50 protein-coding genes and 1 pseudogene (1 of these 51 cut by a window edge) are annotated in these 57,307 nt (G+C 64.8%); 4 read left to right on the top strand and 47 right to left on the bottom strand.

What is annotated here, in order from left to right; genetic code table 11:
- From ACE3P2_RS14555 to ACE3P2_RS14375, 37 genes and pseudogenes are all read right to left on the bottom strand, one after another.
- A protein-coding gene (locus tag ACE3P2_RS14555) for a mechanosensitive ion channel family protein (RefSeq protein WP_374265697.1) crosses the window boundary here: on the bottom strand, positions 1-413 show its 5' end (the start). Its footprint begins 919 nt before the window's first position; the window shows 413 of its 1,332 coding nt (coding positions 1-413); its start codon is at positions 411-413; its stop codon lies off the left edge, out of view.
- The gene (locus ACE3P2_RS14550) at positions 379-1,026 is read right to left on the bottom strand and encodes a phospholipase D family protein (RefSeq protein WP_374265695.1); all 648 of its coding nucleotides are present in this window, start codon (positions 1,024-1,026) and stop codon (positions 379-381) included. Before ACE3P2_RS14550 ends, ACE3P2_RS14555 begins: the two co-directional genes overlap by 35 nt.
- Positions 1,026-2,285: an RsmB/NOP family class I SAM-dependent RNA methyltransferase gene (locus ACE3P2_RS14545; protein WP_374265693.1), complete on the bottom strand. Its 1,260-nt coding sequence runs from the start codon at positions 2,283-2,285 to the stop codon at positions 1,026-1,028. Before ACE3P2_RS14545 ends, ACE3P2_RS14550 begins: the two co-directional genes overlap by 1 nt.
- Positions 2,286-2,349: 64 nt before the next feature.
- Complete coding sequence (locus tag ACE3P2_RS14540; RefSeq protein WP_374265691.1) at positions 2,350-3,459, bottom strand: DUF3108 domain-containing protein; 1,110 nt, start codon at positions 3,457-3,459, stop codon at positions 2,350-2,352.
- A 12-nt stretch (positions 3,460-3,471) separates the two neighbouring features.
- Complete coding sequence (gene purN, locus ACE3P2_RS14535) at positions 3,472-4,113, bottom strand: phosphoribosylglycinamide formyltransferase (RefSeq protein WP_374265689.1); 642 nt, start codon at positions 4,111-4,113, stop codon at positions 3,472-3,474.
- Positions 4,114-4,123: 10 nt separating this feature from the next.
- Positions 4,124-4,771 carry a DedA family protein gene (locus ACE3P2_RS14530; RefSeq protein ID WP_374265687.1) on the bottom strand — a complete coding sequence of 216 codons (648 nt, stop codon included), beginning with the start codon at positions 4,769-4,771 and terminating at the stop codon, positions 4,124-4,126.
- A 179-nt stretch (positions 4,772-4,950) separates the two neighbouring features.
- Positions 4,951-7,635: an aminopeptidase N gene (pepN, locus tag ACE3P2_RS14525; protein WP_374265685.1), complete on the bottom strand. Its 2,685-nt coding sequence runs from the start codon at positions 7,633-7,635 to the stop codon at positions 4,951-4,953.
- Positions 7,636-8,015: 380 nt separating this feature from the next.
- Positions 8,016-9,014, bottom strand: coding sequence for a glycosyltransferase (locus ACE3P2_RS14520; protein ID WP_374265683.1), 999 nt, complete (start codon positions 9,012-9,014; stop codon positions 8,016-8,018).
- 144 nt (positions 9,015-9,158) lie between these two features.
- Complete coding sequence (locus tag ACE3P2_RS14515) at positions 9,159-12,434, bottom strand: glycosyltransferase (protein WP_374265681.1); 3,276 nt, start codon at positions 12,432-12,434, stop codon at positions 9,159-9,161.
- A gap of 1 nt (position 12,435) precedes the next feature.
- Positions 12,436-13,287: a glycosyltransferase family 2 protein gene (locus ACE3P2_RS14510; protein WP_374265679.1), complete on the bottom strand. Its 852-nt coding sequence runs from the start codon at positions 13,285-13,287 to the stop codon at positions 12,436-12,438.
- Positions 13,274-14,515 carry an ABC transporter ATP-binding protein gene (locus ACE3P2_RS14505; RefSeq protein WP_374265677.1) on the bottom strand — a complete coding sequence of 414 codons (1,242 nt, stop codon included), beginning with the start codon at positions 14,513-14,515 and terminating at the stop codon, positions 13,274-13,276. Before ACE3P2_RS14505 ends, ACE3P2_RS14510 begins: the two co-directional genes overlap by 14 nt.
- A complete protein-coding gene (locus tag ACE3P2_RS14500; RefSeq protein ID WP_374265675.1) occupies positions 14,505-15,248 on the bottom strand; it encodes an ABC transporter permease in 744 nt (247 codons plus the stop codon). Before ACE3P2_RS14500 ends, ACE3P2_RS14505 begins: the two co-directional genes overlap by 11 nt.
- A 613-nt stretch (positions 15,249-15,861) precedes the next feature.
- Positions 15,862-16,897 (bottom strand): annotated as a pseudogene (locus ACE3P2_RS14495) (IS5 family transposase).
- A 37-nt stretch (positions 16,898-16,934) separates the two neighbouring features.
- On the bottom strand, positions 16,935-18,368 hold the full coding sequence (gltX, locus tag ACE3P2_RS14490) for a glutamate--tRNA ligase (protein ID WP_374265673.1): 1,434 nt from the start codon (positions 18,366-18,368) through the stop codon (positions 16,935-16,937).
- A 101-nt stretch (positions 18,369-18,469) separates the two neighbouring features.
- On the bottom strand, positions 18,470-18,808 hold the full coding sequence (locus ACE3P2_RS14485; protein ID WP_141349134.1) for a P-II family nitrogen regulator: 339 nt from the start codon (positions 18,806-18,808) through the stop codon (positions 18,470-18,472).
- A gap of 89 nt (positions 18,809-18,897) precedes the next feature.
- On the bottom strand, positions 18,898-20,517 hold the full coding sequence (locus tag ACE3P2_RS14480; protein WP_374265671.1) for an NAD+ synthase: 1,620 nt from the start codon (positions 20,515-20,517) through the stop codon (positions 18,898-18,900).
- A gap of 45 nt (positions 20,518-20,562) precedes the next feature.
- Positions 20,563-21,315, bottom strand: a complete 753-nt coding sequence (locus tag ACE3P2_RS14475) for an ABC transporter ATP-binding protein (protein WP_374265669.1) — start codon at positions 21,313-21,315, stop codon at positions 20,563-20,565.
- Positions 21,316-21,394: 79 nt separating this feature from the next.
- On the bottom strand, positions 21,395-22,816 hold the full coding sequence (locus tag ACE3P2_RS14470; RefSeq protein ID WP_374265667.1) for an LLM class flavin-dependent oxidoreductase: 1,422 nt from the start codon (positions 22,814-22,816) through the stop codon (positions 21,395-21,397).
- Between the two features lie 30 nt (positions 22,817-22,846).
- Entirely contained in the window at positions 22,847-24,106 is a 1,260-nt protein-coding gene (locus tag ACE3P2_RS14465) for an SfnB family sulfur acquisition oxidoreductase (RefSeq protein WP_374265666.1), read from the bottom strand.
- A 57-nt stretch (positions 24,107-24,163) separates the two neighbouring features.
- Positions 24,164-25,402 carry an acyl-CoA dehydrogenase family protein gene (locus ACE3P2_RS14460; protein ID WP_374265664.1) on the bottom strand — a complete coding sequence of 413 codons (1,239 nt, stop codon included), beginning with the start codon at positions 25,400-25,402 and terminating at the stop codon, positions 24,164-24,166.
- A gap of 210 nt (positions 25,403-25,612) precedes the next feature.
- Positions 25,613-26,935 carry an ABC transporter substrate-binding protein gene (locus ACE3P2_RS14455; protein WP_374265662.1) on the bottom strand — a complete coding sequence of 441 codons (1,323 nt, stop codon included), beginning with the start codon at positions 26,933-26,935 and terminating at the stop codon, positions 25,613-25,615.
- 48 nt (positions 26,936-26,983) lie between these two features.
- A complete protein-coding gene (locus ACE3P2_RS14450; RefSeq protein ID WP_374265660.1) occupies positions 26,984-28,051 on the bottom strand; it encodes a branched-chain amino acid ABC transporter permease in 1,068 nt (355 codons plus the stop codon).
- A 13-nt stretch (positions 28,052-28,064) separates the two neighbouring features.
- Positions 28,065-28,946, bottom strand: a complete 882-nt coding sequence (locus ACE3P2_RS14445; RefSeq protein ID WP_374265658.1) for a branched-chain amino acid ABC transporter permease — start codon at positions 28,944-28,946, stop codon at positions 28,065-28,067.
- A 90-nt stretch (positions 28,947-29,036) separates the two neighbouring features.
- Entirely contained in the window at positions 29,037-29,816 is a 780-nt protein-coding gene (locus ACE3P2_RS14440; protein WP_374265656.1) for an ABC transporter ATP-binding protein, read from the bottom strand.
- A 14-nt stretch (positions 29,817-29,830) separates the two neighbouring features.
- Entirely contained in the window at positions 29,831-31,006 is a 1,176-nt protein-coding gene (locus ACE3P2_RS14435) for an AMP-binding protein (protein ID WP_374265655.1), read from the bottom strand.
- A 15-nt stretch (positions 31,007-31,021) separates the two neighbouring features.
- Positions 31,022-32,134 carry a dimethylsulfone monooxygenase SfnG gene (sfnG, locus tag ACE3P2_RS14430; RefSeq protein WP_374265653.1) on the bottom strand — a complete coding sequence of 371 codons (1,113 nt, stop codon included), beginning with the start codon at positions 32,132-32,134 and terminating at the stop codon, positions 31,022-31,024.
- A 39-nt stretch (positions 32,135-32,173) separates the two neighbouring features.
- Positions 32,174-32,749 carry an FMN reductase gene (gene msuE / locus ACE3P2_RS14425; RefSeq protein WP_374265651.1) on the bottom strand — a complete coding sequence of 192 codons (576 nt, stop codon included), beginning with the start codon at positions 32,747-32,749 and terminating at the stop codon, positions 32,174-32,176.
- A 269-nt stretch (positions 32,750-33,018) separates the two neighbouring features.
- Positions 33,019-33,795 carry an ABC transporter ATP-binding protein gene (locus ACE3P2_RS14420; protein ID WP_374265649.1) on the bottom strand — a complete coding sequence of 259 codons (777 nt, stop codon included), beginning with the start codon at positions 33,793-33,795 and terminating at the stop codon, positions 33,019-33,021.
- Between the two features lie 75 nt (positions 33,796-33,870).
- On the bottom strand, positions 33,871-35,208 hold the full coding sequence (locus ACE3P2_RS14415) for an ABC transporter substrate-binding protein (RefSeq protein WP_374265647.1): 1,338 nt from the start codon (positions 35,206-35,208) through the stop codon (positions 33,871-33,873).
- 50 nt (positions 35,209-35,258) lie between these two features.
- Positions 35,259-36,596 (bottom strand): ABC transporter substrate-binding protein, encoded by a 1,338-nt coding sequence (locus ACE3P2_RS14410; protein ID WP_374265645.1) that lies wholly within the window; start codon positions 36,594-36,596, stop codon positions 35,259-35,261.
- A gap of 103 nt (positions 36,597-36,699) precedes the next feature.
- Positions 36,700-37,764, bottom strand: coding sequence for a branched-chain amino acid ABC transporter permease (locus ACE3P2_RS14405; RefSeq protein WP_374265643.1), 1,065 nt, complete (start codon positions 37,762-37,764; stop codon positions 36,700-36,702).
- 5 nt (positions 37,765-37,769) lie between these two features.
- A complete protein-coding gene (locus tag ACE3P2_RS14400) occupies positions 37,770-38,651 on the bottom strand; it encodes a branched-chain amino acid ABC transporter permease (RefSeq protein WP_374265641.1) in 882 nt (293 codons plus the stop codon).
- A 13-nt stretch (positions 38,652-38,664) separates the two neighbouring features.
- Positions 38,665-39,456: an ABC transporter ATP-binding protein gene (locus ACE3P2_RS14395; RefSeq protein ID WP_374265639.1), complete on the bottom strand. Its 792-nt coding sequence runs from the start codon at positions 39,454-39,456 to the stop codon at positions 38,665-38,667.
- Positions 39,453-40,406, bottom strand: coding sequence for an AMP-binding protein (locus ACE3P2_RS14390; RefSeq protein WP_374265637.1), 954 nt, complete (start codon positions 40,404-40,406; stop codon positions 39,453-39,455). The genes ACE3P2_RS14395 and ACE3P2_RS14390 overlap by 4 nt, the downstream gene beginning before the upstream one ends.
- A gap of 47 nt (positions 40,407-40,453) precedes the next feature.
- Complete coding sequence (locus ACE3P2_RS14385) at positions 40,454-41,269, bottom strand: porin (RefSeq protein ID WP_374265635.1); 816 nt, start codon at positions 41,267-41,269, stop codon at positions 40,454-40,456.
- Positions 41,270-41,654: 385 nt separating this feature from the next.
- Positions 41,655-42,308, bottom strand: a complete 654-nt coding sequence (locus ACE3P2_RS14380; protein ID WP_374265633.1) for a MamI family restriction endonuclease — start codon at positions 42,306-42,308, stop codon at positions 41,655-41,657.
- Positions 42,289-42,516, bottom strand: coding sequence for a helix-turn-helix domain-containing protein (locus ACE3P2_RS14375; protein WP_374265631.1), 228 nt, complete (start codon positions 42,514-42,516; stop codon positions 42,289-42,291). The genes ACE3P2_RS14380 and ACE3P2_RS14375 overlap by 20 nt, the downstream gene beginning before the upstream one ends.
- A gap of 85 nt (positions 42,517-42,601) precedes the next feature.
- Here ACE3P2_RS14375 and ACE3P2_RS14370 point away from each other — a divergent pair, with 85 nt between their 5' ends.
- Positions 42,602-44,611: an N-6 DNA methylase gene (locus ACE3P2_RS14370; RefSeq protein ID WP_374265629.1), complete on the top strand. Its 2,010-nt coding sequence runs from the start codon at positions 42,602-42,604 to the stop codon at positions 44,609-44,611.
- Here the strand turns inward: ACE3P2_RS14370 and ACE3P2_RS14365 are convergent.
- The 9 genes from ACE3P2_RS14365 to ACE3P2_RS14325 all read right to left on the bottom strand — a co-directional run bounded on the left by ACE3P2_RS14365 (position 44,586) and on the right by ACE3P2_RS14325 (position 53,178).
- Complete coding sequence (locus ACE3P2_RS14365) at positions 44,586-44,873, bottom strand: hypothetical protein (protein ID WP_374265627.1); 288 nt, start codon at positions 44,871-44,873, stop codon at positions 44,586-44,588. The genes ACE3P2_RS14370 and ACE3P2_RS14365 overlap by 26 nt on opposite strands.
- 361 nt (positions 44,874-45,234) lie before the next feature.
- Positions 45,235-46,461 (bottom strand): acyl-CoA dehydrogenase family protein, encoded by a 1,227-nt coding sequence (locus ACE3P2_RS14360; protein ID WP_374265625.1) that lies wholly within the window; start codon positions 46,459-46,461, stop codon positions 45,235-45,237.
- Between the two features lie 10 nt (positions 46,462-46,471).
- Entirely contained in the window at positions 46,472-47,617 is a 1,146-nt protein-coding gene (gene ssuD / locus ACE3P2_RS14355; RefSeq protein ID WP_374265623.1) for an FMNH2-dependent alkanesulfonate monooxygenase, read from the bottom strand.
- 188 nt (positions 47,618-47,805) lie between these two features.
- Positions 47,806-48,891 carry a sigma-54 interaction domain-containing protein gene (locus ACE3P2_RS14350; protein ID WP_374265621.1) on the bottom strand — a complete coding sequence of 362 codons (1,086 nt, stop codon included), beginning with the start codon at positions 48,889-48,891 and terminating at the stop codon, positions 47,806-47,808.
- Positions 48,892-48,974: 83 nt separating this feature from the next.
- The gene (locus tag ACE3P2_RS14345; protein ID WP_374265619.1) at positions 48,975-49,958 is read right to left on the bottom strand and encodes a sulfonate ABC transporter substrate-binding protein; all 984 of its coding nucleotides are present in this window, start codon (positions 49,956-49,958) and stop codon (positions 48,975-48,977) included.
- Positions 49,959-50,000: 42 nt separating this feature from the next.
- Entirely contained in the window at positions 50,001-50,873 is an 873-nt protein-coding gene (locus ACE3P2_RS14340) for a TauD/TfdA dioxygenase family protein (protein ID WP_374265617.1), read from the bottom strand.
- Between the two features lie 264 nt (positions 50,874-51,137).
- The gene (locus tag ACE3P2_RS14335; RefSeq protein ID WP_374265615.1) at positions 51,138-52,136 is read right to left on the bottom strand and encodes an ATP-binding cassette domain-containing protein; all 999 of its coding nucleotides are present in this window, start codon (positions 52,134-52,136) and stop codon (positions 51,138-51,140) included.
- Between the two features lie 15 nt (positions 52,137-52,151).
- On the bottom strand, positions 52,152-52,940 hold the full coding sequence (ssuC, locus tag ACE3P2_RS14330; protein WP_374265613.1) for an aliphatic sulfonate ABC transporter permease SsuC: 789 nt from the start codon (positions 52,938-52,940) through the stop codon (positions 52,152-52,154).
- Positions 52,941-52,962: 22 nt separating this feature from the next.
- Entirely contained in the window at positions 52,963-53,178 is a 216-nt protein-coding gene (locus ACE3P2_RS14325; protein ID WP_374265611.1) for a molybdopterin-binding protein, read from the bottom strand.
- A gap of 179 nt (positions 53,179-53,357) precedes the next feature.
- Here ACE3P2_RS14325 and ACE3P2_RS14320 point away from each other — a divergent pair, with 179 nt between their 5' ends.
- Positions 53,358-54,473, top strand: a complete 1,116-nt coding sequence (locus ACE3P2_RS14320) for a GNAT family N-acetyltransferase (RefSeq protein ID WP_374265609.1) — start codon at positions 53,358-53,360, stop codon at positions 54,471-54,473.
- Positions 54,474-54,486: 13 nt separating this feature from the next.
- Here the strand turns inward: ACE3P2_RS14320 and ACE3P2_RS14315 are convergent, their stop codons facing one another.
- Positions 54,487-55,128: a TetR/AcrR family transcriptional regulator gene (locus ACE3P2_RS14315; protein WP_374265607.1), complete on the bottom strand. Its 642-nt coding sequence runs from the start codon at positions 55,126-55,128 to the stop codon at positions 54,487-54,489.
- 228 nt (positions 55,129-55,356) lie between these two features.
- Here ACE3P2_RS14315 and ACE3P2_RS14310 point away from each other — a divergent pair, with 228 nt between their 5' ends.
- Complete coding sequence (locus ACE3P2_RS14310; protein ID WP_374265605.1) at positions 55,357-56,751, top strand: efflux transporter outer membrane subunit; 1,395 nt, start codon at positions 55,357-55,359, stop codon at positions 56,749-56,751.
- Between the two features lie 19 nt (positions 56,752-56,770).
- Positions 56,771-57,307, top strand: a 537-nt coding sequence (locus ACE3P2_RS14305) for an HlyD family secretion protein (RefSeq protein ID WP_374265603.1), incomplete at its 3' end; no start/stop codon positions are given.

Below are 57,307 nucleotides of genomic sequence, written 5' to 3'. Positions count from 1 at the left end.
ACCCACGCGCCGGTGGCGAAGATGCGCTCGAACGAGGCCAGCCAGCCGGCTCGTGGAAACGCGCGCTTGAGGGCGTGGACGGTGAGGCGCACGGCGGCCATCGCCACCAGCAGCGGTACCGCCAGCTTGAGCAGGTTCACGTGATGCCAGCGCTCGAGCACGATACGCGAGACGATCACCAGCCCCAGCGCGGTGAGCGGGAAGATCACCCGCCGCAGGCCTTCCTCGCTGGCACCGCGGGGCACCGACGGGTCGGCCTCGCGGCGGCGACGCAGCACCGCCTTGATCTGGCGGGTGATCGCGCCGGCGGCGAGCAGGCACACCGCCAGCACGCCGATCTGCCAGAAAATGGCCGGCTGCTGGAGGTCGTGCCACAGGTCAATCAGGAGTTCCGCGATCTGATTCTCTGCCATCCATCTTTCCTTTCCGTCCCGGCAAGTCGTCGAGACTGCGCAGCACCAGGGCGTCGGCCCGGTGGCGCTTCCAGTTGTCGGCGTAGGCGGCCACCAGCGCGGGATTGCCGCGCAGGAGCAGCAGGTTCTCCGCGTTGATCGTCCGCGCCGAACGGGTGAAGTTGTAGGAGCCGGTGGCCACTGCGCCCCGCGTTCTGGACGCCGGGTCGAAGATCATCAGCTTGTTGTGAGCGATGTTGAAACGGGTTTCCACCGCCACCGGAATGCCCGCCGCGAGCAGTTGCGGCAGGACGCTGGGCGAGGCCGGCCGGTTCATCTCGGCGTCCAGCAGGACCTCGACGCGCACACCTCGCTGGTGGGCGGCGATGAGGCCGCGCGCCAGGGGCTTGCTCGTAAACAGATACGCCTGGACCAGGATGAGTTCCCGCGCATCGGCAATCGCCTGCAGCAGCAGGGCTTCCGGGTCCTGCCAGGGCGAGAAGGCGAGCGCGACGCTGCCCCCTGCCGGCAGGTGGGTCGGTGGCGCGCGTTCCGGGTCGGATTCGGCGGCCGCAGCCGCCATTGCGCTCGCCGCCAGCCACGCTGCCGCGGCGAGGCGGCGGAGGCGGCGCATCAGCCCTGACGCTCCAGCACCGCGGCGAAGAAGCCGTCGGTGTCGTGATCAAAGGGGGTGAGGCGCAGTTGTTCGCCACAGGCGATGGCGATGCCCTGCTTGCCCAGCACGTCCTCGGCGCTACGCGCGACGAACGTGGGATTGGCGGCGAGGAAGGCGGCGACGATGGCCTCGTTCTCCTCAGGCAGCACGCTGCAGGTGGCGTACACCAGGCGGCCCCCCGGCTTCACCAGACGCGCGGCGCTGGCGAGGATCGCGGCCTGCTTGGTGGTGAGTTCGGCCAGCGCCTCGGGACTCTGACGCCACTTGAGGTCGGGATTGCGGCGCAGGGTGCCGAGACCGCTGCACGGGGCGTCCACCAGCACACGGTCGATCTTGCCGGCAAGGCGCTTGACCCGCGGGTCGTTCTCGCTGGCGATGACGACCGGGTGGACGTTCGACAACCCGGAGCGGGCCACGCGCGGCTTGAGCTTGGCGAGGCGCTTGTCGGACACGTCGAAGGCATAGAGGCGCCCGGTGTTGCGCATCAGGGCGCCCAGCAGCAAGGTCTTGCCGCCGGCGCCGGCGCAGAAATCGACGACCATCTCGCCGCGCTTGGGCTGGAGCAGGAAGCCGAGGAGCTGACTGCCTTCGTCCTGCACCTCGAAGCTGCCGTCGAGGAACAGCGGATGCTTCTGCAGCGCGGGCTTGCCCTCGAGGCGCACCGCCAGCGGCGAGTAGCGACCCGGCGCACAGGCGACGCCGCTGGCCTTGAGGGCGTCCACCAGCGCGTCGCGCTCGAGCCTGGCCGGGTTGGCGCGCAGGTCGAGGGGCGCCGGGCGATTGAGGCTCTGGGCGAGTGCGGCGACGGCTTCGGGGCTGCGCCCGGCGAGCAGGCGCTCGGCGAGCCAGTCGGGCATGTCGATGCGCTCGGCGAAGGAGAGCTCGCCCAGCTCGCGGCCTTTGACCTCGGTGAAGAAGTCGGTGTCGCGGCCATGCAGGCCGTCGCCGAGCTGGCGCAGGGTGACGCCCTCGACCCGGGCCAGCCATGCCAGCACGAGCTTGCGGGTGGAGACGTCCTCGCCGCACAGGCGTTCGAGGGTGCGCTTGCGGCGCAGCACGCCATACACCGCCTCGGCGACGAAAGCCCGGTCGCGGGCGCCGAGTTCGCGCAAATCGCGGAAATAGCGGGACAGCACCGAGTCGGCGGGGTAATCGAAGCGCAGGACGGAACGGAGGGCCTGGCTGGCGGACTGGATCTGGGCGGCGGTAATGGTCATGAAAATCCGATGCTGATGACGGCCGGACGCGGACGGCGCCCGGCGAAATGCGGTTGAAACGTGATTATCGGCTGACGGGGGCGTTGCCGCCCAGGTCTACGCCGGTGGCGACCTGATCGAGCACTTCGCCGTTCTTGTCGGTGATCTTGAGACGCACCGGCAGGTTGGCGTAGTCGCGGGCGAGCCAGATGTCGATCTTGAGCTCGCCGCGATGGCCGCTGCTGCCGAGATGGTAGGCCGAAACCTTGCCGGCGGGGATGTCCAGTTCCTCGATGCCGAGATTCTCGATCACCGAGCGTACCGCGCTCTTGCCGGTGACGACCAGCAGTTCGGCGCGCAGCGGCCCGTCGGGCTGGAGCGCCAGATGGTGCATCAACGAGAGCACGTCCTGGTCGCCCTCGGCAATGGAGAACTCGCGCTGGCGATCGCCGGCCACCAGCACGACCTTGGCCGAGGACCAGTCGAAGTCGGCGCGCTCCTTCATCTGACCGTCGCGCTCGACGGTGAATTTCTCGGGCAGCAGCCCGCGCGGGCCGATGCGGCCTTCGCTGCGCTGGATCATCCGGAACGGTTTGACCAGCCCGACCAGGCCGGACGTCTCGATGACGGTCTCCATCGAGTAGTGCTCGGCGTCGTGGGTCCAGGCGTGGGTGGTGCGGCCGATGATGAAATTGCGCTCGCCGCGGATCACGTTGTACTGCACCTTCCCCGACGCCGCCCACATCTCGGCGAAGCTCGGACCGGCGGGCTTGCCGGTGTTGCCGCTGCCGCCCTGGCCCGTCTCCGCTGCGGGTGGCGCGTCGGGGGTGGCGGCGGTCTCGTCCTTGCCCGGCGGCGCGCTGTCGGTGCCTTTGTCGTCGCCGCTGCCAGGGGTGGGCTCGGGGGCGAGGGTCGCCACCGGGCCGCTGGCGGGCCGGGGGTCGGCGGGATGCGCCGGCTTGCGGGGTTTCGGGCGAGGACGCGGCGGCGGTGCATCGCCGAGCACCACGCGCTTGTCGTCGTCGGGCGGGCGGATGCTGGGCTTGGGTAGCGGCGCCAGGCGCGCGTCCAGCGGCGGCAGGACGTTGGCGTCCTCGCTCTGCAGGCGCCAGCCGGGAATCAGCAGCACGGCCAGGTGCACCACCGCGGAGACCGCGATGGCGACCCACAGGCTGCGGTTCGGCGCGACGCCCATGGCGCTCCGCGATCAGCCCTCGACGGGCGGAACCGTCCACCCGGCAGGACCGGCGACCTCGTCGCGCACCCGCACCGCGTTGCCGTCGATGGCGAGACGCCCCTCGACGAACCAGCGCACCGCCTGCGGGTAGATGCGGTGTTCCTGCACCAGCACGCGGGCAGCGAGGCTGGCCTCGTCGTCGCCCGCCAGCACCGGCACCACGGCCTGAATCACGATCGGGCCGCAGTCGAGGGTCGGGGTGACGAAATGCACCGTGGTGCCCGCCACCCGCACGCCGGCTTCCAGCGCGCGCTGGTGGGTGTGCAGGCCGGGAAAGGACGGCAGCAGGCTGGGGTGGATGTTGAGCAGGCGGCCGTTGTAGCGATTGACGAAACCGTCGGTGAGCACGCGCATGAAGCCGGCGAGCACCACCAGGTCGGGCTGGTGGGCGTCGATGGTCTCGGCCAGCGCGGCGTCGAAGGCCTCGCGGCTGGGATAGGCCTTGTGGTCCACCACCTGCGCGGCGATGCCGTGACTGGCGGCGAAGGCCAGGCCGGCGGCGTCGGGGCGGTTGGAAATCACCGCGGCGATCTGCGCGCCGGGGATCTGCGCGCGGACGATGGCTTCCATGTTGCTGCCACGGCCGGAGATCAGGATGACGATCTTTTTCATGGGGAAATCCTCAAGCCGGGGCCTGTGCGCGACGCCCCTTGAGCCAGCCAATCACGATCGGCAGCAGCGAGACGGCGATGATGCCCAGAATCACCGCGGAAAGGTTCTTCTTGACCCACGGCACGTTACCGAAACCGTAGCCCAGCCAGCACAGGGAGAAGATCCAGATGAAGCCGCCCATGAAGTCGAGTGCCACGAAGCGGGCGTAGGTCATGCGCGCCACACCGGCGACGAATGGCGCAAAGGTGCGCAGCAGCGGCAGGAAGCGGGCGATGATGATGGTCTTGCCGCCGTGGGACTCGAAGTAGGCGTGGGTCTTGTCGAAGGCCGCGCGATTGAAGAAGCGGGAGTTCTCCCAGCGGAACACCTTGGGGCCGATGGTGTGGCCGATCCAGTAGTTGGTGTTGTCGCCGAGCACCGCGGCACCGAGCAGCACCGCGCACAGCACCCAGATGTCCATGCCGCCGGTGGCGGCCAGGGCACCGGCGACGAAGAGTAGCGAGTCGCCCGGCAGGAAGGGGAAGACCACCAGCCCCGTCTCGCAGAAGATGATGAGGAACAGGATCGCGTAGATCCAGGTGCCGTACTGGGCCGTGAGGGCCGCGAGGTGTACGTCCAGGTGCAGGACGATGTCGATGAAGGTGCTGAGGAGTTCCATTGCGGCAGCGCAAAAAATTTGAAGGTCGCCCATCATACCGGACCCGCCGGCTCGCAGCCGGCCGCCCGGACAGCCGGTTGCGGCAGATGCCACTGACGGCGGCACTTCGATGACGACGCGCTATTTCACACCCCGTTTCGGGCAGGCGCTGGCGTGCGCCGGCGCCTGGAGCCCGCGGGTCAGCCGAGGGCCTTGCCGACGATCTCGGCCACGTCGGCCGACAAGCCCGGCGTACCGGCCACCCTGGCAAGGGCGGCTCGGATACGGCCCTGGATGTCGGGCGTGAACTTGGCCCAGCCTTCGAGCGCCCGGGCCATGCGCGAGGCGACCTGCGGGTTGTTGCGGTCGAGGGCGATCACCTGTTCGGCCCAGAAGGCATAGCCGGCGCCGTCGGGCCGGTGGAACTCGGCGGCGTTGCTCTTGAAATAGCCGCCCAGCAGCGAATACACCTTGTTGGGGTTGGACAGGCTGAAGGCCGGGTTGTCCATCAGGGCGCGCACCTGGTCGAGTGTGGCGGGCGCGGCGTCGGACCAGCGCCAGGCGGTGGCCTGGAGCATGAACCACTTGTCGAGCACCAGCGCATCATCCTTGTAGCGGTCATGGAAGGCGGCGAGCGCGTCGGTGCGCTGGGGGGCGTCGCTCTGCACCAGCGCGGCGAGGGCGCCGTAGCGCTCGGTCATGTTGCCGGCGTGGGCGAACTGCTTGACGGCCAGATCGATGGCGGTGGCGCCGCCCCAGGCGGTGAGATAGCGCAGGCACAGGTTGCGCAGGCTGCGCTTGCCGGCGTCGGCCGGGTGGTAGCGGTACTCGCCTTCGACTTCCAGATCGAGGTAGCGGCCGATGAAATCGGCCTGCATGGCCTGGCCGAGCTCGCGCATCAGGTGAATCAGGGCGGCGCGCAGGGGTGCCGGATCGGCCGGTTTCATGCGTTCGAGCAGGTAGGCCTCGGACGGCAGCGCGAGGGTCTCGGCGACAAAGGCCGGGTCGAGCGCTTCATTGACGAGCAGCGCGCGGAAGGCGTGGCCAAAGGCCTGGGGCACGTCCATCGGGCGGCCGGCGGCGGCATCGGCGGCCAGGGCCAGCACCACGCGCTCCATGTAGCGCTGGGCGGCGTCCCAGCGGTTGAACGGGTCGGCGTCGAAGGCCATGCGGAAGGCAAGGCGCTCGTCGGGCTCGTCGAGTTCGAGGATCACCGGTGCCGAGTAGCCGCGCAGCAGCGAGGGCACCGGCTCGGCCGCGAGGCCGATGAAACGCCAGCTGCGGCTGGCTTCCTTGAGGTTGAGCACGCGGGTGGTGTCGCCGGCGTTGGCCTCGCCTTCAAGGCGCAGGGGCAGGTCGGCGCCATCGGGCCCGATCAGGCCCACGGCCACCGGGATGTGCAGGGGCCGCTTTTCCAGCTGGCCGGGGGTGGGCGGCGTGGACTGGCTGAGGGTGAGCGTGTAGCTGCCGGTGGTGGCATCCCAGGCGCCTTCGGCCTTGAGGCGCGGGGTGCCGGCCTGGCTGTACCAGCGCATGAAGAGGTCGAGATCGGCCCCGTTGGCTTCGGCCATGCAGCCCACGAAGTCGTCGCAGGTCACGGCCTGGCCGTCGTGGTACGAGAAGTACAGGTCCATGCCATTGCGGAAGCCTTCGCGCCCGAGCAGGGTGAGGAGCATCCGGATCACCTCGGCGCCCTTCTGGTACACCGTGGCGGTGTAGAAGTTGTTGATTTCCTGGTAGCTGTCGGGGCGGATCGGGTGGGCCATGGGGCCCGCGTCTTCGGGGAACTGGCCCCCGCGCAGCACGCGCACGTTGGCGATACGCGTCACGGCCCGCGCCGACTCGGCTGCGGCGGGCGAATCGGCGGCCCGCGCCATCATGTCGGCGGTGAACTGCTGGTCGCGGAAGACGGTGAGGCCTTCCTTCAGGGTGAGCTGGAACCAGTCGCGGCAGGTGACGCGGTTGCCCGTCCAGTTGTGGAAGTATTCGTGGGCGACGACGCTCTCGACATTTTCGAAGTCCAGGTCGGTGCCGGTGTCCGGGTTGGCCAGCACGTACTTGGTGTTGAAGATGTTGAGACCCTTGTTCTCCATCGCGCCCATGTTGAAATCGGACACGGCGACGATCATGAAACGGTCGAGATCCAGCTCGAGGCCGAACACCTCCTCGTCCCAGCGCAGCGAATGCACCAGCGAATCCATCGCGTGACCGACGCGGTCGAGATCCCGCGCCTCGACCCACACCTGCAGGAGCACCTCGCGGCCGCTCATCGTCTCGACCTTGCGCTCCAGGACCTGCAGATCCGCCGCCACCAGCGCGAACAGGTAGGACGGCTTGGGGAAGGGGTCTTCCCAGCGGGCAAAGTGGCGGCCACCCGGCAAGGTGCCGGTTTCGAGCAGGTTGCCGTTGGAGAGCAGCACCGGGCAGGTGGCGGCGTCGGCCTCCAGGCGCACGGTGTAGCGGGCCATCACGTCGGGACGGTCAGGGAAGTAGGTGATGCGGCGGAAGCCCTCGGCCTCGCACTGGGTGAAGAACCCGCCACGGGACTGGTACAGCCCGGACAGCGTGAGGTTGGCCGACGGGTTGATGCGGGTGACGACGGTGAGCACCACCGCGTCGGCATCCACGTCCACCTCGAGCCCGGAAGCCGTCTCACGCACCTGCCCGACCGCCGGCGCGGTGCCGTCGATGGTGATCGACACCAGTTCGAGGTTGTCGCCGAACAGCACGATGGGCCCCGCAGCCACCTCCGGATTGCGCACGCACGCAAGACGGCTGGTGACGACGGTGGCCTGGGGGTCGAGCTGGAAGTCGAGATCGACGGTTTCGACGCCATAGGCAAGCGGCTGGTAGGCGGAGCGGAGGATGGGGGTGCCGGAGGGCATGGGGATCCTTGGGTGTCAGCGAAGCGAAGCTGGGATTTTAGCCGAAGCGGCATCCCCTGCCCTGCGCCTGCTACAGATCCTAACTGACGAGCTTCCTAAATCTGAAAATGGAGTGGGTATGGCAGCGTGACTACGTCAACCATGCCGAAGCCATGCGCGACGTCTTCGCATACATCGTCGGCTTCTGCAACAGTGTGCGGCTGTACTCGAAACTGGGCTATCTGCCGCACACAGCCTATGAGCGAGACATAGCCGAAAAAACACCCTACTGGGGCATCCGAAAATACTCGGCCAGTCGAGAATTCGAAGGTGAGGTTGCGTTGGCGTATGGGAAGCTAAAGACCTCAATTCCAGAATTAATGCTAAAAATTAAAGGCTGCCTATTCAAATTTTCTTTTTACAGGAAAAAAACGTTTGTCTAGCACACGCCATATATCACCTATTGAAGCACGCCGCAACCGTTGAATCTCTTTCCGTTTTCTCCACATATTCGGCACCCCCAAAAAGGCATCTCGCTTAGCTCGCAGAATCACGCCCCCCTGACCACGCAGGGCAAACCACAGAACGCTTATAAAATTTAACACCACATGCAATGGAAGAAATAGCCACAAAAGACAACCGGGCATATTTTTCAGAAACATCCAAACTAGGTTTCGATGCCCGTGATAGACGGAAAAATTACTATTTTTTCCACCCGTAGTACCCGATCCAACGTGATGCACAACTGACTGCGGCACGTACAGACATCGATAACCCGCGAGTCTCAAACGAAAACCCAGATCAACGTCCTCTGCGTAACAAAAAAAATCTTCATCAAAACCATCAACTTCAAACAATGCGCTGCGGCGATACAATGCAGCCGCAGCGCACGGAGAAAATATTTCACGCTCTCTTTCATAGATAGATGACGCGGAAATCCCATGCGCCGTACGCCATATCAAACCGCTGACGTGACAGACATCGCCAGCCCCATCCAACACGTCAGAATTGGCGGCACTGACTAACTTACTGCCAAAGACATCGAACTCAGAATTTTTCAATGCAGATGAAAGCAAGCACTCGAGCCAACGGCGATCAGCAAACGCATCTGGATTAATGAGCGCAATCCACTCCGACTCCGCAGAAACTTGCCTTATTGCAAGATTATTGCCTTTGGCAAATCCTGTATTCCAGCCCATCTCTATTAACCGAACGCTGGGAAAGCGGCGCGCGATTTCACGCGATCTATCAGAACTCGAATTATCCAGCAGAATAATTTCATTTGGCTTCACCGTCTGAGCTAACAAAGCCGAAAGACAGCGCTCGAGAAATTTCTCACCATTCCAGTTTACAATGACAACTGACACAGCAGGATAAGCTTTAAGCTGCAGACCGACCAAACTACACCTCGCGATGACTTAAACCAATACTTCAATTCATCGTGTCAAACTTAGCTGAGAGCTCCCTCCAAAATACTCGTCTCCCAGCAAGTCAGACTATATCGAACCCTACACATCAGTGTCAGGTCACAAGAAAAAAAGCACTCACGAGCGATCTGACTTTTGAATCAGAGCGAGCATGGCTTCATGAGCAGCCTCCCAACTCCAGCACTTAACTGTTTCGAAACCAGCTAAGATTAAACGTTCTTTTAGTTCCGAGTCGGTCAAAAGCCTCAGCACAGCTTCCCGCGCGGCCGCAACATCTCCCTGCGCAACCTTAAGTACGTTTACCTCGTCGACAGCGTATTCTATGCCACCGTCCACCTCCCCCAGGACCACGGCGCACCCGCAAGCCATCGCCTCCAAGGGCGGATAAGCGAAGCTCTCGACGCGGCTCATTTTAAGCAACACATCGCAAGAGGAGTAGATTCGTCGCATCTCAGCCTGTTTGACGGCCTCAAAAAAACGATCGTAACGCCAGCCGCTTTCCGGCTTGCCATCAGTGCTAACAATCCATAACTCGCAGTCCAGTCCACACACAGCCGCATATGCATCAGCCATGCCTTTGAACGGCACTGAAATCGGACCTTCAATCAGAACCCGTAACCGTTGAGATGGCTTTTCTTCTAGCGGATCACCTGGATAAAAAAGTTCTCTATCCAATCCATTAGGAACATATACCGCTGACTTTCCAAACTCATTGCGCAACATGTCGACAAGCCATCTTGCAATAACCACGTACTCATAGTCCATCCGATACGTTTCGGCGACTTTTTCTTTAACGGAGTCAGACTCATAAAATAGCCGCTCATCCGACTGAACAAAATAAAGCTTACGTCGCGCCGGAATCTTATCAAGCCAAGAAACGGTTTCCCAAAATGTCGCAAAAAGAAGATCTATATTATCTAAACCACAGCTTTGCATTTCATCCATTCGATACACACGTATCGCAGGATTACCGTACCACAATATATCACCATAACCACCGAGGTCGATCACGAACGCATCATGCCCTGCTTCCATTAGAAGACTTATATGCTTAAGAACAACAGCTGCACCACCAGAAATACCCAAACCCGCAAGAATAAAGCCAATTTTCTTTGGAATAGGGCCAGGAAGTCGATATTCTTCACGAAGCAAACTCTCCCAGTGAGAGTCGTTTCCTTTGAAGTTAATCTCATTGTTGCCAGCATGTAGTCGCAGATCAGTCAATACATGCGGAACGGATTTAAATACCGCACCGTAGTAGGCAAGCCGAACCCATAATTCATGATCCTCACGATATTGCATGCGAGGCTTGAGAAAGCCCGCTTGCAACAATATCTCTCGCCTGACCATAACAGTACTCTGACAAGGCACACAGATCTTTTCTAACATTGCCAAGTCACAATCAGGACTATGTACCTCTTGACCCTGAACTAGTCCGTCAATCTCTCGAGTCCCATCTAACTGAGCCCGCCAAGCTCCGTAAACCACGTCCGCTTTACCCGCCTCAAGAATTGGCAGGCACACTTCTAGTCGATCCGGAGTTGCAACATCATCACTATCAAGAAAAGCGATATATCGACCACGCGCTTCGAGAATGCCTTTATTCCGTCCTCGTACAGCATTCCCTGAACTGGTCGGATAGTTGAATATTCTCACGCGAGGATCAGCGCGAAACTCTTCAACGACCGCAAGGGTTTCAGGCGGAGATCCATCTGTCACCAAAATAACTTCAAAAACTTGCTGAGACTGATTGAGGGCAGACTCGATCGCCGTGCGCAGAACATCAGTCCTATCGTAGATAGGGATTACAAAAGACACGAGCAAAAAATTCTTGCTCTGCGTGGCAGTCTCCAAATCTGCTGAAAAACGCTCAACCTGCCTTGCTGCCAACTTGCGCTGCCAAGTTCGATCCAAAAAACCGATAGTCCGACGAAAAAATCCTGATATACCTTCTTGACGAACGACAAAGATAGAATGCTCCAATAAAACACGGGAGCGTGCTTTTAAAACTCGCCAATTGATTATTAATTTTCTTAAAGGCAATGTAATTTTCCAACTTGAAGACATCAAAACATTCGTAAGCTCAACACGTGACCTACTTAAAGCTTCCTCACGCTCAACTAAAGCATGATTGAGGCTAGCGATCTGACCTTCGAGCTCTACCAAGGCATCGTTGAGGCCGGCGGTCTGGGCGTCACGCTCTGCCAAAGCGTCGTTAAGACACGCAATTTGAGCATCACGCTCTCCCAATGCCTCGTTAAGGCCGGCAGTCTGGGCGTCACGCTCTGCCAAAGCGTCGTTAAGGCACGCAATTTGACCATCGCGCCCCGATAACGCATATTGAATATTCGAAATAATTTGGCGCTGAATTAGAAACAAACTCGACTCGCGCGACAATACCTGACGTTCTGTTTCTGACAAAGATATCGAAAAAGGGTATTCGCTCGCAACATCAAGAAGGCCTATCAAATTCTTTGTAAGATCAAATTTAATTTTTGCCAGATCACGCAAAGCCTCTCGCTGGTCTAGAATATCTATAAAACCTGAAAACAGCTCACTGCATATATGCTCACAAGATAATCTCCGGTTAGAACAACGACCTGAAAAATTCTTAGCCAGCGCCGGCTCGAATTTTTGAAGGGTGATCCACCCCGGACCACCGTAGTGATCATAACAAAAAACAGGCACCCCTAAAGCCAAACAATACTGGACAGTCTTGCCGATAGTGATTACCACGCTGTATTTAGACAAAATACTAGGAGTAACCCTCAGGTGCTCTCCTTGAACTCCAATTAAGTCAACCCGAACCTCTTTGCTCTTTAAAATCGGGATCAAATCAATTATTTCTCTTGGAGGATGATTTGAAACAATCGCGACAGATTTTATTTCTCTTTCAAAATATTTCGAATAAGCATCGAAGAATTTACTTGGCGCGGAGTTCGGAAAGACATCTACCCGATCGTTAAATTTCGGATAGCGAGTCTCAAAATGAGAAAGGTTTTCCTCTGAATTAACTGTGTACCGTGAAAAATAAACAGAGGGCAGCGGAGGAGTTTCAATTGGCTCAAAGTGCGAAAGAGACGAAAAAATACCAACCCTGGCGAAAACGGCCTCTTTTATGAATAAGTGATAAGCTGTAACGTAATGACTAACCCAGACCAGATCAAACTGCTCACCTGAAATCCTTGAAGCCGAAAGATCTATACAATCAATTCCTAAATGTTTTATCTCACTCTCGATGACCTTGCCGACCTCGAGTGCAGCCAATTTTACTTGTACGCCGAGATCCCGCAGCGCCTCTGCAATTTCAATAGACGCAATTTCCGCACCAGCAAAATCAACCAAACGAGAACAAGCAACCAATGCAGTTTTTGGGATATATTTTTTTTTCATTTCAATAAATCTTCACTGCATTATCAAACAGAAGATCTCCCCATTCAAACAACGGGCGACCGAAATCAGACTTCGAATGAAGAGCTTTACCTTTTCTCTCCGCCCATTTCTTTCCATAAGAATCAGAAGGGAAATGGTTGACATAATATTCGCATGTTGCTTCCCAGTGTTCGTAAGACAAGCTCTTTCCGTAGTGTTGACACAAGAACCTGTTCTCCCCCCTCCCTTGAACAACAGGCTCCCTCGCATCTAATCCAGTAAAATGAACTAATTCGCTGTTCTTCCAAAGCACTAATATATCTCTACGCTCTGGACCAAAAAAACGCCGAAAATTTTTTAATGGCGTCTTGCCCAAGTAAGGATGATCATCTCCTTCCGTCATATAAGCGTCAAACAATTTAATTCGAATATAGTCTGGCTTGTCTTTAATTGGTTCCGTTACAAACCGTCTAATCGATCCAACATAACGCTCATCTGCATCGCAACAGATACACCAATTAAAATTTGCATTCTTTCGAGCTTCTTGCAAAAGTAGTCCACGATGCCGCGTTTCTGACAGCAAACGATCGCCAACCCCTGACATCCAAAAATCATTCTGTATGATATGGACCACTTTTTCGTGAGATTTAAGTATTTCTCGCGTTCTATCTGTGCTCGCGTCGTCATATGCAAAAATAAGGTCCGCGAAATCAGAAATATGATTCAATGTATCATTGAGAATTAGCTCTTCATTCCTCACACGAAGCAGCGCAACCAGAGGAACCGGGTTAATTAAATTGACTCTACTTCCCGGACGAACCCAAATGCTTTCATTTTTATCCAGGCACCAATCTTCCCTATCAAATCCATTCATGTTCACACCTTAACAAGCCGTCAACCTTTGCAAGACCACGTGAGGTTCGCTCCATCTCGACATAAAACATCAAGCATGAATCTAATCTATCGTAAGAAAACATCGCATGCTCGTCTGAAACGGATATGGTTATGTAGTACTCACCTGGTGCAAAATGATTATCACGAATCAAAAGCGTCAGATTTTCTTTTTCCTCAGAAAGAAATATATCATCTCGCAACGTATTTAATATTGTTACGACATTACCCTTTAAGTCATAAACAATGATTCCAACCCCGTATATATCAGGCGCTTTTTTGAATCTAAGGGCAATTTCAATTCGTATATCTTCTCCCATGCGATAAGATTTCTTATCAGACCGAATCGCCAAAACGCTAATAGTCCGATCTGGGGCACTAGAAGTGGCTACCGGCACAACCTCACCGGTTTGGCTAGTTGATATGAAACGGGACTCTCGACGTATTTCATCTTCCATTTCGCGTTGATATTCATCACAGACTGCAAGGCGCTCGCCAATCGCACGCATCCGACCAGCGTTAAGCCAAACCGCGCGATCACAAAAATTTCTCACCGCCGAAGGCGAGTGGGAAACAAATAGGATTGACGTACCAGAATCTCGAATTCGTTTCATTCGAGTAAAAGACTTTTCTTGAAAAGCCATATCGCCAACACTGAGCGCTTCATCGACAACCAACACATCAGGATCAACCTGAACAGCCACAGAAAACGCAAGTCGCGCAACCATTCCACTAGAATAATTTTTAATGGGCTGATTCATGAAGTGGCCGATATCAGCAAACGCTGCAATCTCGTCAAATCGGTTGTCAATTTCCTCCCTAGAAAGCCCAAGAACTGCTGCATTCATGTATACATTTTCGCGTCCAGTAAACTCTGGGTTAAAACCGGAGCCGAGCTCTAACAATGCAGCAATACGACCGTGAGTCTCAACCATTCCATTGGTCGGGGTTAATGTTCCACATATCATTTGCAGTAGGGTTGATTTGCCACTACCATTGCGGCCAATTACACCAACGGTTTCTCCCCTCTTCACTTGAAAAGAAACGTCTTTGAGTGCCCAGAATTCGTGAAAATATCGTACAGGGGGTTTCCCTATCAACCTTTTCACTCGGGGAAAAATAAATTGCTTGAGTCGGTCGCGAGGGTTTTCGTAAACCTGATAACACTTTCCCAGGCTCTCAACGCGAATCGCTATGTCGTTAGAGGACATCCGCAAATCCCTTCCTTGTTTTTTGGAAGCAAAAATAGCCACTCCATGCAACTAATATAGCCAAAAGCCCATACAAACTCAAACCCTGTACATCTGGCACGCGCCCCCAAATTAACACTTCTCGTGCTTGGTCAATTATGAAGGTAAGGGGATTAGCCATAAGCCACGGACGGAACTTCTCCGGAACAGCGGTCACCGGATAAAAGACAGGAGAGAGGAATGTCAATATAGTTGTGAATATAGCGACGGTTTGTCCGACATCACGTAAAAACACGCCTAATGATGCCAATATCCAGGCTATACCAAGGATCACCATGACCAGTGGGGTTAGTATGAGCGGAATAAAAATCGCAGTCCAATATAAATAGCCATTGAATGCGGAAAACGCTACTAGCAAAACGCAGAGACTGATTGAGCAGTGAAACAATGCAGCCCCGGTGCTGACAACGGGTAAAATCTCCAGCGGGAACACTACTTTTTTAACATAATTGACATTGGAAAGGATCAATCCAGGAGCACGGTTGACCACTTCATTAAACAGGTTCAGTACGACCATACCGACAAATAACACTATGGCAAATTGCGTCGTACTGTCGCCGCCCTCCCAACGTGACTTAAAAATTTCAGAAAAAACAAAAGTATAAACAGAAAGCATAAAAAGGGGGTTAAATAAAGACCAAGCCATTCCCATGACTGAGCCCTTATAGCGACCAATGACCTCGCGCTTGGTCATTTGCGCGATTAAATCTCGATTGCGCCAAAGGCTCCGACCTAGTCCAATCAGAGATACAGTGTGAGCTGAATGTGGATTTATTGCTTTTTTTGAAAAAGACATAAGACGAACTATTCAATACCGTATGAATGTAGTAGCCCATAACAAGGCGCTAAAAAAGTCAGCGTTCATCGCCGCTATTTTCCTACCCGAACAATCAATTTCTAGTGAGCGGATCACGCCAACAGCGATGTCGTTTCGAGACGTTTATTCCTTTGCCAAACTTACCTCCATTGCGCAGCAATCCCACCGCTGCCACTCCAAAATTTCTGCACGAATTGCAGACACGGAATAATTTCCTCTAATCTGTGGGACGGTGCCATCAAATCGCCCAGCCGAATCAGGTTATAGGCGAAAAATTCAGCAGCACCTCTAAGCGAATGCGATCCAGCTCGCGCAACATTACGTACGAGCACCTCGAATAACCCGCCGTTTTCAGCAAATCGCACCCTACACGATAATCCTGGCCGAATCCGGCTCAATATCTGCGGCAAATCACCGCCATCGCTGGCCGTCTCGTCCCGTTTTGGCCTCGAATCGCCTCGGGTAGCGGCGATTCGGCCCCTCTTGGGCGTCAGAAGGCTTCGATTCCGGCCTTCTGGAAATAAGGCAGCCGCTTCAGGTTGTAGCAGGCCGCCATCATCGTCAGCGCAAAGTTCGCCCGCGCCTGGCCGATGGTACGAAGCAGCTTGCCGCCCATCTGGTCGATGGCTCCGAACACATGCTCGACCCGGCCCGCGTCCTGACGATGCGCTTGTTGCGCCGCTGCTGGCAGTCGGACAGCGGCTTGTTGCGATGACCGTTCCGCTGGATCTGGTTGCGGAAGCCGTTTTCCCTCAGCCAGGCTTCGCGCCCCGCAGACGGATAGCCTCGGTCGGCATACACATCCCGGCTCGTGTTGGCCGTATCGAGAACATTATCGAAGTGCTGGCTGTCGTGCGTGCTGGCCGTGTCGGTCTCGATCTTGCGGATGATTTTGTACTTCTGGTCGACGTTGATGGACAGCTTGTAGCCGAAGTGGCTTTTACCGTGCTTCTTGGTCCAGGTGGCATCAAGGTCCTTCTGGCGCCGCTTCGCGGGCTTCCAGCCGGCCGGCATCGCGTCTTGCTCGATGAGCGCCTTCTCGCCCCGGCTGGTGTGCTGCCTGGGCGCCGGCACCAGGGTCGCGTCGATGATCTGACCACCGCGGGCGATGAAGCCCTTTTTGAGCAGCTGCGCCGAGACACCATCGAACAGCGCCTTCGCACTCGCTTCGCCGATGCGGTTCTCGAAGGTCCAGACCGTGATGCGATCAGAGATGTTCATTGCACTCTCCAGCCCGCAGAAGCGCTTGTAGCTCATGCGGACGAGAGCTGGTATTCCATCTGCTCGTCCGACAGGTTGTGCAGCCGCTTCAAGACCAGGAGGCGCACCATCGTCTCGGTCGGATACGGCGGGCGGCCACCCTACGGGCTGACCGGCTGGGGCGCGATGCGATCGACCTCGGTCGCCAATGCCACGAAGTCGATGTATGACTCGATCTCGGCAAGCGAAACACCAAAGGAGTCGATCTTTTTGCGGTGAAGTTCGTCGGCGAACAGGTCGGTCTTGATGGCGCTATGCGGTTTCATCGGGGTAGATGGCTACGGGGCTCAAGACAAAAGGATTTTACCAAGTGGCGGGTGGGGTGAGGTTTTTCGAGGCGCCCGCCCCCCTTTTCACCCTCCCCACAACTCCCTCCCTCCCCATCACCTCCACCACCCCATCGATCGCCGGCGTCTGCGTCTGCCCCAGCAGCAGCACCCGCAGCGGGATCGCCACCTGCGGCATCTTCATCCCGTGCTCCGCGCAGGTCTCCTTGATCGCCGCCGAGATCGCAGCCTTCTCCCACGTCACAACCTCAAGCTTGCCGCGCAAGGTAGCCAATGCCGCACGCGCCGCATCGGTGAGGTGCTGCGCAACCAGCTCCGGCGCCGGATGCAGGTCGATGTAGAAAGCCTCGGCGGCGTCGGCGAGTTCGTTGAGCGTGGCAACGCGGTCCTTGTAGAGCCCGATGATCGCCTCCAGCGACGGACCGGTCTCGGGGTCGACGCCGCGGCGGGCGAGTCGGCGCGAGACATCGGCCGCCAGGGCCGCATTGTCGCTCTGCTTGATGTAATGGGCGTTAAGCCAGTTGAGCTTTTCGGTGTTGAACTGGGCCGCAGAGGGGGTGATGTGGTCGAGGTCGAACCACTCCACCAGCTGCTCGCGGCTGAAGATCTCGTCGTCGCCATGGCTCCAGCCGAGGCGGGCCAGGTAGTTGATGACGGCTTCGGGCAGGTAGCCGTCGTCGTCGTACTGGGTGACGCTCACCGCGCCGTGGCGCTTGGAGAGCTTCTGGCCGTCGTCGCCGAGGATCATCGACAGGTGGGCGTATTGCGGCACTTCGGCGCCGAGGGCCTTCAGGATGTTGATCTGGCGCGGGGTGTTGTTCACGTGGTCGTCGCCGCGGATGACCTGGGTGATACCCATGTCCCAGTCGTCTACACACACGCAGAAATTGTAGGTGGGCGTGCCGTCGGCGCGGGCGATGATGAGGTCGTCCATCTCGGCGTTGCTGATCTCGATGCGGCCCTTGACGAGGTCGTCCCAGGCAACCACGCCATCCGTGGGGTTACGGAAGCGGATCACCGGCGCGACACCGGCCGGCGGCTGGGGCAGCTGCTTGCCCGGCTCGGGGCGCCAGCGGCCGTCGTAGCGGGGCTTCTCGCCGCGGGCGCGCTGGGCCTCACGCAGGGCGTCGAGCTCTTCGGGCGGCATGTAGCAGGGGTAGGCGCTGCCGGCGGCGAGCATTTCCTGGATCACCGCCTTGTAGCGGTCCATGCGCTGCATCTGGTAGAACGGGCCTTCGTCCCAGTTGAGGTCGAGCCAGCTCATGCCGTCGAGGATGGCCTGCACGGCCTCGGGCGTGGAGCGGGCCACGTCGGTGTCCTCGATGCGCAGGATGAACTGGCCGCCGTGGCGCCGCGCGTAGGCCCACGAGAACAGCGCGGTGCGCGCGCCGCCGATGTGGAGGTAACCGGTGGGGCTGGGGGCGAAGCGGGTGCGGACGGTGGAGGCCATGGGTGAATCCGGAAATGCGTAAAACATCACATTTTACGCGAAGCCACCCCACAAAAACAAAAAGCCCGCGGGGGCGGGCTTTCTTCAAGGCAGGCCGGGGCTCAGATAGCCGATTCGTTGGTCTCGCCGGTGCGGATGCGCACGACCTGCTCGACCGGCATCACGAAGATCTTGCCGTCGCCGATCTTGCCGGTGCGGGCGGCCTTGATGATGGCCTCGACGGCCTGGTCGACCACGTCGGTGGCGACGACCACCTCGATCTTCACCTTGGGCAGGAAATCCACCACGTACTCGGCACCGCGGTACAGCTCGGTGTGCCCCTTCTGGCGGCCGAAACCCTTGACTTCGGTGACGGTCAGGCCGGTGATGCCGACTTCGGACAGCGCCTCACGCACTTCGTCGAGCTTGAAGGGCTTGATGACGGCTTCGATTTTCTTCATTGGCGGTCTCCTGGAAACGATGCGGCATTCTAGCCGGAATATCCGGCCCGGCGGATGCCGGGCACCTGTTGTCGGAAAGCCCCGGACGCTCAAGCGTCGCGGTAGCGGGAGGTGATCGGGTAGCGCCAGTCCTTGCCGAAGCCGCGCTGAGTGACGCGTACCCCCGGCGGGGCCTGGCGGCGCTTGTACTCGTTGCGGCGCAGCATCCCGACGGTGCGATAAACGTCGGCCTCAGGGTAGCCTCGGGCGACGATCTCGCGGGGCGACACGTCCTCTTCCATGTAGGCCGCGATGATCGCGTCGAGCACATCGTAGGGCGGCAACGAATCCTGGTCGCACTGGTCGGGCTTGAGCTCGGCCGAGGGCGGGCGGATCAGGATGTTCTCGGGGATCACCTCGCCGCCGGGCTGGGCGTTGCGCCAGGCGCACAGGCGATACACAAACGTCTTGTAGATGTCCTTGATGACCGCGAAACCGCCGGCCATGTCGCCATACAGCGTGGCGTAACCGGTGGCCATCTCGCTCTTGTTGCCGGTGGTGAGCACGATGGCGCCGGTCTTGTTGGAGAGCGCCATGAGGATCATGCCGCGGATGCGCGACTGGAGGTTTTCCTCGGTGGTGTCCTCGGGCAGGCCGGCGAACTGGGGGGCCAGCATCGCGGCGAAGGTGTTCATGGCCGGCTCGATGGCGATCTCGTCGAAGCGCACGCCGAGTCGGCGCACCATCTCGCGGGAATCGTCCAGGCTCATTCGGGCGGTGTAGGGCGAGGGCATCATCACGGCGCGCACCTTGTCGGCGCCCAGGGCGTCGACCGCGATGGCGAGGGTGAGCGCCGAGTCGACGCCGCCGGAGAGACCGATCAGCGCGCCGGGAAAGCCGTTCTTGCCCAGGTAGTCGCGCACGCCGAGGACCAGCGCGTCGTACACGTCGGCCTCGACGGGGCGCGCGGCGGGCACGCTGCGTTCCTGCCACGCGCCGTCCGCGAAGTGCAGCAGCGCGAGTTCTTCGGTGAAGCTCGCCCCCTGCCAGGCCAGGCTGCCGTCGGCGTCGAGGGCGAAGGAGCCACCGTCGAAGACCAGCTCGTCCTGCCCGCCCACCAGGTTGCAGTAGGCCACCGGCAGGCCGGTATCGGCCACGCGCTCGCGCAGCACCTCGTAGCGCAGCGGCTGCTTGTTCATGTGGAAGGGGGAGGCGTTGAGCACCAGCAACAGCTCGGCGCCGGCCTCGCGGGCCACCTCGGCGGCACCGGATTCCCACACGTCGGCGCAGATGTTGACGCCCACCCGCACGCCCTTGAGTTCGAACACGCAGGCATCGGTGCCCGGCTCGAAGTAGCGCTCCTCGTCGAAGACTTCGTAGTTGGGCAGGCGGTGCTTGAAGTAGTTGGCGGCGATGCGCCCGTCCTGGATCACCGCGGCGGCGTTGTAGCGCCCACCGCCCTGGGCCGAGGGGTAGCCCACCAGCACCGTGATGCCGTGCACCTGGGCCGCCAGCGCGGCCAGCTCACGGGCGCAGGCGTCGAGGAAGGCCGGGCGCAGCAGCAGGTCTTCGGGGGGATAACCGCACAGGGCGAGTTCGGGAGTCAGCACCACGTCGGCGCCCGCGGCCTTCGCGCGGGTCACCGCATCCAGAATCCGGCGCGCATTGCCGGAGATGTCGCCCACGACGGAATTGATCTGGGCGACAGCGACGCAGAGAGGGGTTTTCATGGGGCGACATGATACCGCAGCGCGGCCCCCGCCCTCCCCTGCCCGCTACGCGGCGATGCCGCCGAGGTAGAGATCGTGGATGTCGCCGCGGGCATCGAGCTCGGCGGCGGAGCCGTCCGCCACCACGCGGCCGCTCTCCAGCACGTAGGCGTGGTGGGCGTGGCGCAGGGCGACGCGGGCATTCTGCTCGGCGAGCAGGAAGCTGACCCCTTCGACGCGGTTGAGCTGAGCGACGATCTCGAAGATCTCGTCCACGATCAAGGGCGCGAGGCCCATCGAGGGCTCGTCGAGCAACACCAGACGCGGTCGGGCCATCAGCGCCCGGCCGATGGCGACCATCTGCTGCTCGCCGCCCGAGGAGTAGCCGGCGAGGCTCTTGCGGCGCGCCTTGAGGCGCGGAAAGTAGTGATAGATCTGCTCAAGGCCGGCCTTGAGCGCCTGCCGGCCCGGCTTGCCGACAAAGCCGCCGGTGAGCAGGTTCTCCTCGACGCTGAGGTGGGCGAAGCAGTGGCGCCCTTCGAGCACCTGCACGAGCCCGCCGCGCACCAGTGCGTCGGGCGCGGCGTGGGTGATGTCGGCGCCCTGGTAGCGGATGCGCCCGGCCGTCACCGCCCCGCGCTCGGCGCGGACGAGGCTGGAGATAGCCTTGAGGGTGGAGCTCTTGCCGGCGCCGTTGGCACCGAGCAGGGCCACCACCTGGCCGGCGCCCACCTCGAGGGAGACCCCGTGCACCGCCAGGATCACCTGTTCATAAACGACTTCAATGGATTCGAGCTGCAGGATCGGGCTGGCCGACATGGCGCCTCCGCGTGGTTGGGACGACTGCAATGCACCCGCCGGGCAGACGCCCGGCAGGCAGGGTTGGAACAGGATGGGATCAGGCGGCGACCGCTTCGTCGGCGTGGGTCGCGGCGGCCCTGCCCTGCTCGCGCTTGACCCGCTCGATGTCCCGGTAGCGGGCGGCCGGGTGGCTGTCGGGCAGGCGCGGCCCTTCGCCGAAGAGCTTCTCGCGCAGGGTGCCGGGCTTGTAGGCGGTGGGATAGACGCCGCGACGCTGCAGCTCGGGCACCAGATGGGTGACCACGTCCTCGAAGGTTTCATGGGCCAGCGCGTAGGCCAGATTGAAGCCGTCCACGTCGGTCTCGTCGGCCCACTTTTGCAGGATGTCGGCCACCGTCCCCGGCGAACCCACGAACACCGGCCCCAGCCCGCCGATGCCGCCCCAGCGGGCGAGTTCGTCGATGGTCCATTCCTTCTCGCCGCTGGCGAGGTGATCGACCACCGACACGATGGCGTTGGTCTCGACCTTCTTCACCGGATCGGTCGGCGCGTAGCGGCCGAAGTCGATGCCGCTCCAGCCGGACATCAGCACCAGGGCGCCGTCGTAGGAGACGTGGCGCTTGTAATCCTCGAACTTGGCGCGGGCCTTCTCGTCGGTCTCGTCGACGATGACGGTGACGAGCGTGTAGACCAGCACCTTGGCCGGGTCGCGCCCCGCCGCCGCGGCCTGGGCGCGCACGTCGGCCACGTACTGCTTGAGCGTGGCCGGGCTGGGGGTGGCGACGAACACGCACTCGGCGTGCTGCGCCGCGAAGGCCCTGCCGGCCCCCGACGCGCCGGCCTGGAACAGCACCGGCGTGCGCTGGGGCGAGGGCTCGCAGAGGTGGTAGCCGGGCACCTCGAAGTACTTGCCCTTGTGGCCGATCTTGTGGACCTTCTCGGGGCGGGCGAACACGCCGCGCTCCTTGTCGCGCACCACGGCGCCGTCCTCCCAGCTGCCTTCGAGCAGCTTGTAGAGCACCTCGGTGTATTCGGCGGCCACCTCGTAGCGATTGTCGTGGCGGCGCAGACCGCCCTCGCCCACGTTCTTCGCGCCGCTTTCCAGATAGGACGTGACGATGTTCCAGCCCACCCGGCCCTTGGTGTGGTGGTCAGCCGTCGAGAGCCGCCGGGCGAAGGTGTAGGGGTGCTCGAAGGACGTGGAGGCGGTGATGCCGATGCCCAGGTGCTCGGTGACCATCGCGATGGGCGCCGCCAGCTGCAGCGGGTCGTTCACCGGAATCTGCACCCCCTGGTGCAGCGCGTGGTGGTTGCTGCCCTTGTAGACGTCGTAGTAGCCCACCACGTCGGCGATGAAGATGGCGTCGAAGATGCCTTTCTCGAGGGTCTTGGCCAGGTCGGTCCAGTACTCCAGATCCTTGTACTGCCAGGACCGGTCGCGCGGGTGGGACCACAGCCCCGGCGACTGGTGGCCGACGCAGTTCATCTCGAACGCGTTGAAGCGGATTGGCTTGCTCATGGTTTCGGTTCCGTGTCGTTGGCGGCGCGCTCAGTTCCAGGGGTGGCGCGGCGGGTCGATCTCGTTGAGGTAGTAGTTGCCCACGTGGAAGTATTTCCAGCGCACCGGGTCGTGCAGGGTGTGGGCGCGGGCGTTGCGCCAGTGGCGGTCGAGGTTGTGGGCGGCCAGGGTGGCGCGGGTGCCGGCCAGCTCGAACAGCCGGTTGGCGGCCTCGATGGCGATCTCGGTGGTGAGCACCTTCGATTCGGCGGTGGCCACGGTGGCGGCGGCCACCGTCTCGGCGGTGGGGTTGGCCAGCGCCACGTCGATCAGGCGGCCGGCGCGCTCCAGCAAGGCCTCGGCGGCGTGCAGGCGGATCGCCAGGTTGCCGATGGTGGCAATGGTGAAGGGATCTTCGGCGGCGCTGTCCTTGCCGCTGTCGATCCACGGCCGGCTCTTGGTGCGCACGAAGGCGATGGTGTCGTCGAGCGTGCCCTTGGCGATGCCGGCATCGATGGCCGACTGGATGATCTGCGAGATCGGGCCGGCGGCGGTGGGCGCGTCGAAGGCGTCGATCGGGATGACCCGATCCTTCGGCACCCGCACGCCTTCGATGCGTACCGAGCCCGAGGCCGTGGTGCGCTGGCCGAAACTCGACCAGTCGTTGGTCACGGTGAGGCCCGGCGCGTCCCGGTCGGCGAACACCAGGTAGCCCTTGCCGGCGTCGTCCACCGCCACGATGGGCACGATGTGGGCGAGCAGCGCGCCGGTGGTGTAGAACTTCTGGCCGTTCACCTCCACCTCGTCGCCCAGGTCCTTCACCTTGGTCTCGAAGCTGGCCACGTTGCGGCTGTTGAGCTCGGAGAAGGCGTTGCCGAAGCGGTAGCCCTTCAGCACCAGGTCGAAGAAGAAGCGCTTCTGCGCGTCGGTGGCGTCGAGGCCGATGTGGGCCACCAGCACCAGGTGGTTCTGGGTGATCTGAGCGATGCTCGAATCGGCGGCGGCGACGATCTTGATGACCTCCGCCACGGTGGCGTACGAGACGCCCGCGCCGCCGTAGGCCTTGGGCACGTTGATGCCCCACAGGCCGCTGCGCGAGTAGGCGTCCACTTCCACCAGCGGCAGGATGCCTTCGCGGTCGCGCAGGGGCGCCTCGACGATGAATTCGGCGGCGAGGCGGCGGGCCACCTCGATGGCCTCGGCGTCGCTGCGGATCAGGTAGGCCGGCTGGGCCGGACGCGGGCGCGGCGCAAAGGGTTCGGGCGAATTGACGCGGGGGGCGCGGGGACGTTCGGCAACGGCGGTGCTCATGGGGGTTCTCCTGTCGGAATGCGTTGAATTCGGTGGGTCGGTTGCGGGCGGCGCGGCTCAGCGGGCGGCCGGGCTGCCGCCGATCTGCCAGACGTAGGGCGGCTCGGTGCCGTTGATGGCCCAGTCGCCAACGACCTTGGCCTTGTAGATCAGCGGGTTGTGGGTGGCGGCGGTGCGGGCGTTGCGCCAGTGGCGGTCGAGCGCCTTGGTTTCGCTGACGCCCGAGGCGCCCAGGGCGTTGAACAGGTTGGAGCTGGCGCGCAGCACCAGATCGGCGACCACCACCTGGGCCTTGGCGGATTCGATCTCGGCGTCGATGTTGGCCTGGCGCTCCACCGCCTCGTCGCCGCCAAAGCGCGCCACGTAGGCCCGCTGGGCCGGCTCGGCGGCACGCACGGCGGTGGCTTCGGCGGCGTAGGCCAGCGCCGAGATCTCGCCGACGACCTGCTGGATCTGCACGTCGTCGCGCACCAGCGGCGCGTTGCCGTGGCTGAAGATGCGCTTGCGCTCACGCACGTGGTGGGCGATGTCGCGCTCCACCGCCCGGGCCGTGCCCGCCAGCACCGCCAGCAGCACCAGCTGGTAAAGGGCGGTCTGGTATTTGAAGCGGGTGGCGAAGTCGATGACGTTCTCCGGCTCGACGATGGCGTCGACGAATTCCGACGTGCCGCTGCCGGTGGTGCGCTGACCGAAGCCGTCCCAGTCGTCCTGCTGGCGCACGCCGGGCTGGTGGGTATTCACCGCGGCGATCACGTCGGCACCGGTGTCGCTGCGGCGGGCGAACACGTCGATCCAGTCGGCGAAGATGCTGCCGGTGCTGTAGTACTTGTGGCCGTTCAGGCGCCAGCCGGCGCCGTCGGGCGTGACCCGGGTGATCACGTCGCCGATCTTCACGTCGCCCACCTCGGTCCAGGCGTTGCCCACCAGATCGCCGTCCACGAAGCGCTTGAACCAGCGATCGCGATCCGGGCCCGGCTGGGCGTTGAGGCGGTCCTCGACAAACGCGAAATGGCCGCGCAGGGCTTGCGGAATGTTGGAGTCGGCCTCGGCCAGCTCGATCAGCAGGCGCACCAGCTGCGGCAGCGAGGCGCCGGCGCCGCCCGCCTCCACCGGCACGCGCACCGCGCCGAAGCCGGCCTTCTTGAGCCATTCGATGGCTTCGTGGGGCAGCGTGCGGTTGCGCTCGCGCTCGAGGGCGCCTTCGGCGATCCGCGCGAAGATCGGCCGGAAGCGATTGGCCAGCTGTTCGTAATCGGTGCCGGCGGAAAGACTGGAGAAATTATCCCTGTGGGTCATGGCATCACCTGATGAATTGTTTTCCGAATAGTGCGTTTAATTCGACGAATTCATTTTCAATCGAAATCCAGCCAACGCAAATACGGATTTCTTTTATCGATTGCAGCAATCGAGAATAGGATTCGAGAATTGGATTCCTGCCAGAAATGGACGTGCGAATGCCACCGGCCGACGAAAACCGCCGGCCGGTGGCACGAATGAAAACGCCGCTCAGACTTCCTTCGCGCAATCCCGCGGGGTGATGCCCTTCTCCTTGGCGTATTTGCGTGCCGAGGCTTCGATGATCGGGCGCAGCAGCGCGCGGTCGGCCTGCACCCAGTCGCTCACCAGCTTCCATTGCTGGCCGTCCCATTGCTGGAAGCGCACCGCACCGCCGCCTTCGTGGTCGGCGCACGACAGCTTGAGGGGCTGCACCAGGCCCAGGGCGCCGAGTTCCTTCAGGCGCTTGTCGTCGAGGCGGATGTTCTCGAAGCCCCAGCGCACCTGCTCGCCGGTCAGCGGCTTGTTGCCGAACCTGGCCTGGGCGATGCGCACCGCCTCCACGTTGAGGATGCCATTCACCACCCCCAGGTTGTAATACACGGTGCCGAAGCGCTTGGGATCGGCGAGGTTGCCCTTGCCGGCATCCACCACCGTCTTCTTGATGCCCTGAAGCACCGGGAAGGCGGTGCCCGACGGGTGGGTGGTGATCGACACGAAGCCCTTGGCGGCGGCACCGGCGGGCGCGGCGTCGTCCTCGGAATTGCTCCAGATGTTGCCGATGATGCGATCGACCGGATAACCGAGCTTCTGGGCGGTCTTCAGCGCCACCGGATTCATCACGCCCCAGCCGCGCAGGATCACGTAATCGGGCTTGATGCGGCGGATGTTGATCCATTGCGACTGCTGGTCGTTGCCCGGGTGCGGCACTTCGAGCAGGGTCAATTCGAAACCGTATTTGGCGGCCAGCTTTTCGAGCACCTCGTTGGTTTCCTTGCCGTAGGGCGAACCGTGATACAGGGTGACGATCTTGCGGCCCTTCAATTTATCCACGCCGCCCAGCTGCTGGCCGATGTAATTGACGATGGCCGACACTTCGGAATACGGATTCAATTGCAGCGGAAAGGCGTACGGAAATACGCTGCCGTCGGTGGAGTCGGTGCGGCCGTGGTTGATGGTGATGAGCGGAATCTTGTCGGCGGTGGAGCGATCCAGCGTGGCGTAGGCGATGCCCACCGACAGCGGATTGGTGGCGGCGGCCGGCGCGCCGTTGAGGCCTTTCTTGAGGCGCTCGTAGCATTCGACACCCTTCTCGACGACGTATTCGGTCTCGCATTCGCTCCAGGTGAGCTTGACGCCATTCACGCCGCCGTTGGCATTGACGTATTGCAGGTAGTCGATGAACCCGCCGAAGAAGCCGGTGCCGCCGGCGGCGTAGGGCCCGATGCGGTAGCTCTGCAGCGGAAAGTATTGCTCGGCGGCGTGGGCGCCGAGGCTGAAGGCGGCGAGACCGGCCGCCAGGGCCAGGGGTTTGAGGGTGTGCTTGAAGGACATGCGTGGGCTCCGGGAAAAATGGATTGAGTCGAATGAAAGGCGGGGAAATCAGTAGCGCAGCGGCCAGCGCCGGGCACGGGCGCGGAAGTGCTGCCACAGGCGGGCCAGCCCCTCCGGTTCGCGGATCAGGAAGACGATGATCAGGGCGCCGAAAATCATCTTCTGGATGTTCTCGAGCTGGCCCGGATCGATGAGCCCGCCGGGCAGCAGGCCGGCGAGGTTGGAGAGCAGCAGCGGAAACAGCACGATGAAGGCCGCCCCGAGGAAGTTGCCGAGGATGCTGCCCAGGCCGCCGATGATGATGATGAACAGCACCTGGAACGAACGCGCCAGGTCGAAGCCGTGGGGTTCCACGGTGCCCAGGTAGGCGAAGGCCCACAGCGACCCCGCCACGCCCAGGTAGAAGCCGCTGATCGCGAAGGCCAGCAGCTTGGTGCGCGCCAGCGGAATGCCGATCACCGCGGCGGCGGTGTCCATGTCGCGCACCGCCATCCAGTTGCGGCCCAGCTCGCTGTGCACGATGTTGCGGGCGAGCCAGGCGAGCGCCGTGACGATGCCGAGGGTGAGGAGATAGCGCCCGGCCGGCGTGCTGAAGTCGGCCCCCAGGATGGTGAGCGGCGGCGCGCTGATGACCCCGGAGGCGTTGAAGTTGGAGAACCAGCCGAACTTCACCAGCACCCACGGCACCAGGAACTGTGCCGCCAGGGTCGCGACGATCAGGTAGAAGCCCTTGATGCGCAGGCTCGGCAGGCCGAACAGCGCCGACAGCACGGCCGCCACCAGCCCGCCGAGGGCGAAGCTGGCGAGCAGCGGCATTCCCTCGATGCGTAGCTGGAAGTTGTAGGCCGCGAACGCCCCCGCCGCCATGAAGGCCGCCGCGCCGAGGGACAGCTGCCCGGCGTAGCCGGTGAGCAGGTTGAGCCCCAGCCCGGCCAGCGACAGCACCAGGAAGGGAATCAGGATCGCGCTGAACCAGTAGTCGTTGCCCACCTGGGGCACCGCGAAGAAGGCCACCGCGAGCAGCACGGCGAGGCCGATGCGGTCCTGGCGCAGACGGAAGATGCGACGGTCGGCCGCGTAGCGGGTGGCGAACTGGCCGGCTTCGAGATAGAGCATGGCGATGCCTCCTTCAGACCCGGTCGATGGCGCGTTCGCCGAACAGCCCCGCCGGCCGCACCAGCAGGAACAGCATCGCCAGCACATAGGGGAACCAGTTTTCGATGCCGCCGCCCACCAGCGCGCCGGCGTAGATCTCGGCCAGCTTTTCACCGGCACCGACGATCAACCCACCCACGATGGCCCCGCCGATGGACGAGAAGCCGCCGATGATCAGCACCGGCAGCGCCTTGAGCACCACCAGCGAGAGCGAGAACTGCACCCCCACCCGCGCGCCCCACAGCAGGCCGGTGATCAGCGCCACCAGCCCGGCCACCGCCCACACCGCCACCCAGATGCGCGACAGGCGGATGCCCACCGCCTGGGCGGCCAGGGTGTCGTCGGCCACCGCCCGCAGCGACAGGCCGATGCGCGTCTTGTTGAACAGCACCGACAGCACCAGCACCAGGGTGGCGGCGGTGGCGGCGGCGAACAGGTCGAAGCGCGAGACGAACAGCCCACCCAGCTCCACCGGCACATCCTCGATGCCCAGGTCGAGGCCGTGCACCTGGGCGCCCCACAGGGCCTGGGCGGCGCCTTCGGTGATGTAAGCGAGGCCCAGCGTGGCCATGAACAGGGTGATCGGCGAGCGGTTGGCGAGCGGGCGCAGCACCAGCCGCTCGACCAGCAGCGCCAGCACCAGCATCGACGCCAGCGTGACCGCGAAGGCCAGCCAGAACGGCACGCCCCGCTCCACCAGGCTGACGAAGGTCAGCGCGGCGAACAGCACCATCGCCCCCTGGGCGAAGTTGAAGACGCCCGAGGCCTTGTAGATCAGCACGAAGCCAATCGCCACCAGGGAGTACATCACCCCGGAGAGCAATCCGCCGATCAGCACTTCGAGAAAGAAATCCATGTTGCGTCCTGTGATTGGGTTGTCGCGGGCAATACCGGCCCTGCCCTGCCGGCGGCGGGGCAAGAACGGGGCTGCGGAAACGGTGGGGCGTTAGTGGCGCGTGCCCAGGTAGGCGGCGATCACCTCGGGGCTGGCGCGCACCTCGTCGGGCGGGCCGTCGCCGATCTTGCGGCCGTAGTCGAGCACCACCACGTGGTCCGAGATGCCCATCACCACGCCGATGTCGTGCTCGATGAGCACCACCGTCGTGCCGAACTCCCGGTTGATGTCCACGATGTACTGGCTCATGGCCTTCTTCTCGGCGGCGTTCATGCCTGCCATCGGCTCGTCGAGGAGCAGCAGACGCGGCTCGGCGGCGAGCGCCCGGGCCAGCTCGACGCGCTTCTGCAGGCCGTAGGGCAGCTTGCCGACGATGCTCTGGCGCCACGGCTGGAGCTGCAGGAAGGCGATCACCTCCTCGGCGCGGCGGCGCTGCTCGTCGTCCTCGCGGCCGGCGCGGCCGATGCCCAGCGCCTGCTCCACCCAGCTGCTGCGGCGCTTCAGGTTGCGGCCGGTGAGCACGTTGTCGAGCACCGTCATGCCCTTGAACAGCGCGATGTTCTGGAAGGTGCGGGCGATGCCGCGCTCGGCGGCGTGGTGCGGGCGCATGTGGCGGCGCGCCTCGCCGTCGTAGCGGATGCGCCCCTCCTGGGCGCGGTAGACGCCGTTGATGACGTTGAGCAGCGAGCTCTTGCCGGCGCCGTTGGGGCCGATCAGGGCGCAGATCTCGCCCCGCGCCACCGCGAAGCTGATGTCGGTGATGGCCTTGACGCCCTTTAACGAGAGGGAAATGTGATCCAGTTCGAGCAGCGGATCGGCGAAGCGGGTCATGCGGACTCTTTCTTTCAGGCGGGCTGGACGTGGCCGGACGGCACGGCGAAGCGGCCGGCATCCCGTGCCGGGGCGGCCCCCCCGGCCGGCTCGGCGGCCTGCCAGCGGGCCGGGTCGGCCCAGTTGCGCACCTCGATGCCGAGGCGGGCGAAGAAGCGCGCCGATTCATCGGGCAGCGGTTCGCCGACGATCAGCGGCACGCGGGTGCGGGTAAAGCCGATCACGTCGCGCAGCGGCCGGCGCACCAGCCAGTAGCCCAGCAGGCGCGACACGCCGCGCGCCCGCGGGTCGAGGCCCCGTTCGACGAGACGGCGCTGCCAGCTGCCCGGCGCGGGAAGCAGGTCGCGCACCAGATGTTCGACGCGCTGCCAGGTCTCGCGGGTGCCGGCCACCAGGGTCGGGCCCAGCTCGCGGCGGTCGTTGTCGCGGGTGGCGAGGCTTTCGGGGAAGTTGAGGCGGAAGCCGGCGATCAGCCACGGCGCCAGCAGGTAGCGGGCCTGGCCGCTGGCGGCAAAGGCGCGGGCGGCGAAGGCCTCCTCGCGCTCGCTCAGTTGCTCGCCCTCCACCAGCAGGCGGCCCTCGCGCAGCAGCTCGGCGTGGGTGATGGCCTGCCGCTCCACGGCGCCGTCACCCCCCGCGCGCAGGAACACGAAGGCCACGCCGTCCGGCCGGGCCAGCAGCGCCGGCACCCGCCCGCCCGCCACCGCCAGCGCGCGGCGGGCGACCAGGCCGGGCAAGGGCTGCCCGCCCAGGCCGCGGGCATCGGCGTAGGCCAGCACGGCGGGCGCGAGGCCGGCGCGGCGCACCCGCTCCACCTGGGCCAGCCCTTCGGCGAACACGAAATCGGGGCGCAGGGCGAGGAGCGCCGCATCCGGCACGGCGGGGTCGTCGTGGGGGTCGAGCACCGCCGCAACACCGCCCAGCCACTGGGCCGCCAGCGCCGCGAGCAGCGCCTCCGGCCGCGGGTGGCTGAGCACCACGAGGGTCGAGCCCTGGCGAAAACCCCGCTCCGCGAGGCCGCCCGCCAGCGCCGCCACGTCGGCCAGCACCTCGCGCCAGCTACGCGGCTGCCAGATGCCCAGTTGCTTGTGGCGCAGGGCCACCGCGCCGCCCTGGCTGCGGGCCTGGACTTCGAGCCAGCCGGGCAGCGTGGCCGCGGCCTGGCGGTCGGTTCGGAGCAGGGGTTTCATCGCGGGCTCGCTCCGTCAGGCCGCCGCGTCGGCCAGTTCGCGGGCCGCGGGAGCCCCCTTGCCGGCCTCGAGGGCGCGCACCAGCGGCAGCACCTTCTCGCCGAAGTAGGCGACTTCTTCCTGGAAGTGCAGGAAGCCGGAGAGCACCAGGTCGACGCCCACCGCCTTCAGGGCAACGATGCGTTCGGCGATCTGCTGCGGGGTGCCGATCAGGTTGGTCTTGAAGCCGTCGTTGTACTGCACGAGGTCCTGGAAGGTGGACTTGGCCCAGTTGCCCTCCCCTTCCGGGCTGGCCTTGCCGGCCTGCTTCACCGCGTCGCCGAAGGCATTCACCGCTTCCGGATCGGCCTTGTCGATGATCTCCTGCAGCACCGCCTTCGCCTCTTCCTCGGTGTCGCGGGCGATGATGAAGGCGTTGACGCCGATCTTCACGCGGTGGCCGTTGGCCGCCGCCTTGGCGCGGATGTCGTCCACCTGGGCCTTGATACCCTCGACGGTATTGCCGTTGGTGAAGTACCAGTCCGACACGCGCGAGGCCATGTCTCGGGCCGCGCGGGAGCTGCCGCCCTGGAAGATCTCCGGATGCGGCTGCTGCAGGGGCTTGGGCTTGAGGGTGTAGTCGTGGAAGCGGTAAAAGTCGCCCTTGTAAGTGAAGTTGTCCTGGGTCCAGATGCCCTTGAGCACCTCGATGAACTCCTGGGAGCGGCGGTAGCGTTCGTCGTGCTCCAGCCAGGGCTCGCCGATGCCGTGGAATTCGCCGCGGAACCAGCCTGACACGATATTCACCGCGACGCGGCCGCCGGTGAGCTGGTCGATGGTGGCGATCTGCTTGGCGAGCACTGCCGGATGCCACGGCCCCGGCAGGATCGCAGCGATCACCTTGAGCTTTTCGGTCGCAGCCAGCAGGGCGTGGCTGATCGCCACCGACTCGTGCTGGTATTCGGCGCCGTAACCGGCGGTGAAGCGGATCTGCGACAGGGCGTAGTCGAAGCCGGCCTTCTCGGCAATCTGGGCGAGCTTGCGGTTGTAGTCGATGTCCCAGCTGGTGCGCTGCTCGATCTTGCTGACGACGAGGCCGCCGCTGACGTTGGGCACCCAGTAGGCAAACTTGATGGGGTTCTGGCTCATGGTGTGGTTCCTCGGTGAATGGGCTGAAGCGGGGCGGACTCAGGCGGCCAGACGGGCCGGCCGGGCGGCCTGTTCGGCGCGCGGGCGCAGGAAGGGCCGGGCGCGCTCGGCGGCCAGGTCGATGCGGGCCTGCAGGGCCGGGCTGGTGACGCGGTAGTCCTGGAAGTCGGCCTCGGCGCCATAAACGCCGATGGGCAGGGTGTGGGCCTGGAAGAAGCTGAACAGCGGGCGCAGCTGGTGGTCGATCACCAGCGCGTGGCGGTCGCTGCCGCCGGTGGCGGCGAGGAGCACCGGCACGTCGTTGAGGGCGTTGTGGTCGACGAAGTCGAACAGGTGCTTGAAGAGGCCGGTGAACGAGGCGCGATAGACGGGGCTGGCGACGATCAGGAAATCGGCCGACTCGATGGCGGCGATGTCCTCGCGCACCTCGGCGGGCAGCTGGCTGGGATAGAGCACGCCGGCCAGCTTGGGGCCGACCTCGCCCAGCTCGATCAGGCGGGTTTCGATCTGCCCGTCGTCGCCCAGCGCATCGACGATGGCCTCGACCAGGGTGAGCGTGCGGGACGGGCGTTGCAGACCGCCGGAGACGGCGACGACTTTGATTTTCTTGCTCATGGAGTTCACCTGTGTTGTTTACGATGTGCCCGATGCGGCACCCTGAGCCAGATTTAGCAGCAACCGTGCCAACCCAACAAACCCATAAAAATCAAAGCCTTGATCAAATCGCCCGGCCACCGCTTGCTGCGCTGCAAACAACACTGGGCGGCGCCTGCTGCCGACGCAGCAGCCCGCCCGCGGCGTGAACGCCAGCCGGCCGGCGCGACGACGCGGGTCGCCGGCCGGCCGGGCTGATCGAGGGAGAGAACGGGCGGGCGCGGTGGCGCTCAGCCCGCCTTGCCGCCGAGGTAGAAGCTGCGGATGTCCTCGCGGGCGGCGAGATCGTGGGCGAACCCCTCGTCCGCCACCCGCCCGTTTTCCAGCACGTAGGCGTAGCTGGCGTGGCGCAGGGCCAGGTTGATGTTCTGCTCGGCGAGCAGGAAGCCGATCTTCTCCTCGTCGTTGAGGCGCGACACGATGTCGAAGATCTCCTGCACGATGATCGGCGCCAGCCCCATCGACGGCTCGTCGAGCAGCACCAGCTTGGGCTGGGTCATCAGCGCGCGGCCGATGGCGAGCATCTGCTGCTCGCCGCCGGAGGTGAGGCCGGCCTGCACCTTGCGCTTGGTCTTGAGGCGCGGAAACCAGGCGTAGATCTTCTCCAGGTCGCGCTCCAGCTCGCGCCGCCCCAGCCCGCGCAGGAAGCCGCCGCTCTTCAGGTTGTCCTCGATGCTGAGGTGGGCGAACACGTGGCGGCCTTCGAGCACATGCACGATGCCGCGCCGGGCCAGCCGGTTGGGCGGCACGCCGGCGGTGTCCTGCCCCAGGAAGGCGACGCTGCCGCGGCTGATGCGCGCCCGGTCGGCGTGGATCAGGCCGGAGATGGCCTTGAGGGTGGTGCTCTTGCCGGCGCCGTTGGCGCCCAGCAGGGCCACGATGCTGCCCGGCGGCACGCGCAGGGACACGCCGGCCAGCGCCAGGATGGCGCCGTCGTAGATCACTTCGATGTCGTTCACCGCCAGCAGATCGGCCGGCGCGGTGGCGGGTTGGGCATGGCTGCTCATGGGATGTCTCCGGGTGACGAGGTGGGCGGAACGGCCGGACGCAGCGCGGGGCGGCGCGTCCGGCGCGGATCGGGGCTAGGACGCCTTGGCGCAGTCACGGGGCTTGATGCCCTTCTCCCTGGCGTAGGCGGCGGACTTGGCGTCGATCAGCGGACGCAGCAGGGCGCGGTCGGCCTGCACCCAGTCGGTGGCGAGCTTCCACTGCTTGCCGTCCCACTGCTGCACGCGGGCGGCACCGCCGCCTTCGTGGTCGGCGCACGAGAGCTTGAGGCGCTGCAGGAGCCCCTCGAAGCCAATCGCCTTGAGGCGGGCGTCGTTGATGTCCAGGTGCTCGAAGGCCCAGCGCCCCTCCTCGCCGTTGAGGGGGCGGTTGCCGAACTGCTTCTGGCCGGTGCGCAGCGCCTCGACGGCCATCGCCGCGTTGATGAGGCCGATGTTGTAGTACACGCTGCCGAAGAACTTGGTGTCCTTCAGGTCGCTCTTGCCGGCGTCGATGATGTGCTTCTTCAGGCGCTTGTGGATCTCGAAGCCCGCCCCGCCCGGGAACGGCGCCAGCGCCTGGTAGCCCACCGCCGCGGCGCCCGCCGGCAGCACGTCGGCCTCGGAGCCGGCCCACACGTCGCCGATGATGCGATCGACCGGGAAGCCGAAGCGCGCCGCCGTCTTGATGCCCACCGGCGTCGACACCCCCCAGGTGCGCAGGAACACCCAGTCCGGCTTGGCCTGGCGCACCTGGCGCCACTGGGGCGACTGTTCGTTGCCCGGGTCGGCCACCGGGATCTGGATGTTCTCGAAGCCGTACTTCTTGGCCAGCACTTCCATCGGCGCCTGGGTTTCGCGGCCGTAGGCGGAGTCGTGGTACACGGTGGCGATCTTCTTGCCGCGCAGCTTGTCGAAGCCGCCTTCGCGCTGGGCGATGTAGTTGATGCCCACCGAAGCCTGGCCGTAGTAGTTGAGCAGCAGCGGGAAGGCGTAGGGGAAGACGCTGCCGTCGGTGGATTCGGTGCGCCCGCCGGCCGGGTCGATGAGCGGAATCCTGTCGGCGTGGCCCTTCTCCATCAGCGCATACGAGGCCGGCGTGCTGTGGGTGAAGAAGAAGGCCGTCGGGGCGCCGTTGTGGCCCTTCTTGTAGCGCTCGTAGCACTCGACGATGCGGTCGGTGCTCCACTCGGTCTCGCATTCCTGCCAGACCAGCTTGACGCCATTGACGCCGCCTTCCACCTCGTTGATGTAACGCAGGTAGTCGATCAGGCCGGCCCACCACAGGGTGCCGCTGGAGGCGTAGGGGCCGACCCGGTAGGTGGCGAGGGGAATGAACTGCTCGTTGGGGGCGGCCTGGGCTTCGGCCAGGGCGCCGAGGACGCCGGCGGCCACCAGGCTCGCGGCGACGGCGCGTTTGATGAAGTTACGCATGAAAATCGTCTTTCGGTGTTGTCGTTGGGGAATGTGAAACGGCGTGGGACTCAGCCTTCCTTGCGGCAATCGCGCGGGGCGATGCCCTTGTCCTTCGCGTAGGCGGCCGATTTGGCGTCGATCAGCGGGCGCAGCAGGGTGCGGTCGGCCTGCACCCAGTCGGTGACGAGCTGCCACTGCTTGCCGTCCCACTGCTGCACGCGCACCGCGCCGCCGCCTTCGTGGTCGGAGCACGACAGGGTCAGGCGCTGCATCAGGCCGAGGAAGCCGATCTGCTTGAGGCGGGCGTCGTCGAGCTTGAGGTGCTCCAGCCCCCAGCGCCCCTCGTCGCCGGTGAGCGGACGGTTGCCGAACTTCTTCTGGCCGGCGCGGATCGCCTCGACGGCGATGGCGGCATTCACCAGGCCCGAGTTGTAGTACACGCTGCCGAAGCTCTTCGGGTCCTTCAGGTCGCTCTTGCCCTTGTCGAGGATGTGCGCCTTGATGCGTTTGTGGATGTCGAAGTCGGCCCCGCCCGGGTAGGGCGTGAGCGCCAGGTAGCCCTTGCCGGCGTCGCCGGCGGGCAGCACGTCCTCGTTGGAGCTGGCCCAGATGTCGCCGATGATCCGCTCGACCGGGAAGCCGAAGCGCGCCGCGGTCTTGATCGCCACCGGCGTCGACACGCCCCAGGTGCGCAGGAACACCCAATCCGGCTTGGCCTGGCGCACCTGACGCCACTGGGCCGACTGCTCGTTGCCCGGGTCGGCGACCGGAATCTGGATGTTCTCGAAGCCGTATTTCTCGGCCAGCAGCTTGAGCGGCCCCTGGGTTTCGCGGCCGTAGGCGGAGTCGTGATAGACGGTGGCGATCTTCTTGCCGCGCAGCTTGTCGAGGCCCCCCTCGCGCTGGGCGATGTAGTTGATGACCGCCGAGGCCTCGCTGTAGAAGGTCAGCATCACCGGGAAGTTATGGGGGAACACCGCCCCGTCGGTGGCCTCGGTGCGGCCGTAGCCGAGGGTGATGAGGGGGATCTTGTCGGCTGCGGCCTTGTCCGACAGCGCGTAGGCCGCCGGGGCACCGTTGGGGTGGTAGATCGCCACCGGGGCGCCGCCCAGGCCCTTCTTGAAGCGCTCGTAGCACTCGATGCCCTTCTCGGCCGTCCATTCGGTCTCGCATTCCTGCCACACCAGCTTGACGCCGTTGATCCCGCCTTCCACGTCGTTGATGTAGCGCAGGTAGTCGATCATCCCGGCCCACACCGGGATGCCGCTGGAGGCGTAGGCGCCGACCCGGTAGGTGGCGAGGGGAAAGAACTGTTCATTGGGCGCGGCCTGGGCGACCGGCACGGCGCCGAGGGTGGCCGCCGCGAGCAACACGGCGGCGGTGATGCGTTTGAAGGGTCGGGTCATTTTTCTCTCTTTTCGGATGGGGGATGCAGCCCCGCCTCCCGGCGGGGAAAGTGGAAAATGGAAATGGGAAAGCCGGAAACGGAAAGCGGAATCGGGGCGCGGCTCAGAAGCGCAGCGGCCAGCGCGCGAGGCGTTCGCGCAGGGTCGCGCCCAGGCGCACCAGCCCTTCCGGCTCCTTGATCAGGAAAGCGATGATGAGCACGCCGAAGACGATCTTCTGCAGGTTCTGGATCTGCCCGGCATCCACATTGCCACCGAGCAGCGCCTGCCCGGCCTGGCTCAGGAAGATCGGCAGCAGGCTGATGAAGGCGGCGCCGATGAAGCTGCCGGCGATGCTGCCCATGCCGCCGATGATGATGATGAACAGGATCTGGAACGAGCGATTGATGTCGAAGCTGCCCGCGCTGGCGGTGCCCAGGTAGGCGAACGCCCACAGCGCCCCGGCAATGCCCAGGTAGAACGAACTCACCGCGAAGGCCAGCCGCTTGTAGCGATCCACCGGAATGCCGATCACCGCGGCGGCGGTGTCCATGTCGCGGATCGCCATCCAGTTGCGGCCGATCTGGCTGTGCACCAGATTCACCGCCACCCAGGTGAGCAGCGCGACGGTGGCGAGCACCAGCAGGTAGCGACCCACCGGCGAGCCGAGCTCGTGGCCGAAGAGTTCCAGCCGCGGCGCCGAGATCGTGCCGGACGAGGCGTGGTTGTAGAACCACGGGAACTTGGTGAACACCCACTCCAGGAAGAACTGCGCCGCCAGCGTGGTGACCATCAGGTAAAAACCCTTGATGCGGTTGCTCGGAATGCCGAACACGAAGCCCGTCGCCGCGGCGATCGACCCACCCGCCACCAGGGCCAGGGGCAGCGGCAGTTCCGGCACCCGCAACAGGAAACCGTAGGTGGCGAAGGCCCCCACCGCCATGAAACCGGCGGCCCCCACCGAGGTCTGGCCGGTGTAGCCGGTGAGCAGGTTGAGCCCCAGCCCGGCCAGCGACAGCACCAGGAAGGGAATCAGGATCGCGTTGAGCCAGTAGTCGGAGCCCGCCAGCGGCACCGCCACGAAGGCCACCGCCAGCAGCGCGAAGAGTCCCCAGGGCGGACGCCGGGCGACCAGCTCGACCGGGGCGTGGTCGAAGGGCGTGGGAAGGCTGTGGGAAGAAGCGTTCATCGGGATCACACTCGCTCGATGGCCCGCTCGCCGAACAGGCCGGCGGGACGGATGTAGAGGAAGGCCAAAGCCAGGAAGTAGGCAAACCACGGGGTGATGCCGCCGCCGATGTGGGCGCCGACGTAAACCTCGGCCAGGTTCTCGGCCGCGCCGACGATCAGCCCGCCGACGATGGCGCCGCCGATCGACGTGAAGCCGCCGATGATGAGCACCGGCAGCGCCTTGAGCACCACCAGCGACAGGGAGAACTGCACCCCCTGGCGCGCGCCCCACAGCAGGCCGGCCACCAGCCCGACCACCCCGGCCACCGCCCACACGATCTGCCAGATGCGGTTCAGGTCGATGCCGATGGACAGCGCCGCGCGGGTGTCGTCGGCCACCGCGCGCAGCGACACGCCGATCCGGGTCTTGTTGAAGAGGAGCGCCAGCACGCCCACCAGCACCGCCGCGGTGGCGGCGGCCACCAGGTCGAACTGGCTCACCATCACCTCGCCGAACATCACCGGCACGTCGTCGATGCCGAGGTCGAGCGCCCGCACCTCGGCGCCCATCAGGCCCTGGGCGAGGCCCTCGATGATGAAGCTGAGCCCCAGCGTGGCCATGAACAGGGTGATCTGCGAGCGCGCCACCAGCGGGCGCAGCACCGCCCGCTCGATGATCAGCGCCGCCACGCCCATCGCCAGCACGGTGAGCAGCAGCGCCAGTGCGAAGGGCGCGCCCAGCTCCTGCAGGCTGACGAAGGTGAGCGCCGCGAACAGCAGCATCGCCCCTTGGGCAAAGTTGAACACGCCGCTGGCCTTGTAGATCAGCACGAAGCCGATCGCCACCAGCGAATACATGGTGCCGGCGAGCAGCCCGCCGATCAGGGTTTCGAGAAAGAAGGTCATGGTTGTGGCTTCCTCAATGGACGGTGCCGAGATAGGCGGCGATCACTTCCGGGTCGGCCTGCACCTGGGCGGGCGTGCCGTCGCCCACCTTGCGTCCGTAGTCGAGCACCACCACGTGGCTCGACAGGCCCATCACCACGCCGATGTCGTGCTCGATGAGCACCACGGTCGTGCCCAGATCGCGGTTCACGTCGGCCACGAAGCGGCTCATCTCGCGCTTTTCGTCGGCGTTCATGCCGGCCATCGGCTCGTCGAGGAGCAGCAGGCTGGGCGCGGCAACCAACGCCCGTCCCAGCTCGACGCGCTTCTGCAGGCCGTAGGCCAGGGTGCCCACCGGCACGTCGCGGAAGGCCTGCAGTTCGAGGAACTCCAGCGTGCTCTCGGCCTGCTCGCGGAAGGCCCGCGCCTCGCGCCGCGCCGCCGGCAGCCCGAAGGCCTGGGCGAAGAAGCCACTCGTGGCGTGGCGCGACAGGCCGGTGAGCACGTTGTCGATGACGCTCATCTTCTTGAACAGCGCGTTGTTCTGGAAAGTGCGCCCGATGCCACGCCGGGCGGCCTCCAGCGGATGCACCGCGCGAAAGTGCGCCGACTCGAACACCACCTCGCCCGAATCCGGCCGATAGACGCCGTTCAGCACGTTGAGCAGCGAACTCTTGCCGGCGCCATTGGGGCCGATCAGGGCGCAGATTTCGCCCCGCCGCACCGCGAACGAGAGGTCGGAGATCGCCTTCACGCCCTTGAACGACAGGGAAATGTTGTTCACCTCGAGGATCGGCCCGGGTGCCGCGACGGGATGCACGCTCATGCCGCCTCCCGATAGGCGTGAACCCAGCCCTGCGCGCCGCTCGCCGGCACCGCGTCGGGCGCATCCACCACCACCCGGCGCAGCCGGTGCAGGCCGCTCAGGCGGCGTACCCGGGCGCGCAGCCGGCGCCCCAGCGCGTGCCCGCCCTGGGCCCAGTCCCAGACCCGCCGGGTCAGGCTGCCCGGGGGCGGCAGGCGGCTCTCCAGCTCGTGCTCCAGCCCCGCCAGACGTGCCGACGAAAGCAGCAGCCCGGCCGGCGCCACGTCGCGGCGATCGCGGGTCGCCGACTCGCGGCTCTCCGGAAAGGCCAGCCCCTCGCCCTTGTCGAGCCAGTGCGCCAGCAGCAGGCGCAGCCCGTCCTCCCACTCGGTGCCCTCCTCGCTCCACAGCGGCGGCGCGGCATGGGCCAGACGCCACGCCAGCCGCGCCGGCGCCACCGGCCCGCCGGCGTACAGCCCGGCCAAAGGCAGCACGCGGCCCTGCTCCTCGCGCCGCGCCGCGGCCTGGGACGAGAACAGCACCACCTCGCCCGGCGTGCCCGCCAGCGCGGCCAGCACACGGGTCGCCCCCTCGCGGCTGTGGACGAACACGTGGCTGGGCTGCAGCCGTTCGAGCTGACGCCGCAGGCCCGCGCCTTCCGCATCCCGCGACAGGCCGAAGGCGTGACCGCCGGCCGCCGCGGCCGCCAGGGCCAGCAGCAGCAGGGTCGGCTCGAAGGCGCCGGACAACGCCAGCCGCGAACCGGGGCCGAAGCCGTGCTGGCGCAGCGCGGCGGCGAGATGGTCCACTTCCCGCGCCACGTCGGCCCAGCGCCAGGCCTTCCAGCGCCCGCGGCGCTTGTGGCGCAGGGCGATGTCGGCCGGACGGCTCCGCGCCCAGTCGGCCAGCCGGCCGAGGGCGTGGGGCGGCAGCACGTCCTGGGCTGCCGCGTCGAATTCATGCACTCGCATGGTGAGTTCTCCCGGGCGGGCCGAACGCCCGCCGCTGCCTGGATGGATCAGAACGAATGGCGGATGCCCACGGCGGTGCTGCGCTGGTAGCCGTCGCCGCTGTTGTAGCCGGCGCCCACCGAGCTGAAGAGGGTCTGGGTCTCGCGGGCGCCGCGGTTGTTGTTGACGCTGGAGAAGGTGCCGTAGAGCGCGGTGCGCTTCGACAGGGCGTGCTCGTAGCCCACCGCCCATTGGTTGGCACGGGCGTCGTCGCCGCCGCCAACCCGTTCGGTGGTTCGCCGCACGAAAGACGCCAGCACCTTGCCGGCGGCGCTCACCGGCACCGTGGCGCCGATCAGCCACTGCTTGCTCTCCTTGCCGTCGATGGCGCCGGTGTCGGCGCTGAAGTCGGCCACGTCGGCGCGCCGGATGCCGTAGCCGGCGGCGAGCTTGGCAAAGCCCAGGTCGTAGGTGCCGCCCAGGTCGTAGGCGCGCACCTTCTTGCCGTCGTACGAGACGGCCACCGGCGTGCCGGTCGCGTCGACGCCGGTAGACTTGGCGCGCAGCTCCTGCAGGTTCAGGCCGATGAACAACGGGCCGTTGCGGTACTGGGGCACCACCCCGACCGCGCGCACGTCGCCCACCGCGCCGCTGCCCCGATTGGCGATGGATTCCTGCCCGTAGCCGTTGAGGGTGTAGGCGGCGGCCACCGAGAAGCCGCTCCAGCTCGGCGAGGTGTAGCCGACGACGTTGTCCCAGCGATATTTGAACTGCTTGGCCATCAGCACTTGGCCGGGCTGGGTCTCGGCGATACAGGCATGGATGGCGTCGAAGTCGATCGGCTTGGTACTGAAGTACCCACTGCCGCCTTGGTTGGCGATCATCGCGAGAAATACTTTGGTTCGGGACTCATCGATCAGGACGCGGTAGGTGATCGCCCCCGTGGCGTGTAGGCCACATTTCGGCGCTTCGGCAGTGGTAACGAGAAGAAATCTTGCGGTCATGGTCAGGCTCCAAAAGCAAAACGCCCTTGGTCCGCGAAGACCAAGGGCGTTGTTGAGCAGGTAGGAAACGAGAACTAGCGGCGGACTTTGACGCGCAGTTCGATGAAGACCTCTCGCGGGACGGAGAGGCTGCGGAGGGAGGGGAGATTATTGGTCAGCATGGGTTCCTCAACGGTGATGGTGGTCTGGCGTCACAAGCGGCTTTCCGGCTCGGACGATCCCATTGAGATAATGTATGCCTGACTTTTTTGCTGATGCGGCAAGGCTACGAAGCAACCTTGCAAACTCCATTTTTCAACACTTCCGGCGTATAACTCACCAATTTATATTTTCCACCAGCGGCGCGCTCAGCGCTGAAAAATAGCGGATAAGTCAGATTTCCGCAGGTGTTTCGAATAACATTACCGTCTTTCCCACGCGGAGGGTGAAGTTGAAAATTTGTAGAAGAAATCTCCCCGGATTCGCGTTTCTCGTACCATGATTGGCACATTTTACGAAAAACCACATCCTTTTGAGTACGAACAACCCAAACTCTGCACCGGGCAGTTTTCCGTTCAGTCTCATCCCACAGAACAAGGTACAAGTAAGGCATATCGTCCAAGCTTTCCAGCTTATCGGATTTTGCTGCCTTCGTGCCTGCCTTGATAACTCCGTTAAATCGCGGCGTATCAATTGCCTTCCAAGTGTTAGCCCCCTTCACATCGGAGCCATCATCAAGATCCGCTCCTTTCTTACGCTCTAGCCCCTTGATTCCAGACAAAACACTTGCAAGAACCTGAGACCACCCTCGTGTATCCATCGGAACAGGATGTCCAGTCCTCGTGGCAAACGGCTCAGCGGCGTAGAAGGAGTCGAAATGAAGATCTAGGAGTTCCAGGGCTTCATCAATTACAGTTTGTTTAACCGTTGAGTTGTTCATATTGGCAAACGATGAAAGACAATTTTTCCCCCAATGCGTCTGCTAATTTCTGAAGAGTCTCAATTGAAGGCACCGCGTCCCCTCGTTCGATCTCTCCCAAAAAACTCCGGCTTAGCCCGGCCAAGTCAGACAGAGCCTCCTGAGAGAGGCCCCGCCTCTCTCGCAGACTTCGGATTACTCGACCAAATTTGACGGCTATGGCAGACATACTCTCAGTGTCCGCCAAACTCTTGCTTGACTCCACATGCCAAAGGAGACAAAATTGATGTGTATCTATTTTTGCAACAAACCCCATGAGCACCTTGACTGACTCACTTGCCAGCAGCTACAGCGCCGTTTACGCAAGTCTTTCCGATCTACGCGAGACATTTCATCGGTCTGGACGTTTGGACGACTCCAACGCGAAACTCGATGAAGTGGCAAAATTGTTCGCCACCTATCTAGCCTACAGGCGTGACCTAATCCCGACGTTCCCAACTGTCGACTCCCCGCAGCTTGTCAGCGAGCTACAGGCAGCCTTTGATGCAGCTGCGCGTTTGCCGCAATATACTTGGAGCAAAAGTGGAAGGTCGATATTCGGCGTCCAACCCAAACTTATTTTGAGAGATGAGGATAAATCACTTGCAAGTGACCTCACCTCATTGGTTCGTCAATGTGTTGACTTGGCATATCAACTTCGCGACGACGGCCGCCCGTTCGACATTTTGAATGAGGCATTTGGTCATTTTGTAAGAGACAATTTCCGAGGGAACGTTGAGGATGCCCAATACATGACCCCACCTGAGGCGGTGGAGTTCATGGTAGACATGGCGCTTGACGATATTCCTGAAGAAATATTCAGCAGTCCCGACAAACACCTGACAGTACTAGACCCATCCTGCGGGGTTGGCTCTTTTCTGACCACGTTCTACCATCGTGCGCGTACTACAGGCAACATCCCTTTGGAGAAGCTTCGACTTATTGGCCAAGACAAGGTTGAGCGCATGGCACGGCTCGCAACCATCAACCTTGAGCTCTTTGACGTTGAAGAGCATCGTATCGAGATCGGCAACTCCCTCGAACTAGGATCCGCACTTGATGACCTAAACGGCAAGGTCGATTTAATACTGACCAACCCCCCCTTTGGTGCGCGATTTGGCGGAGATGAGGTTCGCAGAACTTGTGGGAGTAACACCCCATTCTTCTCCGCGCTAAGGCGGACCATTCCATCGATAGATTCCGAACTACTTTTTGTAGACAGAAACCTTGAGCTACTTAGGAGCGGGGGGAGATTATTGATTGTTGTGCCTGACGGAGTTGTATCTGCGAAAGGCACGGCGGCGCTGCTTAGGCAGCACCTCGCTGGCAAGGCCACCCTCAAGGCGATTATTGAGCTCCCGCCAGTAACATTTGCTCAAGCCGGCACCCGGACAAAAACATCTATTGTTTACATCCAAAAAGGGCGCCAGAAAACCCCGGGAAACATCTTCATGTCTGTTGCTACAGACTTGGGATTTCAAGTCTCATCCCGAAAGGGGGTTCAGATTAAACAGCCTGAGGGAGAAAATCAGCTGCATGAGATTCTTCACGCTTATAGAGCTGCTAAAGCGACCGGGTTTGCCACTGGAGCAAATGTACTGAATCGCAGCCCATCCTGCGTTCTAGTTGAAGAAGCAGAGGTAATGCGCGGAAGCTGGACACCAAGTCATTACAGCGCCGAGCGACTAGATGCTATTGCTCAAGTGCAGTCGCGCGATGGATTAAAGATGGTCCCACTTGCTGAGCTGGTCGATTTTTGCTCCGATGCACGGCGCAATGAGCGCTGGGAGCCCGGCACGGCCTTTATTTCCGTCCTTCATGTTCTTGGCGAAGGCCTAGTCGATATGGGCGGAGCTCAGAGCTATGCACCCAAAACGCCTGGATTACCAACAAACGCTGGTGAGATTCTTGTTTCAAAAATCAATCCTAGGATTCCTCGCATTTGCATTACACCCGAGTTTGGCAAGAGAACCCTCTGTTCTTCGGAATTCGAGGTGCTTCGCGCTAAACAAGGGGTGGATGTCTATCTCTTGGCATACCTCCTGCTCACTGACGCAGTTCAGAGTCAAATCCGAAGTCTAACGTCAGGCACTTCGGCTTCACACAATCGCATCCGAAGCGCAGAGCTTGCATCGGTTCTAGTACCAATGCCCGATGAAAGTGGAACGAGAGCCGCAAAGCTTGCAGAGTTAGCTGAAAACTACAGATGCGCCCTTCAAACGATGTCTCAAGCCTCAGTGAAGGTGGCTGCACTACGCGCTAGCGAGTCCTCATTGTTAGGCTGATGGACTGCGCATGCGTTCCGAAACAGCTTCCCTGCCCGCCAACGACGACTGCACTTAAGCAGTCGTTACAAGACTCACCGAGGCGACTCGGCACGCTGGTGCCGGAATCGATCCGCGAGCGGCTGCCGACGCTCGGATCGATGTTGTGGCCGCTCCAGCGGTAACCGGCATCGGCAGTACCGAAAATGGTGACCTGGGCCTGGGCAATTGTCGGGGCGACAGCGAGGCCGGCGAGCGCCAGCGCAATGATGTTCTTATTCATTTCCTACCCTATCTTTATTGATCGAAGCGAACGGATGCGCCGGAGCAAGGATTGGCGGCCAATGAATGACAATTCTTCCCCGGAATTGAAAAAAGCCGGCCATCCGTTCATGGCTTATTTAGCAGGAGCCGTGCCAGCAATAAAAATCGATATAAAACAAAGCCATCCAAAATCAATGGAAAATTATTTGCTGCACCGCAAACAAAAAAGCCCCACCACTGCTTCGCTGCCAACAGGCGCACTGGCAAAAATAGGGCCGGCAATAGGCCGCGCGGCGCGTGGGGCACGCCGGGGGCGGCCGGGCAAAAAAAAACGGCGCCCCGAAGGGCGCCGGCGGCGTGATGCCAAAGGAAGAAGCGGGTCAGCTGTAGAACGACGGCACCGGGTGGCGGCCGTTGAGGGCCCAGTCGCCCAGCTCGCGCAGCTTGTAGTCGGCGGGGTCGTGCAGGGTGTGGACGCGCAGGTTGCGCCAGAAGCGGTCGAGGCGCAGCGCGGCGGTGGTGGAGCGGGCGCCGGTCACCTCGAAGATGCGGCTGGTGAGATCGAGCCCGGCGCGGGTGGCCGCCATCTTGGCGGTGGCGACAGCCACGGCCACGTCGCCGCGGCCGGCTTCGGTGAGGGCGAGGCCCTGCTGCCAGGCTTCGTCGAAGCGCACCGCGGCCCGGTCGGCGAGCACCCGGGCGCCTTCCAGCGCCACCCACAGCTCACCGTAGTGACGCAGCACGTAGGGGTCGTCGCTGGCCTCGGCGGCCGGCGAGGCGGGCCAACGCCGGGCCTGGTGGCGGGTGAAGCTGCGCGCCTCGGCCAGGGCGCCCTCGGCGATGCCCACGTAGAGGTTGGTGAGCACCAGCTGGGCGAGCAGCGAGCGCAGGCAGGCGAAGGGCGACGACAAGGGCCCCGGGTCGAGGAGCAGCTCGCCCTCGGCGACGAACACGTCGTCGAAGCGGGCGCTGCCGCTGTCGGTCTGGCGCTGGCCCATGTTGTCCCAGTCGTCGAAGAGGGCGATGCCCTCGCGGCGGGTGGGGATCGCGGCGATCAGCAGGCGGCCGTCGGCGCTGTCTTCCTGGGCCGAGGCGAGCAGCACGTCGGAATCCAGCGCGCCGGAGCAGAAGCGCTTGTGGCCACTGAAGCGCCGCCCGCCCTCCACGCGGGTGGCAACGGTGCGCTTGTCGAGGGGATTGAGGGCGTTGCCCCAGAACCAGTCGTGGCGCACGGTATCGGCGAACAGCGGGGCCCACTGGCGCGCGTTGCCGAACAGCCGCACCGTGGCCAGCAGCAGGTGATGGAAGGCGAACACGTGGGCCACCGAGCTGTCGACGCGGGCGATCTGGCGCACCACCCCGAGGGTGTCGGCCCAGCTGGCGCCGAGGCCGCCGTATTCGACCGGCACCGACAGCCGCAACAGGCCGCTCTGGCGCAGCAGGTCGCGCTCGACCTTGGGCGTGCCGCCGGCCAGGTCGCGGGCGGCGGCGGTGTGGGCAAAGCGTTCGGCGAGGGCCGCGGCCACCGCGGCGGGGCTTGCGTCGGCCACGGTGGGCAGCGCCGAAGCGTCGGCGGTGGCGCGGGGATCGGGGGAAAGCAGGCTCATCGAGGCTCCTTTACGCGGGTTGGGCCGCCTTGGGCGGCACGATGTCGTTGGCGATCACCTCGCCGAAAGGCCCGGTGAGGTTCGGCGCCTGCCCGGCGCCGCCGGCCGACACCGGCAGCAGCGGGAACAGCAGCTCGGCGACCCGGTAGGATTCCTCCAGGTGCGGGTAGCCCGAGAAGATGAAGTAGTTGATGCCCAGCGCCGCGTATTCCTTGACGCGCGCCGCCACCTGCTGCGGATCGCCCACCAGCGCGGTGCCGGCACCGCCGCGCACCAGGCCGACGCCGGCCCACAGGTTGGGGGCCACCTCCAGCCTGTCGCGGCGCCCGCCGTGCAGGGCCGCCATGCGGCGCTGGCCTTCGGAATCGAAGCGGGCAAAGGACTGCTGGGCCGCGGCAATGGTCTCGTCCGACAGGTGCGAGATGAGTTCGTCGGCGGCGGCCCAGGCGGCCTCGGCGGTTTCGCGCACGATCACGTGCAGGCGAATGCCGAACTTGAGCGTGCGGCCGTGGGCGGCGGCTTTGGCGCGCACGTCGGCGATCTTCTCGGCGACCGCCTCGAGGGGTTCGCCCCAGGTGAGGTAGACGTCCACCTGCTCGGCGGCGAGGTCGTGGGCCTCGGGCGACGATCCGCCGAAGAACAGCGGCGGATACGGCTTCTGCACCGGCGGGTAAAGGGCACGGGCGTTCTCCACGTGCAGGTGGCGGCCTTCGAAGCTGACCGCCTCGCCCTGCAGCACGCCGCGCCAGATCTGCAGGAACTCGTCGGCGGCTTCGTAGCGTTCGGCGTGGCTGAGGTGGATGCCGTCGCCGCGCTGCTCGTCGGGGTCGCCGCCGGTGACGACGTTGATGAGCAGGCGCCCGCCGGAGATGCGGTCGAGGGTGGCGGCCATGCGGGCGCTGACGGTCGGCGAGACGATGCCGGGGCGGATCGCGACGAGGAACTTGAGGCGTTCGGTGAGCGGCGCAAGCGAGGCGGCGACCACCCACGAATCCTCGCAGGAGCGGCCGGTGGGGATCAGCACGCCCTCGTAGCCGAGTTCGTCGGCGGCCTGGGCGACCTGCTTGAGGTAGCCGTGGGTGACGGCGCGTCCGCCGTGGCTGGTGCCCAGGTAACGGCTGTCGCCGTGGGTGGGCAGGAACCAGAAGATATGCATGGTGTTGCTCCTGAGAAGCGGAATACGGAAAGGCGGAAGAGGAGCCGACCTAGCAGCCGGCGTGCCAGGCGCCGCCAGGGCGCGCGAAGCCACGCCGGAGGCGGTCTGCGCGGCGCTGCCCGGCCAGCCGCGCCGCTGCGCCGGCAGCAGCGGTGCACGCCGGGCTGCTGCCGGCGCAGCAGGCGGCGTCAGGTCTCGGCGGCGGTTTCGCCGATCAGGCCGAAGCGCTTGAGCTGGGTGCGCAGGATGTTGCGGGAGATGCCCAGCTCGCGCGCGGTGCGCACCTGGTTCTCGCGGCAGAAGTCGAAGGCGGTCTCGAAGACCAGCCGCTCGAGGGTGTCGTAGAGCCCGGGTTCGCCCCGTTCGAGGAGGCGGCACAGTTGCAGGCGGATCGCCGCCAGCGCGCCCTCGGGCGAATCGTCGATGGGTCGGGCGGCGGGGTCGCCGGCCGGCAGCACCTGGCCGGGCAGGCGCAGGTCGGCGGGCGACACGACACCGTTCTGGCTGACGATGAGGGCAAAGTGAATCACGTTCTCCAGCTCGCGGATGTTGCCCGGCCAGTGGTACTGGCGCAGGATCGCCGCCGCCTCGCGGGTGACGCAGGGCGCCTCGACGCCCAGACGCTGGCGGTAGTACTCGATGAAGTAATCCACCAGCGGCAGGATGTCGCCCCGACGCTCGCGCAGCGGCGGCAGGTACACCGGGGCCACGTTGAGCCGGTAGTACAGATCCAGCCGGAAGCGCCCGGCCTGCACCGCCTTTTCCAGATCCACGTTGGTGGCGGCGACGAGACGCACGTCCACGGGAATCGGCTTGCGCGAGCCCAGGCGCACCACCTGGCGCTCCTGCAGCACCCGCAGCAGCTTGACCTGGATCGGCTGGGGCAGATCGCCCACCTCGTCGAGGAACAAGGTGCCGCCATTGGCCGCCTCGAACCAGCCGGCGCGGGCCTGCTGGGCGCCGGTGAAAGCGCCGGCCTCATGGCCGAACAGCTCGGCTTCGACGAGGTTTTCGCTGAAGGCGCCGCAGTTCACCGCCACGAAGGGGCCGCGCCGGCCGCTCTGGGCGTGCACGTGGCGGGCGATCAATTCCTTGCCGGTGCCGGTCTCGCCGACGATCAGCACGTTGGCCTCGCTCGGCGCGATGCGCTCCACGTGGCCCAGCAGCGCGAGGGATTTGGGGTCGTGGAAGATCAGCGCCTTGGCGCGGATCGTCAGGGCGGCCTCGCCGGCGTTGGGCAGGGTGAGCACCCGCGCGGTGTTGGATTCGCTCATCGGTGTTCTCTCTTCGAAGGGGGCGGACCCCGCCGCGGCGGCGGTTCTGGATGCCGCGGCGCGTGGCGGGGCGGCCGGAGCCGTCAGGGCTTGCCGTGCTTCCAGGCGGCGTCGGCGACGCGCACCCGCTTGGGCACCAGCTTGAGCTCGGCGAAGGCGTCGGCCACCTTCTGCTGCTGGGCCAGCACCTCGTCGGTCACCGGGCGCACGCCGTAGCTGAGACGCTGGGCCGCCAGTTCGACCACCGGCAGCTCGATGCCGATCAGCGGGGCGATGAAGCGCGCCACCTCCTTCGGATTCTGCTTGCCCCACTGGTCGATCTTGCCGATCTCGTCGAGCAGGATGCGCACGATCTCCGGGTGCTTGTCGGCGTAGCCGCGGGCCGCCAGGTAGAACTGGTGGTTGGCGACCGCGCCGGTGCCGTCGGCAATCGCCCGGGCGTTCAACTGCTTCTCGGCGGCGGCGAGGAACGGGTCCCAGATCGACCAGGCATCCACGCGGCCGCTCTCGAAGGCGGCGCGGGCGTCGGCCGGCGGCAGGTAGACCACCGACACGTCGGCGAGCTTGAGGCCGCCCTTCTCGAGGAGCTTGAGCAGCAGGTAGTTGGCGTTGGAGCCCTTGGCGACGGCGATCTTCTTGCCCTTCAGGTCGGCCAGGCTGCGGATCGGCGAATCCTTGGGCACCACCAGCGCCTCGGCGGTGGGGGCCGGCGGCTCGGTGCCGATGTAGACCAGGTCGGCGCCGGCCGCCTGGGCGAAGATCGGCGGCGCCTCGCCGGTGGTGCCCACGTCGATGCTGCCGACGTTGATCGCCTCGAGCAGCGGCGGCCCGAACGGGAACTCGGTCCATTTGACGGCGACGCCCTTGTCGGCGAGACGTTTTTCGAGGGTGCCGCGGGCCTTGAGGATGACCAGCGTGCCGTACTTCTGGTAACCGATGCGCAGCTCCTTGGGCGCCTCGGCGGTCTGGGCGAAGGCCGGGGTGGCGACGGCGGCGGCGAGCACCGCGCCGAGCACGGCGCGGAGGATGCCGCGGCGGCCGGCGGCGGGGGTTCGATTCTTGGTCATGCGCTTATCCAGTCGTGTTGTTTGGTGTTGGCGGACGGGGACTCAGAAGGCGCGGTCTTCGCCGAAGGTGACCCGGTGCAGCAGGCGGTGGGCGTCGCCGTAGTCGGTGACGGCGTAATGGACGGTGGCGCGGTTGTCCCACACCGCCACGGTGTCGGCTTCCCAGCGCAGGCGGGCCTGGAACTCGGGGCGCTGGAAGCGGGCGAACAGGAAGGCCAGCAGCGCGTCGCTCTCCTGACGCGACAGCCCCTTGATGCGGTCGGTGAAGTTGGGGCTCACGTAGACGATCTTCTTGCCCGACACCGGGTGGGTGCGGATCACCGGATGGACCACCGGCAGGTGGTCGTTGCGGGCCTGGCGATAGACCGCCTCGCCGTCCGGCAGGCGCGCGAAATACGGGGGCCAGCCGCTGTGCTCGAAGCTGTGCACGGCTTCCAGCTCCTCGAGATAGGTGCGCAGCGACGACGGCAGGGATTCGTACACCGCGGTGCCGCTGGCCCACGCGGTGTCGCCCCCGGCCGGCGGCACGACGCGGGAATACAGCACCGTGCCAGTGGGCGGATTGGCCGAGAAGGTGATGTCGGTGTGCCACTCGTCGGTGCCGAAGCGGTTGCCGCCGGGCCTGGCCTCGAGCACCTCGATCACCTTCTGGGTTTCGTGGCGCGGAAAGAAGGCCTTGGCCTTGTCCGGGTCGCCGAACACCTTGGCGACCTCGATGTGCTGTTCGGGGGTCAGGGTCTGCTGGCGGAAGAACAGCACCTGGAATTCGACCAGCGCCTTGCGCAGCTCGGCGCGCACGGCTTCGGAGCGCAGGTCGGACAGATCGATGTCGCGCACGGTGGCGCCGATGTTGGGGGTGTAGGGCTCGATGACGAGATGCTGGTAGCCGGGCACGGCATTTTCGAGGCGGGACATTGGGGCTTCTCCTGTCGCGATGTCTGGAATGGGATGCGGTGTCGATCCCGATGAGCCCACTTTAAATAGCGCCGCGACAAAGACGAACCAACTTGATCTGCTTTGCTTAGTCCGCCCCGACTGGATTGCTTATCTGTTTTTAATGCCGCGGCAGGCAAGCCCCCTCGGCGCAAAACGGCTCGCCCGCGCGGACAACCATGCGAAAAGCCCCGCGGGCGGGGCCGGCGGGGCTCGGGGGACGACGGAGGGCGCGGCGGCCTGCGCTCAGGAGGCCACGGTGGCGAGCACCACTTCGTTGGACTTGAACGCCGCCAGCACCTCGGCGCCCACTTCCAGAGGCTGCTCGCGCAGGGCGCGGGTGGACACCGTCGCCGTGACCAGCCCGGCGGGGGTCTCGATGCGCACCTCCGAGAGCACCGCGTCGAAGGTGATGCCCGCCACCCTGCCGCGCAGCTGATTGCGCTCGTTGAGCGCCGCGACGTTCATCAAACGCCCCAGCACCCGGCCTTCCAGCGCGGCGAAGGGCGCCTCGCCGTGGCGGCGCGGACGCGGCAGCGGCACCGGCTCGTCGAGGGTCACGCGGCCGTCCTCCACCAGCAGGATGCGGTCCGCCAGCGCCACCGCCTCGGATACGTCGTGGGTGACCAGCACCGCGGTGAAGCCGTGGTGGCGCCAGACGCGCTCGATGAGGCGCTGCATCTCGATGCGGGTCAGCGCGTCCAGCGCGCCCAGCGGCTCGTCGAGCAGCAGCAGGCGCGGCCGGTGGATCAGCGCCCGGGCCAGGGCGACGCGCTGACGCGGACCGCCGGAGAGCCGGCTCGGCCATTCGTCGGCGCGATCCGACAGGCCCACCTGGGCCAGCGCCTCCAGCGCCCGCTCGCGCACCTCGGCGCGGCGGCCGGCCAGGCCGAGGGCCACGTTCTGCACCACCGTGCGCCAGGGCAGCAGGCGCGAATCCTGGAACATCAGGCGCACGTCGGCGCCATGGGCGTCGCGGGGCGCGCCATCGAAGTCGATGCGCCCTTCCGACGGCGCGTCCAGGCCCGCCAGCTGGCGCAGCAGGGTGCTCTTGCCGCAGCCGCTGCGCCCGACGATGGCGACGAACTGCCCCGCCTCGATCCGCAGGTCCACCCCGCGCAGCACCGCCCGCTCGCCGAAGCGCTTGACGAGGCCGTGGAGCGCGATGGACAGGCCACGCCCGTCCGCCCGGGCGGACGACTGGGCCGCTTCGAGCCGTGCCAGCTCGGTCCGGTCGATTTGCATGTTCGATCCTTTCGGTCAGTTGGCCGCGTAGGCCGTGTTCCAGCGCAGACAGTGGCGCTCGAGCAGACGGGCCGCCACGTCGGCCAGCTTGCCGAGCAGCGCGTAGAGCAGGATGCCCAGCAGCACCACGTCGGTCTGCAGGAACTCGCGGGCGTTCATCGTCATGTAGCCGATGCCCGACTGGGCCGAGATGGTTTCGGCGACGATCAGGATCACCCACATGAAACCCAGCGCGTAGCGCACCCCCACCAGGATCGACGACAGCGCGCCGGGCAGGATGATCTCCCGGTACAGCGCCCAGCCCGTCAGCCCGTAGCTGCGGCCCATCTCGATCAGCGCCGGGTCCACCGAGCGGATGCCGTGGAAGGTGTTGATATAGAGCGCGAAGAACACCCCCAGCGAAATGAGGAACAGCTTGGCCGTCTCGTCGATGCCGAACCACAGGATCACCAGCGGGATCAGCGCCAGCGGCGGAATGTTGCGCACCATCTGCAAGGTGGTGTCGAAGGCGATCTCGGCCCAGCGGAAGCTGCCGGTAAGCAGCCCCAGCAGCAGCCCGAGCCCGCCGCCGATCGCGAAGCCCACCAGCGCGCGGCCCGCGCTCACCCGCAGATGGGTCCACAGCTCGCCGCTCTCGGCCAGCGTCCAGCCGGCGCGCAGCACCGCCAGCGGCTCGGGCAGGATGCGGCTCGACAGCCAGCCGAAGTACGCGGCCAGCTCCCACAGCACGAGGATCGCAAGGGGCACCAGCCACGGCAACAGCGCGGCCAGGCCGTTTCTGAACACGCGGCTCACGGCGGTCATGGCAAGGTCTCCCGACAGTCGCTCAGCGCTTGGCGATGGACACTTCGGTGGATTTCACCAGCGCCAGCACCTCGGTGCCGACCGCCAGCTGCAGATCGCGCACCGAGCGGGTGGTGATCACCGAGGTGACGATGCCGTGGGGCGTTTCCACGTCCACTTCGGACACCACCGGCCCTTCGATGATCTCCTTGATGCGGCCGCGGAACTGGTTGCGGGTGTTGATGGACTGAATGGACACGATGGCGCTCCGTTGAATGGCTGGAAGCGCATTGTCGCCACCGCCCCGCCGGCACCCAACCAAGAAAAAGCGAATTGCTTATCAAGGCCGCGACCCGGCACGATCCCGCCCACGTGCGCCGCAACGCCCCCGCGAAACTTGGTATAACCCGGGCAGCCCCACAGCCCTGGCCCGCCCCGATGTCCCCTCGCCTCCACGCCGACCTCGCCGACATTCCCGCCGCCGCCTGGGACGCCCTTGCCGGCGGCCAGCCGTGCCTGTCCCACGCCTTTCTCGCCACGCTGGAATCTTCCGGCTGCGTCTCGCCGCGCACCGGATGGACGCCCCGCCACGCCGCCCTGTGGGACGGCGACACCCTGTGCGCGGCGATGCCCCGCTACCTCAAGCACCACTCCTACGGCGAGTACGTGTTCGACTGGGCCTGGGCCGACGCCTACCGGCGCCACGGGCTCGACTACTACCCCAAGTGGCTCGCCGCCCTGCCGTTCACGCCGATTCCCGGCCCGCGCATTCCGGGCCGCGACGCCGCCGCCCGCCAGACGCTGATCGACGCCGTGCTGGCCGAGGCACGCGACTCCGGCGCCTCGTCCTTGCACGTGCTGTTCCCCACCGACGAGGAAGCCGGCTGGCTGCGGGACGCCGGCCTGATGCTGCGCCACGGCGTGCAGTTCCACTGGCAAAACCCCGGCTACCGGGATTTCGACGATTTCCTCGACCGCCTGGCCCAGCCCAAGCGCAAGAAGATCCGCCAGGAGCGGCGCAAGGTGGCGGACGCCGGAGTGCGCTTCCGGGTGCTACGCGGCGCCGGGATCGGGGCCGACGACTGGGCCTTCTTCCACGCCTGCTACGCCCGCACCTACGCCGAGCACCGCTCCACGCCCTATCTGACGCAGCGCTTCTTCACGGATTTCGCCCGCCTCGCCCCCGCGGCCTGCGTGCTGATGATCGCCGAGCGGGACGGCCGCCCGCTGGCGGCGAGCTTCTTCCTGCAGGACGCCGAGGCCCTCTACGGCCGCTACTGGGGCGCGACGGAATTCGTCCCCTGCCTGCACTTCGAGGCCTGCTACTACCAGGCCATCGACTACGCGATCCAGGCCGGGCTCGGCCGCTTCGAAGGTGGTGCCCAGGGCGAACACAAGCTCGCCCGCGGCCTCGAACCGGTGCGCACCGTGTCGGCCCACTGGATCGCCGATCCGCGCTTTCGCGACGCGGTACACCGCTTCCTCGCCCAGGAGCGCGGCGGCGTCGACGCCTACCTGGACGAACTCGCCGAGCACCTGCCGTTCCGCGCCTGACGCCACGCGCCGGCTACGCCAGCCCGAACAGCCCCCGGCAGAACTCGTCGCGCAGCGCCGCCATATCCGCCTCGCGCCCCGCCAGCGCCCCCAGGCTGACGACCGTGTCGCGCAGCGCGATCAGCGCCAAGATCGCGCCGACCGTCGCCACGTGGGCCACCACCACGTCGGCGCTGCCCAGCACGCCGTCGCGCATCGCGTCCTCCCACAGCGGGCGATACACCGCCAGCATCGGGCGGGTCAGCCGCGCCTCGATGTAGCTGGCGCGCGGGCCCGCATCGGCCGTCTCGCGCAGCAACATGCGGGCCAGCGCCACGTCGGCGGCGATCCGGTTGAACAGTTGTTCAACCCCACAGCGCAGGCGCAGGCGCGAATCGGCCGGCAGGACCGCCAGCGCTTCGGTCAGCGCCACCAGCCCCAGCCGCTGGCGCTCCGCCAGCGCGTCGATGACGGCCCGCCACAGCTCGGCCTTGGAACCGAAGTAATGGGCCACCATCGACACGTCGCAACCGGCGGCGAAGGCGATCGCGCGCAGACTGGCGGCATCGAAGCCATCGCTGGCGAACGCCGCCTCGGCCGCCGCCAGCAGGCGGGCGCGCAGGTCGGAGTCGCCGCGGGGGCGGCCAGGTCCGCGCAGGAGCGGTTCGGCAGGCATGATGGGCAGCTCGGCGTGAGGGAATTCGGGCAAACGGCCGCCGCGACCGGCGGCGCCCGCCAACCATAATCCAACGATTGTTGGCAAAAATCTTGACCGACATCAAAACGCCATCGAATCGTGCGTCCATGGCGGGGTGGCAGGCTTGAAGAATTTTCCAAAGGATGTTGGAATTCATCCTGTTCGCATCGCAACACGTGATCGCCGGACCGCCGGCAAGGAGTCATCGTGACGCTCTCCCGAATCGGTCCCGCCCTGCTCGGCGGGCTGTGCCTCGCCCTCGCCGCCTGCGCCAGCGCACCGGTCGTCGCGCCGGCGCCCGATCTGCCCGCGCATTACCCCGATACCGCCGACGCCGGCGCGGCGCCCGACCTGCCCGGCTGGCGTGCGCTGTTCGCCGACGCCCGCCTGCGCGCCCTCGTCGAAGCCGCCCTTGCCCACAACCGCGACCTGCAGGTGGCCGTCGCCCGCGTCGCCGAAGCGCGTGCCCAGTTCGGCATCCAGGAAGCCGCCAGCCTGCCGGGCATCGACCTCGCCGCCGTCGGCGAGCGGGGCCGCACCCCGGCCGACCTGTCGGTGACCCGCGCCCCGCAGATCGCCAGCCAGTACCGCGCCGGCGCGCAGATGCTGGCCTACGAGGTGGATTTCTGGGGCCGCGTGCGCAGCCTCAACGCCGCCGCGCTGGCCCAGTTCCTCGCCACCGACGAGGCGCGCCGGGCGTTCACCCTCAGCCTCGTCGCGCAGGTCGCCCAGGCGCACCTGCTGGCGCTGGAGCTGGACGAGCGCATCGACCTCGCCGGCAGGGCGCTCGCCACCCGCGAGGAATCCTTCCGCATCATGCGCCGCCGGGCCGATGTCGGCAGCAGCTCCGATCTGGAATTGCGGCAGGCCGAATCCCTGCTCGTCAGCACCCGCGGCGAGCGGGCCGCGCTCGAACGCCAGCGGGCCCAGAACGCGGCGCTGATCCAGCAACTCACCGGCCACGCCGGCGGCACCCTGCCCGCTGCCGCGTCGCTCGACGGTCAGGGCCTCGAGGCGCCACTGCCCGCCGGCCTGCCCGCCGCGCTGCTGACCCGCCGCCCCGACATCCGCGCCGCCGAACAACGCCTCGTCGCCAGTCACGCCCGGGTGGACGCCGCGCGCGCCGCCTTCCTGCCCAACATCACCCTCACCGCCTTCGGCGGCGGCGCCAGCGCCGAGCTGGACGGCCTGTTCCGCGGTGGCGCCAGCGCCTGGAACTTCGTGCCGATGCTGCGCATGCCGCTGTTCGACGGCGGCCGCACCCGCGCCGCCCTGAACCTCGCCGAAGCCCGCCAGGAGGTGGCCGTGGCCGACTACGAGCGCACCGTCCAGGACGCCTTCCGCGAAGTGGCCGACGCCCTCCCGGCGCGGCGCTGGCTGGCGGTACAGGTAGCCGAGCAGCGCAATCTGGTCGCCGCCGAAGCCGACCGCGCCCGCCTCGCCGGGCTGCGCTTCGAACGCGGCGCGAGCAGCTACCTGGACGTGCTCGACGCCCAGCGCGCCCTGTTCTCCGCCGAGCAGGCACTGGTGCAGCTGCGGCGCGCCCACATGGGCAGCACCGTCACGCTCTACAAGGCCCTCGGCGGCGGCCCGCAGGACTGAACCCAAAGGAATCGACGTCATGACGCCCACCCGGAAAACCTGGCTCATTCGCGGCGCCCTCGCCGTCGCGGCCCTCGCCGTCGCCGGCCTGGCCTGGCGCTACACCACCACCGCCGAGGACGATGGCGACTTCGTGCAAGGCAACGGCCGCATCGAGGCCACCGAGGTGGACGTGGCCGCCAAGGCCGCGGGCCGCGTCGCCGACATCCTGGTCAATGAAGGCGACTTCGTGAAGGCCGGCGACGTGATCGCGCGGATGGACACCCGTGCCCTCGACGCCCAGCTCGCCCAGGCTCGCGCCCAGCTCGCCAACGCCCGCGCCAGCCGCGAGACCACTCAGGCTCTGGTTGCCCAGCGCCGCGCCGACCTGGCCAGCGCCGAGGCGATTCGGGTGCTGCGCCAGAGCGAGCTGGACGTGGCGCGGCGCACCAGCGCACGCTCGAAGGCGCTGCTCGCCGACCGCGCCACCTCGGCCCAGCAGGCCGACGAGGACATGGCGCGGGTGCGCAACGCCGAGGCCGGCGTGGCCGCCGCCCAGGCCCAGATCACCGCGGCG

The sequence above is a fragment of the Zoogloea sp. genome (genome assembly GCF_041911615.1).
GTDB lineage: Bacteria > Pseudomonadota > Gammaproteobacteria > Burkholderiales > Rhodocyclaceae > Zoogloea.
This window is presented reverse-complemented; position numbering and strand designations above follow the sequence as displayed.

Coding starts and splice junctions, on each gene's coding strand:
- ACE3P2_RS14400 (WP_374265641.1), bottom strand. CDS start 38,651: ATGACCTTCTTTCTCGAAACCCTGATCGGCGGGCTGCTCGCCGGCACC.
- ACE3P2_RS14375 (WP_374265631.1), bottom strand. CDS start 42,516: ATGTCTGCCATAGCCGTCAAATTTGGTCGAGTAATCCGAAGTCTGCGA.
- ACE3P2_RS14380 (WP_374265633.1), bottom strand. CDS start 42,308: ATGAACAACTCAACGGTTAAACAAACTGTAATTGATGAAGCCCTGGAA.
- ACE3P2_RS14545 (WP_374265693.1), bottom strand. CDS start 2,285: ATGACCATTACCGCCGCCCAGATCCAGTCCGCCAGCCAGGCCCTCCGT.
- ACE3P2_RS14435 (WP_374265655.1), bottom strand. CDS start 31,006: ATGAAACCCCTGCTCCGAACCGACCGCCAGGCCGCGGCCACGCTGCCC.
- ACE3P2_RS14395 (WP_374265639.1), bottom strand. CDS start 39,456: ATGAGCGTGCATCCCGTCGCGGCACCCGGGCCGATCCTCGAGGTGAAC.
- ACE3P2_RS14470 (WP_374265667.1), bottom strand. CDS start 22,816: ATGAGCAAGCCAATCCGCTTCAACGCGTTCGAGATGAACTGCGTCGGC.
- ACE3P2_RS14455 (WP_374265662.1), bottom strand. CDS start 26,935: ATGTCCTTCAAGCACACCCTCAAACCCCTGGCCCTGGCGGCCGGTCTC.
- ACE3P2_RS14515 (WP_374265681.1), bottom strand. CDS start 12,434: ATGAAAAAAAAATATATCCCAAAAACTGCATTGGTTGCTTGTTCTCGT.
- ssuC (WP_374265613.1), bottom strand. CDS start 52,940: ATGACCGCCGTGAGCCGCGTGTTCAGAAACGGCCTGGCCGCGCTGTTG.
- ACE3P2_RS14385 (WP_374265635.1), bottom strand. CDS start 41,269: ATGATCGCCAACCAAGGCGGCAGTGGGTACTTCAGTACCAAGCCGATC.
- ACE3P2_RS14335 (WP_374265615.1), bottom strand. CDS start 52,136: ATGCAAATCGACCGGACCGAGCTGGCACGGCTCGAAGCGGCCCAGTCG.
- ACE3P2_RS14480 (WP_374265671.1), bottom strand. CDS start 20,517: ATGAAAACCCCTCTCTGCGTCGCTGTCGCCCAGATCAATTCCGTCGTG.
- ACE3P2_RS14360 (WP_374265625.1), bottom strand. CDS start 46,461: ATGAGCCTGCTTTCCCCCGATCCCCGCGCCACCGCCGACGCTTCGGCG.
- ACE3P2_RS14510 (WP_374265679.1), bottom strand. CDS start 13,287: ATGAATGGATTTGATAGGGAAGATTGGTGCCTGGATAAAAATGAAAGC.
- ACE3P2_RS14465 (WP_374265666.1), bottom strand. CDS start 24,106: ATGAGCACCGCCGTTGCCGAACGTCCCCGCGCCCCCCGCGTCAATTCG.
- ACE3P2_RS14460 (WP_374265664.1), bottom strand. CDS start 25,402: ATGACCCACAGGGATAATTTCTCCAGTCTTTCCGCCGGCACCGATTAC.
- purN (WP_374265689.1), bottom strand. CDS start 4,113: ATGAAAAAGATCGTCATCCTGATCTCCGGCCGTGGCAGCAACATGGAA.
- ACE3P2_RS14530 (WP_374265687.1), bottom strand. CDS start 4,771: ATGGAACTCCTCAGCACCTTCATCGACATCGTCCTGCACCTGGACGTA.
- ACE3P2_RS14420 (WP_374265649.1), bottom strand. CDS start 33,795: ATGAGCAGCCATGCCCAACCCGCCACCGCGCCGGCCGATCTGCTGGCG.
- ACE3P2_RS14350 (WP_374265621.1), bottom strand. CDS start 48,891: ATGAGCGAATCCAACACCGCGCGGGTGCTCACCCTGCCCAACGCCGGC.
- ssuD (WP_374265623.1), bottom strand. CDS start 47,617: ATGCATATCTTCTGGTTCCTGCCCACCCACGGCGACAGCCGTTACCTG.
- ACE3P2_RS14475 (WP_374265669.1), bottom strand. CDS start 21,315: ATGTCGGCCAGCCCGATCCTGCAGCTCGAATCCATTGAAGTCGTTTAT.
- ACE3P2_RS14500 (WP_374265675.1), bottom strand. CDS start 15,248: ATGACCAAGCGCGAGGTCATTGGTCGCTATAAGGGCTCAGTCATGGGA.
- sfnG (WP_374265653.1), bottom strand. CDS start 32,134: ATGAGCCAGAACCCCATCAAGTTTGCCTACTGGGTGCCCAACGTCAGC.
- ACE3P2_RS14370 (WP_374265629.1), top strand. CDS start 42,602: ATGAGCACCTTGACTGACTCACTTGCCAGCAGCTACAGCGCCGTTTAC.
- ACE3P2_RS14450 (WP_374265660.1), bottom strand. CDS start 28,051: ATGCTCTATCTCGAAGCCGGCCAGTTCGCCACCCGCTACGCGGCCGAC.
- gltX (WP_374265673.1), bottom strand. CDS start 18,368: ATGGCCTCCACCGTCCGCACCCGCTTCGCCCCCAGCCCCACCGGTTAC.
- ACE3P2_RS14405 (WP_374265643.1), bottom strand. CDS start 37,764: ATGAACGCTTCTTCCCACAGCCTTCCCACGCCCTTCGACCACGCCCCG.
- ACE3P2_RS14340 (WP_374265617.1), bottom strand. CDS start 50,873: ATGTCCCGCCTCGAAAATGCCGTGCCCGGCTACCAGCATCTCGTCATC.
- ACE3P2_RS14485 (WP_141349134.1), bottom strand. CDS start 18,808: ATGAAGAAAATCGAAGCCGTCATCAAGCCCTTCAAGCTCGACGAAGTG.
- ACE3P2_RS14365 (WP_374265627.1), bottom strand. CDS start 44,873: ATGAATAAGAACATCATTGCGCTGGCGCTCGCCGGCCTCGCTGTCGCC.
- ACE3P2_RS14445 (WP_374265658.1), bottom strand. CDS start 28,946: ATGGATTTCTTTCTCGAAGTGCTGATCGGCGGATTGCTCTCCGGGGTG.
- ACE3P2_RS14505 (WP_374265677.1), bottom strand. CDS start 14,515: ATGTCCTCTAACGACATAGCGATTCGCGTTGAGAGCCTGGGAAAGTGT.
- ACE3P2_RS14320 (WP_374265609.1), top strand. CDS start 53,358: ATGTCCCCTCGCCTCCACGCCGACCTCGCCGACATTCCCGCCGCCGCC.
- pepN (WP_374265685.1), bottom strand. CDS start 7,635: ATGCCCTCCGGCACCCCCATCCTCCGCTCCGCCTACCAGCCGCTTGCC.
- msuE (WP_374265651.1), bottom strand. CDS start 32,749: ATGAGCAAGAAAATCAAAGTCGTCGCCGTCTCCGGCGGTCTGCAACGC.
- ACE3P2_RS14315 (WP_374265607.1), bottom strand. CDS start 55,128: ATGCCTGCCGAACCGCTCCTGCGCGGACCTGGCCGCCCCCGCGGCGAC.
- ACE3P2_RS14440 (WP_374265656.1), bottom strand. CDS start 29,816: ATGACCCGCTTCGCCGATCCGCTGCTCGAACTGGATCACATTTCCCTC.
- ACE3P2_RS14550 (WP_374265695.1), bottom strand. CDS start 1,026: ATGCGCCGCCTCCGCCGCCTCGCCGCGGCAGCGTGGCTGGCGGCGAGC.
- ACE3P2_RS14345 (WP_374265619.1), bottom strand. CDS start 49,958: ATGACCAAGAATCGAACCCCCGCCGCCGGCCGCCGCGGCATCCTCCGC.
- ACE3P2_RS14390 (WP_374265637.1), bottom strand. CDS start 40,406: ATGCGAGTGCATGAATTCGACGCGGCAGCCCAGGACGTGCTGCCGCCC.
- ACE3P2_RS14410 (WP_374265645.1), bottom strand. CDS start 36,596: ATGACCCGACCCTTCAAACGCATCACCGCCGCCGTGTTGCTCGCGGCG.
- ACE3P2_RS14415 (WP_374265647.1), bottom strand. CDS start 35,208: ATGCGTAACTTCATCAAACGCGCCGTCGCCGCGAGCCTGGTGGCCGCC.
- ACE3P2_RS14540 (WP_374265691.1), bottom strand. CDS start 3,459: ATGGGCGTCGCGCCGAACCGCAGCCTGTGGGTCGCCATCGCGGTCTCC.